At 70.3% G+C, this 57,671-nt stretch carries 44 protein-coding genes (2 of these 44 running past the window's edge); 28 read left to right on the top strand and 16 right to left on the bottom strand.

What is annotated here, in order from left to right:
- The 9 genes in view from J2Z30_RS05630 to J2Z30_RS05590 are tightly spaced (at most 18 nt apart) and all read right to left on the bottom strand, a layout consistent with a single transcriptional unit that may run on beyond the window.
- A protein-coding gene (locus J2Z30_RS05630; protein WP_209468567.1) for an HAD-IIIC family phosphatase crosses the window boundary here: on the bottom strand, positions 1-45 show its 5' portion. 1,077 nt of this gene lie to the left of the window's left edge; 45 of the gene's 1,122 nt are visible here — the first part of the coding sequence; it begins with the start codon at positions 43-45; its stop codon lies off the left edge, out of view.
- A complete protein-coding gene (locus J2Z30_RS05625; protein WP_044578454.1) occupies positions 42-1,163 on the bottom strand; it encodes an acyl-CoA dehydrogenase family protein in 1,122 nt (373 codons plus the stop codon). The genes J2Z30_RS05630 and J2Z30_RS05625 overlap by 4 nt, the downstream gene beginning before the upstream one ends.
- Entirely contained in the window at positions 1,156-1,446 is a 291-nt protein-coding gene (locus J2Z30_RS05620) for an acyl carrier protein (protein WP_044578456.1), read from the bottom strand. The genes J2Z30_RS05625 and J2Z30_RS05620 overlap by 8 nt, the downstream gene beginning before the upstream one ends.
- Positions 1,443-2,336: a 3-hydroxyacyl-CoA dehydrogenase family protein gene (locus tag J2Z30_RS05615; protein WP_044578458.1), complete on the bottom strand. Its 894-nt coding sequence runs from the start codon at positions 2,334-2,336 to the stop codon at positions 1,443-1,445. The genes J2Z30_RS05620 and J2Z30_RS05615 overlap by 4 nt, the downstream gene beginning before the upstream one ends.
- An 18-nt stretch (positions 2,337-2,354) precedes the next feature.
- The gene (locus tag J2Z30_RS05610) at positions 2,355-3,464 is read right to left on the bottom strand and encodes a Rieske 2Fe-2S domain-containing protein (protein WP_052701701.1); all 1,110 of its coding nucleotides are present in this window, start codon (positions 3,462-3,464) and stop codon (positions 2,355-2,357) included.
- A 10-nt stretch (positions 3,465-3,474) separates the two neighbouring features.
- Complete coding sequence (locus J2Z30_RS05605) at positions 3,475-4,959, bottom strand: cytochrome P450 (RefSeq protein ID WP_044578460.1); 1,485 nt, start codon at positions 4,957-4,959, stop codon at positions 3,475-3,477.
- Positions 4,956-5,984: a 3-oxoacyl-[acyl-carrier-protein] synthase III C-terminal domain-containing protein gene (locus J2Z30_RS05600; protein WP_044578463.1), complete on the bottom strand. Its 1,029-nt coding sequence runs from the start codon at positions 5,982-5,984 to the stop codon at positions 4,956-4,958. Before J2Z30_RS05600 ends, J2Z30_RS05605 begins: the two co-directional genes overlap by 4 nt.
- Positions 5,985-5,996: 12 nt before the next feature.
- A complete protein-coding gene (locus J2Z30_RS05595) occupies positions 5,997-12,008 on the bottom strand; it encodes an SDR family oxidoreductase (RefSeq protein ID WP_044578466.1) in 6,012 nt (2,003 codons plus the stop codon).
- Positions 12,005-13,552 (bottom strand): acyltransferase domain-containing protein, encoded by a 1,548-nt coding sequence (locus tag J2Z30_RS05590; protein WP_209468566.1) that lies wholly within the window; start codon positions 13,550-13,552, stop codon positions 12,005-12,007. Before J2Z30_RS05590 ends, J2Z30_RS05595 begins: the two co-directional genes overlap by 4 nt.
- A gap of 679 nt (positions 13,553-14,231) precedes the next feature.
- Here J2Z30_RS05590 and J2Z30_RS05585 point away from each other — a divergent pair.
- The gene (locus J2Z30_RS05585; protein WP_044578473.1) at positions 14,232-15,347 is read left to right on the top strand and encodes a M24 family metallopeptidase; all 1,116 of its coding nucleotides are present in this window, start codon (positions 14,232-14,234) and stop codon (positions 15,345-15,347) included.
- 219 nt (positions 15,348-15,566) lie between these two features.
- Positions 15,567-18,980: a CARDB domain-containing protein gene (locus J2Z30_RS05580; protein WP_044578475.1), complete on the top strand. Its 3,414-nt coding sequence runs from the start codon at positions 15,567-15,569 to the stop codon at positions 18,978-18,980.
- Between the two features lie 67 nt (positions 18,981-19,047).
- Here J2Z30_RS05580 and J2Z30_RS05575 read toward each other — a convergent pair whose 3' ends face one another.
- The gene (locus J2Z30_RS05575) at positions 19,048-20,127 is read right to left on the bottom strand and encodes an NAD/NADP octopine/nopaline dehydrogenase family protein (protein WP_044578478.1); all 1,080 of its coding nucleotides are present in this window, start codon (positions 20,125-20,127) and stop codon (positions 19,048-19,050) included.
- 83 nt (positions 20,128-20,210) lie between these two features.
- A complete protein-coding gene (locus J2Z30_RS05570; RefSeq protein ID WP_052701702.1) occupies positions 20,211-21,776 on the bottom strand; it encodes an AbgT family transporter in 1,566 nt (521 codons plus the stop codon).
- A 287-nt stretch (positions 21,777-22,063) separates the two neighbouring features.
- On the opposite strand from J2Z30_RS05570, the gene J2Z30_RS05565 reads away from it, so the two are divergent.
- The 7 genes from J2Z30_RS05565 (at position 22,064) to J2Z30_RS05535 (ending at position 30,956) form a co-directional block, all read left to right on the top strand.
- A complete protein-coding gene (locus tag J2Z30_RS05565) occupies positions 22,064-22,705 on the top strand; it encodes a GntR family transcriptional regulator (protein ID WP_052701703.1) in 642 nt (213 codons plus the stop codon).
- A 38-nt stretch (positions 22,706-22,743) separates the two neighbouring features.
- Positions 22,744-23,364, top strand: a complete 621-nt coding sequence (locus tag J2Z30_RS05560) for a TetR/AcrR family transcriptional regulator (RefSeq protein ID WP_044578484.1) — start codon at positions 22,744-22,746, stop codon at positions 23,362-23,364.
- Positions 23,365-23,638: 274 nt separating this feature from the next.
- Positions 23,639-25,069 (top strand): aldehyde dehydrogenase family protein, encoded by a 1,431-nt coding sequence (locus tag J2Z30_RS05555; RefSeq protein WP_044578487.1) that lies wholly within the window; start codon positions 23,639-23,641, stop codon positions 25,067-25,069.
- 25 nt (positions 25,070-25,094) lie between these two features.
- A complete protein-coding gene (locus J2Z30_RS05550) occupies positions 25,095-26,222 on the top strand; it encodes an acyl-CoA dehydrogenase family protein (protein ID WP_044578490.1) in 1,128 nt (375 codons plus the stop codon).
- A gap of 15 nt (positions 26,223-26,237) precedes the next feature.
- On the top strand, positions 26,238-27,695 hold the full coding sequence (locus J2Z30_RS05545) for a sodium:solute symporter family protein (protein WP_078957046.1): 1,458 nt from the start codon (positions 26,238-26,240) through the stop codon (positions 27,693-27,695).
- Positions 27,692-28,525: an enoyl-CoA hydratase/isomerase family protein gene (locus J2Z30_RS05540; protein ID WP_052701705.1), complete on the top strand. Its 834-nt coding sequence runs from the start codon at positions 27,692-27,694 to the stop codon at positions 28,523-28,525. Before J2Z30_RS05545 ends, J2Z30_RS05540 begins: the two co-directional genes overlap by 4 nt.
- Positions 28,526-28,592: 67 nt before the next feature.
- Positions 28,593-30,956, top strand: coding sequence for a CaiB/BaiF CoA-transferase family protein (locus J2Z30_RS05535; protein WP_308279766.1), 2,364 nt, complete (start codon positions 28,593-28,595; stop codon positions 30,954-30,956).
- A gap of 53 nt (positions 30,957-31,009) precedes the next feature.
- On the opposite strand, the gene J2Z30_RS05530 is transcribed toward J2Z30_RS05535, so the two are convergent.
- On the bottom strand, positions 31,010-31,717 hold the full coding sequence (locus J2Z30_RS05530; protein ID WP_052701707.1) for an IclR family transcriptional regulator: 708 nt from the start codon (positions 31,715-31,717) through the stop codon (positions 31,010-31,012).
- A 147-nt stretch (positions 31,718-31,864) separates the two neighbouring features.
- On the opposite strand from J2Z30_RS05530, the gene J2Z30_RS05525 reads away from it, so the two are divergent.
- Complete coding sequence (locus tag J2Z30_RS05525; RefSeq protein ID WP_044582240.1) at positions 31,865-32,254, top strand: GlcG/HbpS family heme-binding protein; 390 nt, start codon at positions 31,865-31,867, stop codon at positions 32,252-32,254.
- A 55-nt stretch (positions 32,255-32,309) separates the two neighbouring features.
- The gene (locus J2Z30_RS05520) at positions 32,310-33,509 is read left to right on the top strand and encodes an MFS transporter (RefSeq protein WP_044578498.1); all 1,200 of its coding nucleotides are present in this window, start codon (positions 32,310-32,312) and stop codon (positions 33,507-33,509) included.
- A 41-nt stretch (positions 33,510-33,550) separates the two neighbouring features.
- Here J2Z30_RS05520 and J2Z30_RS05515 read toward each other — a convergent pair whose 3' ends face one another.
- Positions 33,551-34,561: a LacI family DNA-binding transcriptional regulator gene (locus tag J2Z30_RS05515; RefSeq protein ID WP_052701708.1), complete on the bottom strand. Its 1,011-nt coding sequence runs from the start codon at positions 34,559-34,561 to the stop codon at positions 33,551-33,553.
- Between the two features lie 160 nt (positions 34,562-34,721).
- Between J2Z30_RS05515 and J2Z30_RS05510 the strand changes: the two genes are divergently transcribed.
- The 9 genes from J2Z30_RS05510 (at position 34,722) to J2Z30_RS05470 (ending at position 43,318) form a co-directional block, all read left to right on the top strand.
- On the top strand, positions 34,722-36,074 hold the full coding sequence (locus J2Z30_RS05510) for an FAD-dependent oxidoreductase (protein WP_044578500.1): 1,353 nt from the start codon (positions 34,722-34,724) through the stop codon (positions 36,072-36,074).
- Positions 36,071-37,087 carry a zinc-dependent alcohol dehydrogenase gene (locus J2Z30_RS51300; protein WP_078957049.1) on the top strand — a complete coding sequence of 339 codons (1,017 nt, stop codon included), beginning with the start codon at positions 36,071-36,073 and terminating at the stop codon, positions 37,085-37,087. Before J2Z30_RS05510 ends, J2Z30_RS51300 begins: the two co-directional genes overlap by 4 nt.
- Positions 37,088-37,122: 35 nt before the next feature.
- Complete coding sequence (locus J2Z30_RS05500; RefSeq protein WP_044578503.1) at positions 37,123-38,490, top strand: MFS transporter; 1,368 nt, start codon at positions 37,123-37,125, stop codon at positions 38,488-38,490.
- Positions 38,491-38,522: 32 nt separating this feature from the next.
- Positions 38,523-39,377 carry a sugar phosphate isomerase/epimerase family protein gene (locus J2Z30_RS05495; protein WP_052701709.1) on the top strand — a complete coding sequence of 285 codons (855 nt, stop codon included), beginning with the start codon at positions 38,523-38,525 and terminating at the stop codon, positions 39,375-39,377.
- A complete protein-coding gene (locus J2Z30_RS05490) occupies positions 39,374-39,556 on the top strand; it encodes a hypothetical protein (RefSeq protein WP_209468565.1) in 183 nt (60 codons plus the stop codon). Before J2Z30_RS05495 ends, J2Z30_RS05490 begins: the two co-directional genes overlap by 4 nt.
- Positions 39,546-40,265, top strand: a complete 720-nt coding sequence (locus J2Z30_RS05485; RefSeq protein WP_044578509.1) for an SDR family NAD(P)-dependent oxidoreductase — start codon at positions 39,546-39,548, stop codon at positions 40,263-40,265. The genes J2Z30_RS05490 and J2Z30_RS05485 overlap by 11 nt, the downstream gene beginning before the upstream one ends.
- A 260-nt stretch (positions 40,266-40,525) precedes the next feature.
- Positions 40,526-41,308: an enoyl-CoA hydratase/isomerase family protein gene (locus tag J2Z30_RS05480; RefSeq protein ID WP_044578511.1), complete on the top strand. Its 783-nt coding sequence runs from the start codon at positions 40,526-40,528 to the stop codon at positions 41,306-41,308.
- A gap of 25 nt (positions 41,309-41,333) precedes the next feature.
- Positions 41,334-42,497 (top strand): dihydrodipicolinate synthase family protein, encoded by a 1,164-nt coding sequence (locus tag J2Z30_RS05475; protein WP_044578513.1) that lies wholly within the window; start codon positions 41,334-41,336, stop codon positions 42,495-42,497.
- Entirely contained in the window at positions 42,494-43,318 is an 825-nt protein-coding gene (locus J2Z30_RS05470; RefSeq protein WP_044578516.1) for a sugar phosphate isomerase/epimerase family protein, read from the top strand. Before J2Z30_RS05475 ends, J2Z30_RS05470 begins: the two co-directional genes overlap by 4 nt.
- Before the next feature lie 331 nt (positions 43,319-43,649).
- Here the strand turns inward: J2Z30_RS05470 and J2Z30_RS05465 are convergent, their stop codons facing one another.
- A complete protein-coding gene (locus tag J2Z30_RS05465) occupies positions 43,650-44,822 on the bottom strand; it encodes an ROK family transcriptional regulator (protein ID WP_052701710.1) in 1,173 nt (390 codons plus the stop codon).
- A gap of 138 nt (positions 44,823-44,960) precedes the next feature.
- Here J2Z30_RS05465 and J2Z30_RS05460 point away from each other — a divergent pair, with 138 nt between their 5' ends.
- The 6 genes from J2Z30_RS05460 (at position 44,961) to J2Z30_RS05435 (ending at position 52,519) form a co-directional block, all read left to right on the top strand.
- A complete protein-coding gene (locus J2Z30_RS05460; protein WP_044578520.1) occupies positions 44,961-46,223 on the top strand; it encodes a DUF1479 domain-containing protein in 1,263 nt (420 codons plus the stop codon).
- A gap of 138 nt (positions 46,224-46,361) precedes the next feature.
- The gene (locus tag J2Z30_RS05455) at positions 46,362-47,921 is read left to right on the top strand and encodes an aldehyde dehydrogenase family protein (RefSeq protein ID WP_044578521.1); all 1,560 of its coding nucleotides are present in this window, start codon (positions 46,362-46,364) and stop codon (positions 47,919-47,921) included.
- Between the two features lie 8 nt (positions 47,922-47,929).
- On the top strand, positions 47,930-49,537 hold the full coding sequence (locus J2Z30_RS05450; protein ID WP_044578522.1) for a GMC family oxidoreductase: 1,608 nt from the start codon (positions 47,930-47,932) through the stop codon (positions 49,535-49,537).
- A gap of 75 nt (positions 49,538-49,612) precedes the next feature.
- Complete coding sequence (locus J2Z30_RS05445) at positions 49,613-51,322, top strand: sodium:solute symporter family protein (RefSeq protein ID WP_044578523.1); 1,710 nt, start codon at positions 49,613-49,615, stop codon at positions 51,320-51,322.
- A 14-nt stretch (positions 51,323-51,336) separates the two neighbouring features.
- Positions 51,337-51,624, top strand: coding sequence for a hypothetical protein (locus J2Z30_RS05440; protein ID WP_044578525.1), 288 nt, complete (start codon positions 51,337-51,339; stop codon positions 51,622-51,624).
- A 64-nt stretch (positions 51,625-51,688) separates the two neighbouring features.
- Entirely contained in the window at positions 51,689-52,519 is an 831-nt protein-coding gene (locus J2Z30_RS05435) for an aldo/keto reductase (protein WP_044578527.1), read from the top strand.
- Between the two features lie 61 nt (positions 52,520-52,580).
- Here J2Z30_RS05435 and J2Z30_RS51295 read toward each other — a convergent pair whose 3' ends face one another.
- Entirely contained in the window at positions 52,581-54,194 is a 1,614-nt protein-coding gene (locus J2Z30_RS51295; RefSeq protein WP_044578529.1) for a GMC family oxidoreductase, read from the bottom strand.
- Positions 54,195-54,240: 46 nt separating this feature from the next.
- Entirely contained in the window at positions 54,241-55,746 is a 1,506-nt protein-coding gene (locus J2Z30_RS05425; protein WP_044578531.1) for an aldehyde dehydrogenase family protein, read from the bottom strand.
- A gap of 286 nt (positions 55,747-56,032) precedes the next feature.
- On the opposite strand from J2Z30_RS05425, the gene J2Z30_RS05420 reads away from it, so the two are divergent.
- Positions 56,033-57,034, top strand: coding sequence for a LacI family DNA-binding transcriptional regulator (locus J2Z30_RS05420; RefSeq protein ID WP_044578533.1), 1,002 nt, complete (start codon positions 56,033-56,035; stop codon positions 57,032-57,034).
- 98 nt (positions 57,035-57,132) lie between these two features.
- Positions 57,133-57,671, top strand: partial view of a SpoIIE family protein phosphatase gene (locus J2Z30_RS05415; protein ID WP_052701711.1) — the 5' portion only. 1,543 nt of this gene lie beyond the right edge of the window; 539 of the gene's 2,082 nt are visible here — the first part of the coding sequence; the start codon lies at positions 57,133-57,135; its stop codon lies beyond the right edge, outside the window.

Raw genomic sequence — 57,671 nt, 5'->3', positions numbered from 1 at the left:
GCACTTCACGGTGGTGGGCGGGACCACGGCGCTGGTGTCGCTCATGTTCGGCTCCCTGTGACGGCGTGAAGCGCGTGGTCTGCCAGGATCAGCTGGCACACCTCGTTGCTGCCCTCGATGATTTCCATGAGCTTGGCGTCCCGGTACGCCCGCGCGACGACGTGACCGTCCTGCGCCCCGGCCGACGCGAGCACTTGGACCGCGGCGGCCGCGCCCTTGGCCGCGTGCGCGGCACTGACGTACTTCGCCAGCACGATGGCGGGGACCAGACCGGCGTCGTTGTCGTCCCAGCAGCGGCTGGCATGCTCGCAGGCCCGGGTGGAGACCTGCTCGGCGGTCCACAGGTCGGCCAGATGCCGGGCGACGAGCTGGTGCCGCCCCAGCGGCCGGCCGAACTGGTGCCGGGATCCGGCGTGCTCGACGGCCGCCGCCACGCAGGCCCGCAGGATCCCGACACAGCCCCAGGCGACGGAGATCCGGCCGTAGGCCAGGGCGGTCGTCACGAGCAGGGACAGCGGCTGCCGGCCGCCGCCCAGCAGCCTGGTGAGCGGCAACCGCACGTCGTCCAGGAGGACTTCCGCATGCCCGGCCGCCCGGCAGCCCAGCGGATCGGCCACCCGCCGCACCCGCACCCCGGGGGCGGTCCGGTCCACGACCACCACGGCACCTCCCTCATCCATCCGGGCGACGACCAGGATGAGATCGGCGTAGTCGGCGGCGGTCACCCACTTCTTGTGGCCACTGAGCAGCAGGGTGTCCCCGTCGACGGTGACGGTGGTCTCGATGGCCGACAGGTCGCTGCCCGCCTGGGGTTCGCTGAAGGCCACGGCCGCCGTCCCGCCCGAGGCGAGCCGCGGCAGCAGCTCCGCCGCCTGCGCCGGGTCACCGAGCCGTTCCACGGTCCACGCGGCCATGCCCTGCGAGGTCATGACGCTCCGCAGCGAGCCGCACAGACTGCCGACATGGGCGGTGAACTCGCCGTTGTCCGCGCTGCTCCACCCCGGTCCGCCGTAGCTCGTCGGGATCTGGGCGGCGAGCTGCCCGGCGGCGCCCAGCTTCCGCACCAGATCCTCGGGCAGCCGGCCCGCCCGGTCCCAGCCGGACGCCCGGTCGCCGACCAGTTCGGTGACCGCCGACGCCGCCGCGGCGACGGGTTCACGCACCGGAGCCGCCGGGGGCGGGCTGCCGGAGCCGTTCGACCAGCGCGGCCATCCGCCGCACGGTGCGGAAGTTCTCCATCCGCAGGTCGGCGCCGCGGATGGCGATGCCGTACGACTTCTCCAGATGCACCACCAGCTCCATGGCGAAGAGCGAGGACAGCCCACCGGAGCCGAAGACGTCCGCGTCGGTCGCCCAGGTCGTCCCCGTACGCTTCGCCAGGAAGCCCAGCATTTCGGTCTGGACGGCGCTGGATTCCGGCACCGGCTGGTCGGATGACGTGGTCATGCCTGTTCTCCCTCGTACTCGTAGAAGCCGCGCCCGCTCTTGCGGCCGAGGTGGCCGGCCCGCACCAGCTCCAGCAGCAGATCGCAGGGGCGGCACCCTTCGTCACCGGTCCGGCTGTGCAGCACCCACAGCGAGTCGACCAGGTTGTCAAGACCGATGAGGTCGGCGGTGCGCAGCGGGCCCGTCGGATGACCCAGGCATCCCCGCATGAGCCGGTCGACCGATTCGGCGCTCGCGGTACCCGCCGCCACCACCCGGACCGCATCGTTGATCATGGGGTGCAGGATCCGGCTGGTGACGAAACCCGGTGCGTCCTCGACCACGATCGGCTCCCGGCGCAGCGCGGCGAGCAGTGCCCGCAGCGCGTCCAGGGTCGCCTCGCCGGTGTGAGTGCCGCGGATGACCTCGACCGTCCGGATCAGATAGGGCGGATTCATGAAGTGGGTGCCGATCAGATCGACCGGCCGTGCCGTCGCCAGGGCCAGCTCGTCGATGGGAATCGACGACGTGTTGGAGATGATCGGGGTGCCCGGCGCGACCAGCGCGGACACGTCCGCGAGGGCCTTCGCCTTGGCGTCGGCGTCCTCGGTGACCGCCTCGATCACCGCGGTGGGGGCCAGGCCGCCGGCCGCCGGCAGGTCGGCGGGCGACGGGCCGGTGTCGAGAGCGCCGGGGACGGCCTCCTCGGGCAGCGCTCCCATCAGCCGCGCCATCCGTACCTGGTGGTCGATCCTGGCCGGGGCCTCGGCCAGTCGCCGCCGGTCCGGGTCGATCAGTGACACCGCGATCCCGTGCCCGACCGCCAGCGCGGCGATGCCCGAGCCCATCACCCCCGCTCCGAGCACCGCCAGTCGTCGCCCGGCGCCGGGTGTACCGTTCTCCGCTGCCATGTCGCCTCTCTCCGGTGGTCACTCCTCCGAGCGGCTCGCGCCGGCCCGGGGAGGTCGCGGTGGCATGAGACCGCCCGTGGGTTCCGTGTAGAACTGCTGCGCCCACTGCCGGTACCGGCCGATCGGACCGTCGCCCTTGGCGAGCTTCGGGTGCTCGACATGCTCCTGGTGGTGCCACATCAGCAGATCCGCGCCGGTGTCGACCCTCGCCACCCGCTGGAGGACAGCGCTGAGCAGCCGGGCGACGGGCATGGCTGCCGCGCGCCCCAGCGTCCCGGGCACGCCGGGGATGCCGTTCAGCTCCAGCTTCGTACCGAACCGGAGCTGGATGCGTCCCGGGCTGGTAGGGGTCGCGTGGAGCATCACATGGAGGGTGCCCGCGCCCCCAGGCAGGACCGTGCGTGCCGCGATGGTGGCCAGTCCGATCACCGTCAGCGTGTAGGACTGGCGGAACCCGCGCATCATGGTGCCGCGGGCGGTCGCGGTGACGGTGCTGGTCGGCTCCCCGGCCACCGGACCGCCCTCGATGTCGAGGCCTTTGAGACCGTGCAACGTCGGCAGATGACCCCAGTCGAAGGCGTTCTCGATGACGTCCTGCGGGTGACCGGCGATGTCGAAGGTGTCGTGGCTGTACGGCTGCCGGTCGTCCATGGGGAAGACCGGGACCTCCCACTGCGGGGGCAGGCCGAGGGCGTGCCGCCACACATAGATCGAGCCGTTGGCCTCGCACACCGGGTACCGCGCCAGCGACGCCTTCGGCGGTGGTCTGTCGTAACCCGTGCGTACGCAGGTGCCGTCCGGGTCGAACGCGAACCGGTGGAAGGGGCAGACGATGTCCTCGCCCTCGATCGATCCGCCGACCCCGAGATGCGCTCCCAGATGCGGGCACCGGGGCCGGACGGCCCGCAGCACGCCCTTGGCCGTCCGGTAGAGGACGACCTCCGTGCCCGCGAGCGGACGGGTGGTGACGGAGCCGGGCCGCACCTCGTCGGTGAAGGCCAGGCAGAACCACCCGTTCGGGTAAGGGAGGGAAGGAGTCCGCAGGCTGTCGGCCGGGGCCGCGCTGGGCAGGCTGACCCTCCGGGCGTTGAGAAGCTGCTTCACCAGGGGCTTCAGGTGAGGCTTCACGGCATCACTCCTAGTGCTTCACCGGGCAGCCGCCGGTGCCCGGTGGCGTGGACGGCTGGGCGGGTGCGGATGCGGATGCGGATGGCTGGGCGGATGCGGACCGCGGTGTGGCCGCGCGCAGTTCGGCGTCGCCGGTGCCGCTCGCCCGCCGCTCGCTGATCCGCAGGCGCAGCCCGCGCGAACTCAGGCTGGTCTCCACCTTGGGCCGGAACGGCTGGTCGCCGACGGGGGTCAGCTCCCAGCGGGCCACGATGGCGGTGAGGGCCAGGATGGCCTCGGTGAGGGCGAACTGGTCCCCGATGCACTTGCGCGCCCCGGCGCCGAACGGGATGTAGGCGGCCCGGTCGGGCTGACCGCCGACCCAGCGGTCCGGGTCGAACCGGTCGGGCTCGGGGTAGAGGTCGGGCCGGCGGTGCAGGAGGTACGGGCTGAGCACGATGGTGCTGCCGCCCTTGAGCCGCACCCCGCCGAGTTCGGTGTCCTGCCGGACCGCGCGGGTCATCATCCAGGCGGGCGGATACAGCCGCAGCGTCTCGGTCACCACCCGGGCGGCCAGGTCGAGCGAGGGCAGATGCGCGGGATCGACCTTCCCACCGGCCAGGACCTGACGGGTCTCGGCCTGGAGACGGTGCTGGACGTCCGGGTTCGTGGCGAGCAGGTGCAGCGCCCAGGCCAGGGTGATGGCCGTGGTCTCCATCCCGCCGAGGAAGAACGTGAGGGCCTCGTCCGCCAGTTCGGTGTCGCTCAGTCGCTTCTGGCCGCCCTGGCTCTCCTCGTCGACCGCCCCGACCAGCGTGGAGAGCAGGTCGGCATGGTCGGTCGGATCGGCACGCCGCTCGGCGATGATCTCCGCGATGGTGGCCGCCAGCCGGTTACGGGCCTGGTCGTACCGCCGCTTCCGCGGAGTCGGCACCCGGCGCAGCAGGGCCGGTGTCATCATCCGGCGGAAGAACGCGGTCACGATGGTGGAGGTGTCGGCAAGGGCCCGCCGCATGGTCTCCGCCGGCAGCGAGCCGCTGAACATCGTCTCCATGGTGGCGCGCGTCGTCAGCGTCATCATTTCCTGGGTGATGTCGAGGACGTCGCCGTCGCGCCAGGATGCCGCCTTCACCTCGGCCGCACGGGCGAACACCGCCCCGTACCCGGCGAGCCGGGTGGGGTGGAACGACGGCTGGCACAGCCGCCGCTGCCGCCGGTGCAGGGGGTACGGGCAGGTGGACAGGCCGTCGCCGATGACCTCGCGGATCCGGTCGTAGATCGGGCCGCCCTTGTCGAAGACACGGTCGTTCAGGAACACCTGCCGGGTCAGGTCCGGATCGCAGATCATCATGGCGGTACTCGGGCCCAGCCGGACGCGGACCATCTCGCGGTACCCGGACAGGGACATGATGAACGCCAGCGGATCGCGGAGCAGGGGCAGTGCGTGGCCCAGCAGCGGCAGGGCCCGCGGCGCCAGCGGCACCGACGCGGCGGTCGCCGTACTCGTGTCCGTCATGGACAACCTCCTTCTGTTTGTGAGCGACCGGCCGGTGCCGGGGCGACGGGATCGCGGGTGACCTCGAGCAGTGCGGTGGTCCAGCGGAAGCCGACCCCGAAGCTCACGACGAGGACGCGCTCCCCGGCCCGCAGCGTGCCGGAGCGGAACGTCCGGTCGAGGGCGAGCAGGACGTCGGACGGGCCCGCGTGGCCGAGGTGCCGGCCGTAGATCCAGCTGGTGTCGTCCGCGCGGAGGCCGAGCGGTGAGCCGGTGAGCAGCATGTCGAGCACGACCGACCCGATCGCGATGGGCACCACGTGCGCGATGTCCGCCGGTTTCACGGCGGCCTCGTCGAGGACGGTCTCGATACAGCGGTGGGTGGCCCGCTGCAGCACGTCGATATGGGGCATGAACCCGGTCTCCTCGACGGGGGACCGCCGGGCGACACCGGTGTAGCCCTCCCTGGTCCGGGTCTGCCCCTCCAGCTGCGACTCCGTAGCATGGGCGGTCGCCACCAGGCGGGCGAAGCCCGTCCCCCGGGTGAGGACGGCGGCGGCGCCGGCGTCACCGGCCACATAGCCCAACTCCCGGGAATGGCCCCACCGTTCATCCGGGAACCGGGCACCGGTGGTGACCAGCGCGGCCTTCGCGTCCGGCCGGGCGGCGAGGTGGTCGGCCGCGGCGACGAGCGCGGCGGCCCCGCCGTCACTCGCGGCACCGACCTCGATCCCGGCGGTGTCCCTTCCCCCGAGCACCCGCATCAGGTAGGCCGAGGGCGTGTAGTGGTCCCCGTCCTGGAAGCCGGCGTGCACGAGCAGACTCAAGTCGGCACTGGCCACGTCCGCGTGGCGCAGCGCCTTGAGGCCGGCTCGGGCCGCCATCCGCGTGGCCGTGTCGTCCTTCGAGACGGCGGCCGAGGTGAATCCGTTGAGCGCCATCATGGAGGGCTGCCCGGTGCCCGGTCCGCCCCGCGGCTTCTGCTCGGGCCTGATGGGGGGTATCCAGGCACCGGTCCCGGCGATCGTGATGTCCTGCCACAACACTGCTGCCTCCTGTCACGAGAGGGGCGACTGGGGAACGCGGGCGCGGGGCCTGACCAGCTCTCCGCTGTGGTCCAGGGCGTGTGCGGTGACCCCGGTGATACGGGCCAGCACCCGGCCGTGACCGGTCACGGCGGTCAGGTCCCCGGTGGCGTAGTCGCAGTGCAGCCGGATGGCCGGGTGCTCCGCGCTGAGCAGGCAATCGTTGCCCGGCCCGCCGAGCTCGACCTCGTCGAGGCCGGCCATCGGGCCGACCAGGGGCGGGTGGTCACCGCGCGGTGGCAGCAGCAACAGGTGCACCATCGCGTCCAGCAGGATCGCCGGTACGGTCATCCCCGCCAGGGCCGGAGCCCAGGCGGCGTGGTCCAGACCGAACCTGGCGCTGTTCCCGTCCGGCCCGCGGGCGTAATCGCTGGTCCCGGCGAACGGGCCGGTGAGCGAGATCGGCGGGTCGGGGGAGTAGACCGGCATCGCGAAATCGGGTTCGGGGACGTGGGACGAACAGTCGGGCGGTCCGGCGAGCACGGGGTAGCGGTCCGCCAGTACGACCGTCGTCTCGCACAGCAGGTCGTTGAAGCGCAGCACCTTGCCGTTCTTGCCGATCCGGTGCGCCGTCATCCTGACGGCCACCTCGGCGCCGTCGCGCCTCCGGCTCGTGACCCGGGCCTCCACCGCGACGGTGCGCCGCGGTCCGGCGAGCCTGACCGTGATCGACGTCCGGCAGATCAGACCGCGGAACCCGGTGACCACGAGGCCGGGACAGAGGGCCGCGGCCGCGGCGGCCGCGGCTTCGAGGGTGAACGTGCCGGCCAGCGTGTACTCACCGTTGACCCGGTGGTGACGCATCCACCGCCCGTCCCGCTCGGCGAGGGTGTGCGGATCCCAGGTCTTGGTGAAGACGGCCCAGCTCTTGCCGCGGTGCAGGACACCGTCGAGCAGCGGACTGGTCAGCGACGGATCCGGCGGGGCGGGCGGTGGCGCCTCCGGAGCGGGGATCCGCGGCTCGCCGGAGGAACCGTGGGTGCTGATCCCACGCGAACCGTGGGTGCTTATCCCGCGCCGGGCCAGCAGGACGCGTTCGTCCTCCCGGATGAAGAACGCCACCCCGCCGGCCGGTGGCCGGGTCACGGCGGAGAGGAACTGCGCGCATCCCTGCGCGGTGCTGATGTAGGCGTCCATCTGGTTGCGTTTGAGGGTCTCCCGCATGGTGACGCTGCTGGCGACGCCGACCTCCCGCCAGCCGCTCCAGAGGATCGCCAACTCCTGGTGGCCCACCGGTCCGTGCCGCTGGGCCCAGGCGCTCGCGTACGCGAGGTACTCGTTGACGGCGCAGTAGTCGATGTCACCGGGCGCCGGAGCGAGCGTCGCCAGGGTGCTGAAGTTGCACCAGATCCGGGGCGGACGCCCGGCCAGGGCCCGCTTCAGATTGCGGTAACCGGTCGCCTTGGTGGCCCGGACCGCCCGGAAGTCGGTCAGGGTCTTGGCATGCAGCGCACGCGACCGCAGATCGAGGACGGTGTTGATGAGCAGGTCGATCTGTCCGTGCCGGTCGACGACCTCGTGGAGGACGGCGGTGGTGGCCTCGGCGTCGAGGACGTCGCACACGCGGTGGTGGACACGGTCCTGGCCGCACAGTTCCGTCAGCCGGCGCACCGTACGGCGTACCTCAAGGCGCGCCTCGGCCTTCTCGTAGGCGGCGCGCAGCTCGCCCACCGACGCGCCGGGGCGTCTGCGGTGTTCGGCGGCGATGAACTCGGGCTGCGGCGGCAGCGCGTCGTCGGTTTCCGGCAGTGGGGTGCGGCCGATGACGTACACATGCGGCCGGTCGCTGGTGCGGGCGATCGCGTGGAGGAGCTCGGGGGTGATGCCCCGGGCGCCGCCGAAGGCGACCACGACCGCGCCGGGCGGCAGCGAGGCGGCTCCCGCCGGGGGCGGTGGAGCGTGGTCGTCGGCCACGGCCAGGGTGAACCAGTCGCCCCCGCGGCAGGCCAGGGTGTGGGTCGGCACCTGGGCGGTGCCCGCCCGTGCCAGCTGGTCCAGGGCGCTCGCGGCGTCCGGCGCGTCGCTGAGCAGGGTCACCCCGCCGCACTGCGGGACCTCGGCCCGTACGGAGCGGACGAGGCCGGTGAACAGTCCGCTCAGCGGGGGTGGCAGGTCGTCCGGCACCGCGCCGAGCAGGAGTGCGCCGAGCGAACCGCCGGCGCGCAGCGCGGGCAGCGCCGCCTGGAGTGTGGTGAACGTGAGGTCCTGAAGGTCCTCCATCCGGGCGGCCTCGGCGTCGTCGCTCCCGTGGTCGCTCCCGTCGTCGCATCCGTCGACGCATCCGTCGTCCAGGGCGGGCAGCCGGGACAGGACCCGGATATGGCGCGGGATGAACGGCAGGCCGGCCAGGGCGCCGGGCGCCTCCTCGGGCGGGACGTGGGTGGCGGCTACGAGGCCCGGCCGCGGTGACCAGACGGCGATGTCCGGGCCGGTGGCGGCCGCGGCGAGATCCGGGGCGTCGGTGATGACGATGGTGCCCGGCGGGATCGATGGGGTGGCCGAGCCGTTCCGCGGCGGGGTCGTCGGGACGAATCGGAGGGTCTGGCGGCGACCGGTGAAGTCCTCGGCGTCTGCGGCCTGGGCCGGTTCGGCCCGGTCCACCTCCTCCTGCGCCGGGCCGTGGGCGTTCGGGCCGTCCGGCCGGGTGAACCGGATCGGTGGTGATCCGGCGGCGGCGGGTGTCACGACGGTGTCCGCTCCGGTGGCGACGGCCTTGAGGACCGCCAGCAGGGCGTCGAGCGACAGATAGGTGTGTCCGGCGTCGGTCAGTACGGGAAGGGCGTGTCCGGGCGTGGCCGGGGGGCCGGGATCGGTGGTGTCGACCGCGGTGGAGAGCGAACCCAGGACGGGCAGGCCGTGCTCCCGCGCGGTGGAGAGCCGGGTGACCGCCAGGACGGCGGCCCCTTCCGCGATGGACCGGCCCTCCGGCACCAGATCGTCGAGGTGGCGGTCCCAGCCGCTGATGGGCCGCTGGCACACCGCGCCGACGAGGGCGAGATCGCAGGCGCGGTGCCGGAGTTGACGCAGCGCCAGGTCGAGAGCGGTGTGCGCGGAGTCGCGGTGGGCGTAGACGCTGGTGCCCATACCCCGGAAGTCGTAGTAGTTGGCGGCCCGGCCCGACAGGATGCAGGAGACCGCCCCGGTGAAGTCGTCCTCGTTCAGATCGCCGGGGATCACCCCCTTGGCCTCCGCCATCCCCTTCGCGAGGTACTCCTTGAGCGTCTGCGCCTGTACCGGGTCGGGCAGGATGTCGAAGGTGGTGGCGCACTCACCGGCGTGCACCCGCAGCGCGGCCCGGGTGTTGTGCGTGGTCGGCAGCGTCGCTCCCACGACCACCGCCGTGGTGGGCCGCAGGCTGACACCAGGCTCGCCGAGCTGGTCCAGCAGCGGGCCGAGGGCCTGGAGCATCATCAGGTGGGCGGGGTCCATGTGCCGCATCGTCAGCGGCGGGATGCGCACCTCACGCGGGGACGGCAGGGGGTACGGCACACCGAACCCGGCCTCCGGGGGCGGGCCGTCACCACTCAGCCAGGCGGGCACCTGGGCGGTGTCCAGACCGGGCAGATGGGTGTTCCAGCCCACGACGACCAGTCGCTCCGTGTCCGCGGGGGCCTCTCCGCCCCGCCGCGCGGGGGCGGCCCGCGGCACGCGGTCGGACAGGACCACGTGTGCGTCCGCTCCTCCGAGGCCGAACGACGACACCCCGACCACGCGCGGCCGTGTGCCGTCCGTCGGCCAGGGCGCGTCCCTGACCGGTACGGTCAGCCGCGTGCCGTCCTCCAGCAGCGGGTGCGGATCGGTGACCACGGGCTGACCGGGGACCGCCCCGCGTTCGAGAGCGACCAGCGCGTGTGCCACCGAGACCAGGCCCGCCAGCACACCGGTGTGCCCGAAGACCTGCTTGTTCGATGTCAGCAGGCACGCCCGCTTCCGCGCCCCCAACCGGGAGAGCAGCGAGCGCAGTTCGATCTCGTCGCCCACCGGCGTGCCGGTGCCGTGTGCCACCACCCAGTCCACGTCGTCGGCCTCGACGCCCGCGTCGGCCCAGGCCCGCGCGATCGCCAGCTCCTGCCCGCGCGTGGCCGGAGCGTGAATGCCCTTTCCCCGGCCGTCGGCGGCGAGACCGGTGCCCCGGATGACACCGAGCACCCGGTCGCCGTCCGCCACGGCCCGCGCGTACGACTTCAGGGTGAGCATGATGGAGCCCTCACCGATGAGGGTTCCGTCCGCCGCCTTGTCGAAGGGGCGTATCTTGCCGCTCATCGAGATGCCCTGGGCCCGGCAGAAGAGGGTGAACCCGATCGGCTCGATCACCGAGGTGCCACCGGCCAGCGCCACGTCGCAGGAACCCTCGCGCAGCGCCTTGACCGCCGCGTCCAGAGCGAACAACCCGCTGGCACAGGCCGCGTCGAGGGTCAGGTGCTGCGAGTCGTCGGGGATCAGTCCGCGCAGCGCGTCGCGGGAGACGGACGCGGGCAGGTAGGCCTTCGGATCCCCGCCGTCGCCACCGTAGTGCGCGCTGATCGCGTGGTCGGCCAGCTCGGCCAGCCAGTCACCGTCCTGGCCGGCGGGGATCGCCTCGCGCACCATGCGCCGGTACTCGTCCCCCAGCACGACACCCTGCGGGCCGAGCCCCGTCTGGTCGTGGATACCGGTGGTCGTGGCGAGCCAGCGGTCCGCCGGGCGCCGGTGCACCCCGGCCAGGGCCTGGACGGCGCAGTGCCGCAGCCAGCGAGTGGTACGCGGCCACCCGGGGTGGCCGACGTTCCCGTCCGGTTCGGCGATCGAGGCGGGGTCGGGGACGAAGCCGTGGACGTACGCGGCCTCGCGAACGTAGAAAGCGTCGGTCTCCTCCCGGGTGGGCGCCCAGAAGTGCTTCAGGTCGAAGGCGGACGGCTCGCTGGAGAGCAGGACGCCCTCCCGTAACCGGTCCCAGAACTCCGCCGTATTGTTCGCGCCGGGCAGGACCAGACCGAGGCCGACCACCGCGACGGCTTCGGGGTCCGTCTCCGGCGCTTGATCGAGTGCTGGGGCCGGTGCTGGGTCCGGCGCTCGGTCCTGTGCCGGGGCCGTCACCGATGCGGGCGCCGGTTGTCCGGGGGCGGGTCGGCTCGCCTCGGCCGACGTCGTCGTCACCGCCGCCGCGGGCACCGGTTGGCGCCTGGCGGGCCTACTCACCCGGTCCGCCAGCCTGCTGTGCAGCCGCAGGCCCTGCATCCCGCCGATGCTGATGCCGCCGTCTGCGACGATGGTCTGCCCGGTGATGAATCCGGCGTCCTCGTGCAGGAGGTGGACGATCAACTTCGCCGCCTCCGGCGTCGAGAGAGTACGGCTCATCAGCTCGCTGGCCTCGGCCGGGCCGCCGGGCGTCGCCGCCGGGGCGTCGAGGTTGACGACGATCTCGCTGGCGACGGAGCCCAGCAGCACCGTGTTGACCCGGATGCCCTGGCCGACCAGCTCGAGCGCCAGATAGCGGACCAGCGACTCCAGGGCCGCCTTGGTGACACCACCGGGGCCGTAACCCGGAACCGGCTGGTGCGCACCGACGCTGGAGAGGCAGAGGATGCTCGCGCCGTCTCTTCCCGCCATCAGTTCGGCCGCCCGGCGTGAACAGTGGTAGGCCGCCATCACGTTGGTGGACCACGCCCGCTGCCAGTACGTGTCATCGATGTCGAACAGGGGCAGGAAGGCCCCGCCCGCGGCGTTGTTGATGAGAATGTCCAGGCCACCGTGGCGCTCCTGGACCAGGTCGAACATCCGGTCGATCTCGCTGGTCTTGGCCACTGAGGCGCGGATGAACTCGCAGCTGTGACCGGCCTGCTCCAGCTCCGCCCGCAGCTGCTTCGCCTGTTCGACCGAGTGGAAGTAGTTGACGATCACGTGGGCCCCGCTGCCCGCCAGGCGGCGCACGATGTCCGCGCCGAGGCTCTTCGCGGCCCCTGTCACCAGGGCGATCCGACCCCGCAGGTTCTCTGTGGAGGTCATCGTCCGGCAGCCCCCGCTCGGGCCTGCACGACGGCCTCCGCGATCCGGCGCAGCGTGCCGACGGTCAGCAGAGCGGAATTCGACCGCAGATCGGGCAGGTCGTACCGGTCGGACACCATCCCGAGCAGGGCGACCTGCTTGAGCGACTCCACACCCAGTTCGGCCTCCAGGCCGTCGTCCTCACCGAGCAGATCGGGCGGGTAGCCCAGGAAGTCGCCGTAGAGCGTCCGCAACTCTGCCAGCACCGTTTCGTAGTCCAACCCGGCGGACGACGGCGGGGCGACCGGCGCGACCGTGACCGGGGCGACGAGGGTCGGGGCAGCCGCGACCGGAGCGACCGCGACCGGAGCGACCGCGGGAGCCGGGGCCGCGGGAGCCGGGGCCGCGGGAGCCGGGGCCGCGGGGGCCGGGGGAGCCGGGGAGGAGACCGGGGCCACGTGGGACACAGGGGCCACATAGGACACAGGGGCCGCGGGTTGTGCGGACACGGCGGCCCGTACCGGCAGATCGGTGACGGGGAGTGTCGCAACCGCCCCGGCCGGCGCGGGCTCACCCACCCGTACGACGGGACCATGCCCGTTGCTCGACGGCGCGGCCAAGCGCGAGCGGAACGGGCCACCGCCGGTGGACTCGGCGACCAGCGCCCGGACGGCCTCGACCGGGTCGCTCTCGCTCAGCGGGACGACACACTGCACCCCGGGGATCGACGCCTCGACGAACTTGGTGACGACGGGCCACTCCCCGCACTCGACGAAGGCGTCGGCGCCGGCCGCGTGCAGCTCACGGATGGTGTGCAGCATCCGGACCCGGGAGGTGAGCGCGCCGGCGACCAGATCGACCGGGTCGTCGTCGCCGACATCCCGCCCCAGCCATGGCGAGCACACCCGCCAGCGCCCGGCGCCGTACGGAACCCGTGGCGCGGATTCCCGCAGGTCTCGCGCGGCCTGCGCCATCGCCGGAGTATGGGTCGGATGCGGGACGTCGAGTTGGAGACTCGGCCAGCCGAGCGCGTCGGCCACCCGCTCCACATGCTCGATCAACGCTTCGGGGCCGCTGATGACGCTCTGCCGGGGGGCGTTCTCGCAGGCCAGTACCAGGTGGGGATGGTTGATCAGCTCGGCGAGTGACTCCGCCCGACGGCCGTCCACTCCGACCGCGAGCATCTTTCCGCCCCAGCTCTGCCGGGTCAGTACCTGGGACCGGGCCACGGCCAGGCGCGCGGCGTCCTCCACGGACAGATGTCCCGCGGCGGCCAGGGCCCACAGCTCCCCGATGCTCTGACCGACGATCGCGGTGGGCTTGACGCCCTCGGCGATCAGCATGTGGTGCGTCGCGATGCTGACCGCGAAGATCTCCAGATATTGCACCTCGGGGCCGCGCCGGTCGCTTGTCTCGTTCTCTTCGATAAGCCGGGCACTGATGTTGGGCAGCCCCATTTCCTGGGCTGCCTTGTCGATGCGGGACAGCGTTTCACGTACGGCCTCGTAACGGTTGTGCAGATCGCACAGGATGCCTCCGCGCGGGGCAGCGACCGTTCCCGGCATGACAAAGACAGAATCCACCACGTGCATCACCCTCATCTCCGTCCCGACTGCCGGCGATGTTGCATTGGCTTAGCCGGGCCCTGAAACGCCACGACGGCGCGATGAAATCGACGACATACGTCCGCTTGCTGCGGTATATCGGAGCGGCGAGTCCAGCGAAATTCGACCCTGGCCACCCATTGTTGGTGGCCATTCCCGCAAATGCGTGACCCTGCAGAGGGTTTTCCTTGCCGATCGGGTTCGCTGATTAAGGTAACTGCGCTCCTTTCGGGGGGTCAACGATCTTAGGGTCTCAGTTTCGGCCTAAGCTGATCGCGTTCATGACTAGTGAATTACGTGGCGCCAGGGGGCGATTGTGGTCTTGTCGCCCGGCAAGGCCTCGTGTTAGCTGCGCCAGGCCAAATGTGGCGTCAATGTCTGCAATGTCTGTTCTGGTTCAAGGTGATTGGGATGTTTGAACGCGATACGTCCGGGATCTCGATCGCCTTTCGGTGAACCAATTTGGCCGATACCGAGTGCTTGCGTACGCCAATCAGTTCTTTAGCTGTTAGTGCTCCGGTCGGATTTAAAAAAGTGTGCCAAGCGGGCGAAAATGGTGTCGCCGGAGAGCCCCTGGCCGGTCGAGGATGGTCTGGCCCGCTGCCTCGCTCCGGCCCGACATCAGGATGGAGAACTGCCTGTGATCCCCACCGACCTCTACCCCGCCGACCGTCTCGAGCGCGCCAGGGAGGCCGCTGCCGACGCGGGCCTGGGCGCGCTGCTGATCAGTCCCGGCGCCGACCTGCGCTATCTGACGGGTTACCACGCCCTTCCCCTGGAGCGGCTCACCTGTCTGGTGCTCCCCGTGGACGGCGAACCCTTTCTCCTGGTACCGGAGTTGGAGCGGCCGGCCGCGCTCGCGTCCCCGGCGGGGAACCTCGGCATCGAGATCACCGGATGGGCCGAGACCGAGGACCCGTACGCCCTCGTCGCGGCCAGGCTGCCCGACGGTATGGCCCGGATCGGCGTCGACAACCACATGTGGGCCGAGAAGACCGTCGCCTTCCGTACCGTGCTGCCCGGCGCCGACCAGGCACTCGCCGGAGAGGTGCTCGGCCGGCTGCGGATCCGCAAGACCGAGGCCGAGATCGAGGCGCTGCGCCGGGCGGGGGCGGCCATCGACCGGGTGCACGCCCGCATGGGCGAGTGGCTGCGCGCCGGGCGCACCGAACGCGAGGTCGGCCGGGACATCGCGGACGCCATCGTGACCGAGGGCCATGTGCGGGCCGACTTCGTCATCGTCGGCTCCGGACCCCACGGCGCCAGTCCCCACCATGAGCTGTCGGACCGGGTGATCCTGCCCGGTGACCCCGTGGTGGTCGACATCGGGGGGACCACCGAAGACGGCTACTGCTCCGACTCCACCCGCGATTACGTGGTCGGCGAGCCGCCGGCGGAGTACCGACGGCTGTACGAGGTGCTGCTGGCCGCCCAGCGTGCCCAGACCGATGCGGTACGGCCCGGTGTCACCGCCGAGCAACTGGACGCGATCGGCCGGGATGTCATCGCGGACGCGGGCTTCGGGCCGTACTTCATCCACCGCACCGGTCATGGCATCGGGCTGGAAACGCATGAGGAGCCCTACATCGTGGCTGGCTCCGCCCTGCCGCTGGAGCCTGGTATGGCCTTCTCCGTCGAGCCGGGCATCTATCTTCCCGACCGGTTCGGAGCCCGCATCGAGGACATCGTCATCTGCACCGACGACGGCGGTGAGCGGCTCAACCGCACCAGCCGTGAACTGGGCGTACTGCCCTGACCGTCCCCGAGCCGGGTTCGCTCTTGCCGCTGCCGGTCAAGTACCGCCGTGCGCCGAGTCGTTGACAAAGTCGATGAGCGGTAGAAATCTGTCAAAGCATCGCTGCAAAAGATAGACGAAATCGCTCAACTCTCGCACTGCGGCTGGCTCGGCACCACCGCTGCATCGTCTGGGCCCGCTGAACACCGTCATCGTCCACCAGGCGATCGAGAGGGCCTCATGAGAAGAAGACATCACGGTCGGCGGTTATCCGCCGGGCTTGTGACGGCAGGTCTGCTCACGGTCGGGCTGCTGCCCGTGACAGCCCATGCGGCAGAGGGAGCCCAGGCCGCGGACGGAGCGAATCTGGCGCTGGGCAGGCCGGTGACGGCCAGTGGGGCCCACGGCTCCTATCCGGCGAGCAATGTCACCGACGGCAGCCAGGCCTCCTACTGGGAGGGTCCCGAGGGCTCGTTCCCGCAGTGGGTGCAGGTCGACCTCGGGAGCAGGACGGACCTCGACGAGGTGGTACTGAAGCTCCCCGCGTCGTGGGAGTCCCGCACCGAGGCGGTGAGAGTCCAGGCCAGCGCCGACGGCCAGGACTTCACCACCGTGGTTCCGGACGTGCGCGAGGACTTCTCGCCGTCGTCCGGCAACGCCGTGGCGCTCGACGTCACGGCCGAGGCCCGGTACGTGCGCGTACAGGTGACCGGCAACACGGGCTGGAACGCCGCCCAGCTCTCCGAGGTGGAGGTGCGCGGGAAGGCCGGCGGGGAGAATCCGGGGGACCCGCCCGCGGGCACCAACCTGGCCCTGCGCAAGCCGATCGAGGCGTCGTCGAACACCCAGGACTACGTCGCGGGCAACGCCAACGACGGCAGCACCTCCACATACTGGGAGGCGAGCGGCCAGTCCTCGACGCTGACCGCGAAGCTCGGCGCCGACGCCGATCTGACCGGCGTCGTCGTCAAGCTGAACCCCGACCCCGTCTGGTCCACCCGGTCGCAGAGCATCCAGGTGCTGGGACGGCCGGCCGGAGAGTCCGGCTTCACCTCGCTGAAGGACCGGGCCGACTACACCTTCAGCCCGTCGCAGAACAAGAACACGGTGACCATCCCGGTCACGGGCCGGTACGGGGACGTACGCCTGCAGTTCTTCGGCAACACCGGCGCCGGCGGCGGACAGGTCGCCGAGTTCGAGGTCGTCGGCACGGCCGCACCCGCGCCCGACCTGACCGTCACCGAACTCGCCTGGTCGCCCGAGTCGCCCTCCGAGGCGGACGCGGTCACCGTCGAGACGACGGTCCGCAACGCCGGGACCGCCGCCGCGCCCGCGACCACGGTGAACGTCAGCATCGAGGGCACGGTCGCCGGAAGCGGGGCCGTCGGCGCGCTCGCGCCGGGCGCGTCGCTGAAGGTGCCGGTCAAGGTCGGCAAGCGGCCCATGGGCAGCTACACCGTCTCCGCTGTCGTCGACCCGGCCGACACGGTCCCCGAGCTCGACAACACCAACAACAGCCGCAACGCCGCCTCGAAGCTGGTCATCGGTCAGGCCCCCGGACCGGACCTGGAGGTCACCGGCATCACCACCAACCCCGCCGGCCCGGCCGTCGGTGCCAAGGTCACCTTCACCGTCGCGGTGCACAACAGGGGTACGAGCGCGGTGCCCGCCGGATCGGTCACCCGGTTCACCGTCGGCGGGACCACGCTGAACGGCACGGCGGGTGCCATCCCGGCCGGTGGCACGGACACCGTGGCCATCGGCGGCGACTGGACCGCCACCAGCGGGGGAGCGACGCTCACCGCGACGGCCGACGCCACCGACACCGTCGCCGAGACCAACGAGGACAACAACACCTTCGCCCGCTCCCTCGTCGTCGGACGGGGCGCCGCCGTGCCGTACACCGAGTACGAGGCGGAGGCCGGCCGGTACGACGGCACCCTGCTGAAGACGGACGCCAAGCGCACCTTCGGGCACACCAACTTCGCCACCGAGTCCTCCGGGCGCGAATCGGTCCGGCTCGACACCAGCGGTCAGTACGTGGAGTTCACCTCGACCACGCCGTCCAACTCGATCGTCGTCCGCAACTCGATCCCGGACGCGGCGGCCGGCGGTGGCAGGGAGGCGACCATCAGCCTCTACGCGGACGGCACGTTCGTCCGCAAGCTCACCCTGTCCTCCAAGCACAGCTGGCTCTACGGCACGACCGACGACCCCGAGGGCCTGACCAACCGGCCCGGCGGCGACGCCCGGAGACTGTTCGACGAGTCCCACGCCCTGCTCACCGACACCTACCCGCCGGGTACGAAGTTCCGGCTCCAGCGGGATTCCGGTGACGACGCGGCCTTCTACATCATCGACCTGATCGATCTGGAGCAGGTCGCGGCACCGGCGTCCAAGCCCGCCGAGTGCGTCTCCATCACCGACTACGGGGCCGTGCCGGGCGACGGCATCGACGACGCGGACGCCATCCAGCGCGCCGTCACCGCGGACCAGGAGGGCACGATCCCCTGCGTGTGGATCCCCGCGGGCCAGTGGCGCCAGGAGAAGAAGATCCTTACCGATGACCCGCAGAACCAGGGCCAGTACAACCAGATGGGCATCCGGGACGTCACCATCCGCGGTGCCGGGATGTGGCACTCCCAGCTCTACTCGCTCATCCCGCCGCAGGAGGCGGGCGGCATCAACCACCCCCACGAGGGCAACTTCGGCTTCGACATCGACGACAACACCAAGATCTCCGACATCGCCATCTTCGGCTCCGGCACCATCCGCGGCGGCGACGGCGGCGCAGAGGGCGGTGTCGGGCTCAATGGCCGCTTCGGCAAGAACACCAAGATCACCAACGTATGGATCGAGCACGCCAACGTCGGCGCCTGGGTCGGCCGCGACTACTCCAACATCCCCGCGCTGTGGGGCCCCGGTGACGGACTCGAGTTCAGCGGCGTACGGATCCGCGACACCTACGCCGATGGCGTCAATTTCACCAACGGCACCCGCAACTCGACCGTGTACAACTCCTCCTTCCGCAACACCGGCGACGACTCACTCGCCGTCTGGGCCAATAAGTATGTGAAGGACACCTCCGCCGACATCGGCCACGACAACCACTTCCGCAACAACACCGTCCAACTGCCCTGGCGGGCCAACGGCATCGCGGTCTACGGCGGCTACGGCAACACGATCGAGAACAACCTGATCTCCGACACCATGAACTACCCGGGGATCATGCTGGCCACGGACCACGACCCGCTGCCCTTCTCGGGCAGGACGCTCATCGCCAACAACGGCCTGTACCGCACGGGCGGCGCGTTCTGGGGCGAGGCGCAGGAGTTCGGCGCGATCACCCTGTTCGCCCAGGGGCAGGACATCCCGGGGGTCACGATCCGCGACACCGACATCCACGACTCCACCTACGACGGCATCCAGTTCAAGACGGGCGGCGGCGCGATGCCCGGCGTCCGGATCGAGAATGTCACCATCGACAAGTCCAACAACGGGTCCGGAATCCTCGCGATGGGCGGGGCGCGCGGCGACGCCACGCTGACGAACGTGAGGATCACCGACTCGGCGCAGGGCGACGTGGTGAAGGAGCCCGGCTCGCAGTTCGTGATCAACGGCGCCGCGAACCGGTCCTCCGCACGGCGCGATTGAGCGCGGCGCCCGGGACGTCCGTCCGCTGCCCCGGAAGGCGCGATGCCTTCCGGGGCAGCGGACGGCTCTACACCGCGCCGTCGATGAACGCGGCGCGGATGCCGTCGACGTCGGAGCCGAGCAGGCCCAGCGTCCGCGCCGTGCGGCCGCCGGCCACGAAGTCCTGTCCGCACAGGGCTGTGCCCAGGGCGACGAACGAGTCGGTCAGGGGCAGGGGGAGTCCGATCTGCGCGGCCAGCGAACTCCAGGTGACCAGTCCGAAGGGGATGTCCTCGGTGAAGTACCGGTGCCTGACCGAGTCGGGTTCGGGGAATCCCTGACGGCCGTAGCCCTGCACGATGCGCTCGACGAAGCTGCCCTCGGTCACCTCGTAGGCGGTGTCGAGGAAGTCCCAGAAGCTGGCCGCCTTCACTCCGAGGGCGTCCGCCAGGGCGAGGCGTTCGCGGTCGAGGGCGTCGATGACCTCGGCGATGCGCGGTGTCACCAGGCTGTGCAGCGGGTGGCAGTCGGCGTCTTCGACGGTCTTGAAGTTCAGCACCGCCGGTGGAACGTGGTAGATGGGGTTGCAGTTGTTGAGCCCGACGGTCAGCGTGTCCTCGCCCGGTACGTACCGGTCGCCGAAGTACGTCCGCAGGATGCCGAGAGCCCGGGGCGTGTCCGCGTTGGGTACGGCGGCCAGTGGGACGGCGTGCTTGATCGCCCCGATGTAGACGTGCGCGGGGCGGCGCAGCCGGCAGGTGTACAGGCTGGTCGGCGTCTCCGCGATGAGGCAGGGCCGCCGGCCGGCGAGCGCGAACATGCGCGCGAGCTCGACGCCGCTGCCGAGCACGCCCGGCTGGAACAGGACGAGCTGGTCCGGCTCGAGGACGGACGCGAGTTCCCGGGCCAGGTAGGCGTGCGCAAAGGCGGGCGCGGCGACGATGACCACCTCGGCGCCGCCGACCGCTTGCCCGAGGTCGGTCGTCAGCACCGAGGGCGTGCCGTGGCCCTCCACGTCCCCGGTCATGTCGATGCCGTCGTTGGCCTTGATCGGTTCAAGATCGTGGCCCCACCGGTCGAAGATCCGTACGTCGTGTCCCTTGAAGGACATGTGGCCGGCGATGGCCTGGCCGACGTTGCCCGCGCCGATGATGGCGATGCTGCCCATGGTGAGTGACTCTTCCGTGTCGGAGTGGTGGGGGAGTGAGCTCGGCGGTGCCGAGCCGAGCGAGTGCTGACGTGGTGGTGGCGTCATCTGACGGGCACCCCCGGGCCGAGCGGAATTCCCAGCGCGTACCAGAGGGCGAAGAAGGACGACCACGAGACGAGTACGGCGAGAGCCACGGGAACCGTGAAGGACAGCATGGTTCCGATGCCCGCGCCCTTCCGGAACTGCTGGAGGAATCCCAGGGCCAGGACGAAGTAGGCGTTCATGGGCGTGGTGTTGGTGACCGAGTCCCCGATCATGAACGAGACCATCGCCGCCTGGGGCGAGAGCCCGATGTACATCGCCAGGGGGACCACGACGGGGGCGAGGATGGACCACATCGCCGAACCGCTGCTGATGATGATGTTCAGTCCGCTGATGGCCACGATGATCACGAGCAGGATGATGAGGTGGGGCGCGTCCAGGGACTTCAGGAGCCGGGCGCCCTCGACGGTGATCACATTGCTGATTCCGGTCCAGGTGAAGTAGGCGAGGAACTGCGAGACCACGAAGAACAGCACGATCACGGGGACGAAGGACTTCACCCCGTCGGCCATGGCGGAGGGGACGGACGACAGTGAGGGGATCGTGCCCACCTGCCTGCCGTAGACGATGCCGAGGATCGCGAACAGCAGCGAGATGAACACGGCGATGTTCACCACGACCACGGACTGGACGATGCTGCCGCCCTCGCCGCGGAACGGGGATCCCGGCAGCAGGAGTGCGGACACCGCCAGGACGTAGAGCAGGAGCACCGCGCCGGACAGCCGCATGGCGCGCTTCTCGACATCGCTCAGCGTGAGTGAGGAGGGGGCCTCGCCGGCCGGCCCGCCGTGCTGGGGTGCCTCGCCGTGGGCGGTGGTGTTGAAGAGCCTGTCGGCGGCCGCGTCGTCCTCGGGTGTGGGCACGAACTCCGGCCGCTGGGCCAGGACGCGGTCGACCGTGAGGGCGATGACGGCGGCGAGGAACACCGATGAGACCGCGGTGAAGAAGTAGGTGGCCACCGGAGTGATGACGTAGCCCGGATCAACGGTGTGCGCGGCCTCGGCCGCCAGGGACGATCTGACCGCGTCGGCCGGTGTCACCAGCGGGCTGGCGTTGAAGCCGATGGCGGTCGACGCGTAGGCGACCATCAGACCGAGCACCGGACTGCGGCCCACGGTGCGGAAGGCCAGCGCTCCCAGCGGGATCATCACGATGTAGGCCGAGTCGCTCATGACGTGCGCGATCATCGAGCCGAACGCGATGGAGAAGGTCAGCCACCGAACGGGCAGACGGCCGATCGTGACGCGGAGAAGTGCGGTGAGAAGGCCGCTCTTCTCGGTGACGCTGACGCCGAGAAGAACCACTACGACGACCGACAGTGGCGCGAACCCGGCGAAGTTGTCCAGCGCGGACTCCGCGGCGAACTTGGCTCCCTGAAGCGAGAGCAGGCTCTTGACCGAGACGGAGTCACCCGTCGACGGCAGGGTGACGGACACGCCCACCCCGGCCAGCACGGCGCTGAGCACACCGAGCAGTGCCACGAAGATCCAGAAGAGCCAGAACGGATGGGGAAGCCTGTTTCCCGCGCGTTCCAAGGCGCTGAGAGCCCGGAACAACCGGTTCATGGAGCCATCCACGGGCGGACTGCTGCTTCGAAGTTGCGTCATCTGGGGCCTTATCGGGTCGGCGGTGAACGCGGCTCTGGGTGCTCGCGGGGAGGGTTCCGCTTCCGTTCGGCACGAGTCGGGACTCGTCCGGGGACGGCCGTCGTGCAATCCCTGTGATATTTCACAGGGATGATACGCTGCGAAAGGCGGATGTCAACAGGTCTTCGCGCAGGTGGCCGCCGGATGACGAGGGCCGTCACACGGGCGCTTGGAAGAGGAGCCGTGCTGTGAGTTCGGGATCGTCGATGGCGCAGCAGGCGTACGAGTCCCTCAAGCGCGACATCATCCGATGCCGCCTCCGCCCCGGCGACGTCATCATCGAAGCGTGGCTCGCCGAGCGCTACGGGATGAGCAAGACCCCGGTGCGCGAAGCCATCAACGCGCTGCGCAGGGAGGGCCTTGTCATCGTCGTCCCGCGGCGCGGCACCTTCGTCAAGCCGACGGACCTCGGCGACCTCCAGGACACCTATCGCCTGCGACGGCTCCTCGAACCGGAAGCGGCCGTGCTCGCCGCACAGCGAGCCGGCGCCGAAGATCTGGACCGCCTGGACGCGCTCAGTGCGGCGACCATGGCGGCGAACGCCTCACGTCCCGACCTGAACGAGGCGAACCGGCTGCTGCACGTGGCGATCGCCGAGGTCGCGCGCGTGTCACTGATGATTCCAATGATCAACACGCTGCACGAAGAGATCGAGCGCTTCCTCAACCTCCGGGGGGAACTCGGCCGGCCCCCTTACGCGAGCGTCAACCACGGACGGTTGGTCGAGACGATCAGGAGGGGCTCGGAGGACGAGGTCAGGCAGGTCGCCCTCGAGGGCATCGAACGCTCGCGCCAGTACATGCTGGACACCCTGCTGTCCGGAGGGAACGAGACTCCGGCACGGTAGAGTGCCGTCGCATTCGGGATATGTGAGGAGCAAAATTAGTGCCCCAAGGCCGGAGTTCCGCACCGCGCTATAGCGTTGGTCAGGAAGTTATATTTCAAGCGGCTCTGACCTGTTTTTACCGTCACGGATACGATGGCACCTCGGTGCGTGATATCGCCAAGGCGTCCGGCACTACGCCTGCGGCCATGTATCACTACTACGCTTCCAAACAAGAGCTGCTGATGGACATCATCGGCCGCTTCATGGAGCAGTCGATCGAGGTCACCCGGGCGGCCGTCGAGGCGGCCGGGGACGATCCTTCCGCGCAGCTGTTCGCGGCCGCGCGCTCCCATGTGCTGTGGAACGCGTCGGATGTGATGTCGAGCTTCCTCGTGAACAGCGAGATTCGCAGCCTCGAACCGGACAACCGGCGCCTCAACATCGCCCAGCGTGACAAGCTGCAGCGCATGTTCGACTCCGTGGTGGTCCAAGGCGTCGCGGCCGGTGCGTTTCTGACCCCGTGGCCCAGGGAGGCCAGCCGAGCCGTGGTCACGATGTGTACTGCCGTTGCCACCTGGTACAAGAGCGCCGGGGAACTTTCGCCGGAAGAGATCGCCAACCGTTATGGATTCCTGGCTTTGTCGCTGGTGGGCGGCCAGGCTGATTCGGTCTCTTCCTGAAGGACTTTCCCCGCTGACGCCGAGGGGCGTCTTCCTTTCCGTGCGATAGCCGACCCGTACCCCTGCGACCGGTGACTTTCCCGGTCCAGCGGACGGGGCGCTTGGGCGTGCCGACCGACAGTAGCAGACGCACCACTCCCGAAGCGGTTGCGCACCGATCTCCTGAACGATCGTTTAGGGCTTTTGGCGAGACCCTATTGCCTAAACGCTCGTTTAGCCCCTACTGTGCGGCGGGCGTTCAAAGCGACACGCCAGGTGGCAACCGGAGGGATGCATGGATCATCAGTGGACCGCACACTTCATCGCCGGGGAGTGGGAGCACGAGGCGGATGAACGACCGCCGATCCCCGTGGAGAACCCGGCCACCGAGCAGGTGATCGCCTCGGTTCCCGCGGGAGGGGCGGCGCATGTCCACCGGGCCGTCGTCGCTGCCCGCGGCGCGTTCTCCTCGTGGTCGACCCGGACCATCGAGGAGCGCGCCCAGGTGCTGGACGGCCTGGCCGATCTCCTGGAGGAACGGCGGGAGCTGATCGCGCGGACGGTGACCGAGGAACTGGGCGCCCCCATCAAACTGGCCCGCCAACTGCACGCAACACTGCCGGTGCACGACGTCCGGGAGACCGCTCGTGCGCTGCGGTCGATGGAATTCGAGACCGAGCTCGGCAACTCTCGCGTCTACGCGGTGCCGGTTGGTGTCGTCGGGGCCATCACGCCCTGGAACTATCCCGTCCACCAGGTGGTCAGCAAAATCGTTCCGGCGATCGCCGCCGGATGCACGGTGGTCCTCAAGCCGAGCGAGGTCGCTCCGCTGAGCGCGTTGCTCCTGGCGCGGATCATGCAAGAGGCGGGTCTTCCCGACGGGGTACTCAACGTCGTCAACGGAGCCGGACCCGAGGTGGGCCAGGCCATCGTGGAGCACCCCGGGATCGACGCCGTGTCGTTCACCGGTTCAGAGGCGACCGGGCGCGCTGTCGCCCAGCAGGCCGCGCTGACCCTGAAGCGCGTCACACTGGAGCTCGGTGGCAAGTCGGCCAACGTCATCCTCGACGACGCCGACCTCGCCACGGCCGTCAAGGTCGGTGTCGCCAACTGCTTCCTGAACTCGGGGCAGAGCTGCAACGCCCTGACCCGCATGCTGGTGCCCCGCGAGCTGCTCTCTTCGGCAGCGGAGATCGCCACTGCCGCGGCCGCGCGCTATGCCCCGGGCGACCCGGCGGACGAGCGGACCAGGATCGGTCCGCTGGCCAGTGCGCGACAGCGCGACAGCGTGATCCGAGCGATCGAGACCGGCCTGGCCGATGGCGCGAAGCTCATCGCCGGGGGACCCGAGCGGCCGGCCGGCGACGCGCTGACGTCGGGTTACTACGTGCGGCCCACGATCTTCACCGATGTGGACCCCGACTCCTTCCTCGCCCAGGAGGAGATCTTCGGCCCCGTGCTCGCCATCATCGGCTACGGCGATGAGGAAGAGGCGGTCGCCATCGCCAACAATTCCCGTTTCGGGCTCGGCGGCGCGGTGTGGTCGGCCGACGCCGAACGCGCCCGCACCGTCGCGCGCCGTATCCACACCGGACAAGTCGACATCAACGGTGGCGCCTTCAACCCCGCCGCACCGTTCGGCGGAGTGAAGAACTCCGGGTACGGGCGCGAACTGGGTTCCGCGGGCATCGAGGAGTTCCTCCACCGGCAGTCCCTGCAGTTCTGAGAAGCCGGAAGAACGGAGCCGCGCAATGGAGCTCGAGCCTGACGTCCCGGGACGGGACAGCCAGTGGGTGGATACGGGACGGGCCGTCGCCACCACGATCCGCAGGACGTATCCGGACACCACACCATGGTCGCGCGATCAGTTGCTGGAGATCTTCGGCAAGCTGAGGCCGACGGGATACCTGGGGTCGACGATCCCGGAGGAAGCGAATGGAGCCGGCCTCACCCTCGTTCAGTTCGCGTCGCTGACCGAGGGAATCGCGAGTGCCGTGCCCTTCCTCTCCAACCACAGCGTCCAGCGGTTCATCACCGCCGCCGGAAGCCCTCAGGCGAAACGACGAGTGCTGCCCGGCCTGCTCGAAGGGACCAGCATCGGCGCTGTGGCGGTTACCGAGCCGCGCGGTGGCAGCAGCATCAAGAACCCCGCCACCACCGTGAGTCCGGGCCGAGGGGGACTCGTCCTCACCGGGCGCAAGGACTGGGTCACCCATGCGATGACGGCGGACACCGCCGTCGTCCTGGCCGCGGACGAACAGGGCCGCTCCGTACGGGTGCTCGTCGACCTGGCGGCCCCGGGTGTGGAGCGCCGTCCTCTCCGGACCCACGGCTTGCGCCATCTCACCTTCGGCTCAATCGAGTTCCACGAGGTGGAGGTGGAGCGCTGGCGGATGCTCGCCGAAGACGGCGCGGCAGGAGCGAAGGCGGGCTTCGGGGTGGCGCGCGTACTGGTCGCCGTCCAAGCCGTGGCCTTGGCCTACGAGGCACTGGCCGGGACGACACGGCATCTGACGACCCGCACCGCCCGCGGCTCACGGGTCGCCGACCTGGACCTGACCACCCATCGAGTGGGGGGTATCGCGGCCGAGCTGCTGGGCGCGCGGCTGCTCGCCTACCACGCCGCCACCGCCGTCCAGACCGGGCACCCCTCTGCCGCCGCACTGGCCAGCGGAGCCAAGGCACATGCCTGCACCACCGCCGTGCGGGCGTGCACGGAACTGCTGTCCATGTGCGCCGGACACGGATTGGACACCGGTACCGGAGTCGCCGCCTTCCGCGACGACGCGGAAATGCTCGCCACCGCCGACGGAACCGGGCTGGTCAACAGCGTCCTGTGGGGGGCTCATGTCAAGGACCACCTCGCCGGGTCCCGCTGAACCGAAGGAGAAACAGTGTCGTCTTTCCAGATAGTCGCCCTGATGGTGGTGGCCTACATCATGCTCATCGCAGCGGTGAGCGTCATCGCCCGTAAGGCCGGCGCGACGTCGGAAGGATTCGTCCGCGGCGGCCGGGTCTTCCCCGCAGCGGTGATCGGTCTGTTCATGGCCTCCGAAGTCGTGGGCACCTCGGCCAGTATCGGGACGGCCCAGGGAGCCTACGCTGACGGTATCTCCGCCGCCTGGAACCTCGGTGCGCTCGGAATCGGGTTCATCGTCTTCGCCGTACTGTTCGCGAAGCGATTCAAGCAGCTCGACGAGGTGACCATCTCCGGCGCCCTGGAACGGGCATACGGAGCGGGCGTGCGGCGTGCGGCTTCGGTGACCATGATCGCGTCACTCCTGCTGGTGGCCACCGCGGCCTATGTGAGCGGCGGAGCGATGATCTCGACGCTGCTCGGGATCGACGCCGGCTGGGCCGTCGTGATCGTTGGTGTGCTGTCGAGCGTCTACGTGGTGATCGGCGGTATGCGCTCCGTCATCTACACCAACCTGATCAACGTCATCGTCAAGGTGGTGGGGATCGTCGTCGTCGCGGTGTCCGCGTACTTCGCCGCGGGGGGCTACGAAGGCATCCAGGTCTCCTTGCCGTCGCGGATGCTCGACTGGGACGGAGTCGGCTGGAACCAGATGGGCGCCTGGCTCGTCGCCGGCGGCGGCGCCATGTTCGCGACCCAATACGTGGTGCAGGCGATGACCGCGGTCGACGACGAGGGCAAGGCGAGGAACGCGGGCCTGTACACCAGTCTCGTCCTGATCCCTTACGGCGTCCTCGCGGCATTCATCGGTGTCTGCGCGGCCGTGGTGCACCCCGACATCGACAGCCTCCAGGCACTTCCGTCCATGGTCGTCGACCTCAGCCCGTTCCTTCAGGGCGTCGCGGTCACCGGACTGATCGCGTCAGTGTTCGGCCTCATATCCGCCCTGACGATCGGCTCTTCCACGCTGCTGCTGAAGGACTTCTACCAGCCGTACTTCAATACCTCGGGCGACGAGAGGAAGGCCGTGCGATTCGCCCGGCTCGCCACCCTCGGCTGCGGGCTGATCCCGGTGGCGGCGGCGCTGTTCGCGTCGGACGTGCTCGGCGTGACGTTCCTCGCCAAGGCACTCCGGGCCTCCCTGGCCGTCTTCGTCGTCCTGATGTTCTACCGGCCGTCGTACGGCTCCCGGCAGGGTGCCCTGGTCTCCCTCTGTCTGTCCCTGCCCGCGGTCGTCGGCTGGTACCTGGCGGGCGATCCCTTCGGTATCGACAACGCCTATATCGCCATCCTGACCCCTCTGTTGGTCATGACGATCGCCCAGCTCAGCGGGCGAGGCGCCAAAGCGAGCACACCCATCGCCCACACCCCCGAGCCGGCCGCCGCCGTATCGGCCGCCGGCTCATTCCGGGAAGGGCGCGCACGGACACGGTGAGAACCCTGACGAAGACCGACGAGGAGATGATGGTGCCCACTCTGGTGACCAGCGACATCGACAGCACCGGGGTTGCCCTGGTGACGCTCAACCGTCCCGAGAAGCTGAACACGATGACCGGTGACCTGCTGGAACAGGCCCACAAGGCGTTCTCCGCACTCGCGGAGAACCCGGCGGTCAAGGTCGTGATCCTCACCGGAGCGGGCCGGGGTTTCTGCGCGGGCGGAGACCTGGCCGAGGGCCCGGGGGGCGCGGTCACCGGATCCCTTCGCGGCGCCTCCGCCGCCGCACAGCTGCGGGGCTACATGGAGACGGCCGCGCTCCTGCACTCGATGCCGGCGGTGACCATCTCCGCGATCAACGGCGCCTGCGCGGGGGCCGGACTGTCCTGGGCCTGCGCGACCGACCTGCGGTTCGCCGCGGACCGAGCCCGCTTCAACGCCGCCTTCCGGGGCGCCGGGCTGTCCGGCGACTTCGGCGGGACCTGGACCCTGCCGCGGATCATCGGGATCGGACGGGCGCGGGAGAAGTACTTGCTGTCCGAGCCGTTCGACGCCCAGGAGGCGCTTCGTATCGGGCTGGTCTCGAAGGTCTGGCCGGCCGAACAGCTCCTGGAGCGCGTCCGCGCGGTAGCCGAGGATCTGGCGGCCTCCGCACCGGTGGCCCTGCGCCTGATGAAGCAGAACCTCGTCGAGAGCGAGTACATCGGCTTTGAGCAGGCGTTGGACAACGAGGCGGTCAGGCACTCCCGCTGCGCCGAGACCGAGGACGCCGCCGAAGCCGCACGGGCATTCCTGGAGAAGCGGCCCGCTGTGTTCGTCGGCAAGTAGGACGACAGGCGCCAAGCCGGCGGCAAGGTGCCCTCACCCGCCGCCCACCAGAACGGAGACACCGACCGTGAAGGTCGACTTTCCCACGGATGGTCCAGCCGACGCAGGCCGGCGCGGGCCGGCGGACCGCCTCCCCTTCCAGGGAGTGCGCGTCATGGACGTGTCGGACACCATCGCAGGTCAATTCGCCGCCCGACTGCTCGCCGACCACGGGGCAGCCGTCACTCTGCTGCGCCGCCCGTCGACACTCGTCGGCGTGTCCCCGGCCATGGATGTGCACCTCAACCACACCAAGTCGGTCCAGCCCTGTCCCACCGGCGGCTGGGAGAGCGCCCTGGGACAGGGCGCGCGGGACGTCGACGTCGTGGTGGTGTCCGACCACGGCGAAGCCGCGATCGCCGCCGGCCTGGCCCCGCACGCACTGGTCGCGGTCGCCACCGACTTCGCCGACCAGGGTCCGTACCGCGACTGGCACGGATCGGAACTCATCCACCAGGCACTGTCCGGATCCATGCACTACACGGGCCTGGCCGGGCGCCCACCGCTCTACGGCACGGGCAATCGCGCGTACATCGCGGCCGGTCTCTTCCTCTATGTGTCACTCGCGGCGAGGCTGCTCGCCCGTCCGGCCGTCGGAGCCGTCGAGGCGGCCGGGGCGGCCGGAGCCGCGGGGGAGATCGTGCGGGTCGCGGTGCATGAGGCGGCGGCGGCGATGGAACAGAACTTCGCCATCCAATGGGCCTACAGCGCGACGATCGCACAGCGCGGCGAGCTGAACCGGCCCAAGGGCCGCATCCGCTGTGCGGACGGCTGGATGACCGCCTTCGCCATGGAGGGCCGGCTGAGTGAGTTGCTCACCGCCGTGGGCGCCGACGATCTGGTGGATTCACCGCTGTTCTCCTCATGGCCCGACTTCATGCGAGACATCCCGTCAGCTTTCGCGCGGATCCAGGAGCGGGCACGAGGCCGTAGCCGGGAAGCCCTCCTCCAGGCCGCACTGGACCACCGTCTGGTCATGTCCCCGGTCCGCACCCCGACCGAGCTCGGAACCGATCCGCAGCTGCTGAGCAGGGACTTCTGGCGGCACGCCGAATTCCAGGGCCGAAAGCACCTCGTGCTGGGTCCGCTGTGGCGGCCCGCGAGCTATGAGCCGGGAACCGCACGCGGCACCGGTGGTGGCGTACCGGCCGCCCTGCCCACGCGCGACCGGCATCCGGGCGGGACGGTGGAACCCGGGCGGCCGCTGCGGGGTACGCGCGTAGTGGACTTCACCACGGCCTGGTCGGGGCCGCTCGCCACCCGTATTCTCGCCCTGCTGGGCGCGGAGGTTCTCAAGGTGGAGAGCGCCTCCAGGATGGACGCCTGGCGGGGCCCCGCCGACGCCCCCACCGCCACCGAGTTCTACCCGAACGGCGAGCCCGGTGACCGCCCGTACAACCGCAACGCGTGGTTCAACGCCCAGAACCTGGACAAGAAGTCGGTGCTGCTGGACCTGAAGACGGACATCGGCCGTCGGCAGGCCCATGACCTGTGCCGGGAGAGTGATCTGGTGGTCACCAACTTCACCCCGGACACCATGAAACGCCTGGGGCTCGGCTTCGACACACTCCGCGAGATCAACCCCTCCATCGTCATGGTCGAGATGTCGGGTTTCGGAACCACGGGGCCGCTCCGGCACCACCGTGCCTACGGACAGACGATGGAGGCGATGGCCGGTATCACCGCACTGATCGGATACGACGAGGAATCCGGACCGCTGGGGTCGGGCTCCGCGTATCTCGATCCCATGGGCGGGCTGGCGGGCGCGGCGGCGGCCGTCACCGCGCTGGCGCACCGGGACCGCACACAGCAGGCGCAGTATGTCGAGGTCGCTCAGCGCGAAGCGGCCATGTCCTGGATCGGCGACATCATCCTCGATTCCCTCTCGACGGGGACCGACCCGGTGCTGCGGGGCAACGCGATTCCCTCCGCCTTCCCCCACGACGCGTTCCGCTGCGAGGGCGAGGACCAGTGGATCGCGATCGCTGTGCACACGGCGGACCAGTGGTCCGCGCTGTGCTCGGCACTGGGCTGGACCGACTGGGCCCGCGACACGTCGCTGGCGGAAACGACGGCGCGGAAGGCGAAGGCGGAGGAGATCGAACGGCGCCTGTCGGAGGCGACGCGCGAATACGACAAGACGCGCCTGGCCACGCGTCTCCAGCGGGCCGGTGTCCCCGCCGCACCCGTGCACGACGGCCGGGACCTGTTCGAGGACCCACAGCTCAGGCATCGCGGATGGTTCGCCGCCCTGACACATCCGGAGGCAGGGACACACGAGTACGCGGGCCTGCCCCTGGAAGCGGCGGGACGCCTCCTCCAGCCGTCGGCCGCCGCGCCGCTGCTGGGCGAGCACACGGCCGACGTCCTGGGGTCCGTACGTTCGGCATGACCCGGAGCCCGGAAGAGGGGCCCACCCCGAATGCGGGGTGGGCCCGCTGGGTTTCAGGGGCTCGGTTGGCCGGTCACGGTCTCCCGGATGTGGGTGGCGATCCGGCGCAGGCGGGCTTCCGGCAGTCGTGTGGTGGGCCCGGCGACGGCGATGGCGGCACGTGCCCGGTCGTCTTCCCACAGGGGTACGGCCGCGCAGGAGATGTCCGGGTGGTAGCCGGCCAGATCGAGGGCGTAGCCGTCGGCGCGGGCCTGCTCCAGGCCGTCGGCGGCCCTCTTCCAGGCTGCGGGATCGTCGTCCGCGAGGCGGTTGCGCAGATCGGGGCGGCCGGACAGGAGAGCGTGGCCGATGGCGGTGGAGAGGAGAGGCTCGCGGCCGCCGATCGGGATGGTCAGTCGCAGTGGGGCCGGTGCCTCCACGGCGTCGAGACAGAGGTACTGGGCACCGGCTGGGACGGCCAGATAGCAGGTCTCCCCGGTGTCCTGGGTGATCTTCTCCAGGGCGGGGTGGAGGCGTTCGCGCAGCAGGTCGTCGGCGACTGAAGCGCCGCGGGCGAGGTCGGTGAGGCGGTCGGTGAGGGTGTAGACGCCGCCGCGGGTGGGCTGGGCGACGTAGCCGAGCTCCTGGAGTGTGGCCAGCAGGTTGTGCGTGGTGCTGCGGTTCAGATGGGCGGCATCCGCGATGTCGCTGAGCCGGGCCCCGCGAGGGGCGGCCGCGATGGCCTCCAGGAGCTGGAACGCACGTTGCACCGACTGGATCATTCCCACTCCCATTCATCATTGTGGAATCCGAGTACTGATTCTAGCTATGGAGTTTGACATATGAAAACGGGCCCGTAGGGTGGAGCCGTTCAGCATCGCTAGATGAGAGCCAGCTCATGCGCTGGTTTATTCAACATGGAGGAATCGATGATGGAGTCCGTGCAGCGGGTCGTGGAGGAGGTCACCACGGCCGCTCGGCAGCGGGGGGTCGCGGTCAGCGTCGCGGTCGTCGACCAGGCCGGCCACCTCGTGGCCTTCCACCGGATGGACGGCGCGCTGGCCGGGCCGATCGACGTGAGCATCAAAAAGGCCCGCACCGCGGCACTGTTCGGCACCGACAGCGACGTCCTGGGTCAGGGTGCGCGGCCGGGCGGCGCGATCTACACCCTGGAGCACACGAACGGCGGCCTGATCAGCTTCGGCGGCGGCGTGCAGCTGCGCCGGGCGGACCAGGGCATCGGCGCGGTCGGTGTCGCCGGGGCCTCGGTGGAGGCCGATGAGGAGCTCGCCCGCCTTGGTGCCGCGGCTCTGCGTTGACCGCCCCGGCCGACGGGCCCGGCCCGTCGGCCGTCCCCATACGAAGGACCCTTGGATGTTCCGCCTGCTCTCCCTCACCCTCGCCGCCTTCGCTATCGGCATAAGCGAGTTCGTCCTCGTCGGCCTGCTCCCGGCCATCGCCGCCGACGTCCACGCGGACCTCGGCACCGCCGGTCTGCTGGTGACCGTCTATGCCCTGGCCATCACGGTGTTCTCCCCGCTTCTGACGAGTTGGCTGAGCCGCTACGACTCCCGCGCCATGCTCGCCGGGCTCATGGCCCTGTTCGCCCTCGGCAACCTCGCCGTCGCCGTCTCCCCGAACCTGACCGGCCTCATGCTCGGCCGCGCCGCCGCCGGGGCCGCCCACGGAACCGTCTTCGCCCTCGGCGCTCCCGTCGCCGCCTCTCTGGTCCCCAAGGACAAGGCCGGCCGGGCGATCGCCCTGATGTTCCTCGGCCTGACCGTCGCCATGGTCATCGGTGTCCCCGCCGGCACCGCGATCGGCACGGCCATCGGCTGGCGCGCCACCTTCACCCTCGTCGCCGCGCTCGGTCTGGCCGCCGCCCTCACCCTCTGGGCAGTGCTCCCGTCCGCCTCCGGCGAACGAGGCGTACTCCTGCGTGAACAGCTCGCCTTGCTGGCGTACCGACCACTCGCGCTCACCTATGTCGTCACCGCCCTGGGCTTCGGCGCCACCTTCGCTGTCTTCACCTACCTGGAACCCCTGCTCACCCGGCACGCCGGATACACCGCGCCGGCGGTCACCTGGATTCTGGTGCTGTTCGGCGCCGCCACCGTGGCCGGGAACCTGGTCGGCGGACGGCTGACCGACCGCCGCGGCGCCGTCCTCACCATCCGCACGGCACTGACCGGCCTGATCGTGTCCCTGGTCGCGCTCCTGGCCACCCAGGGCCACTCGGCCGCCATCGCGGTCAACATCGCCGTCTGGGGTGTCTTCGCTTTCCTGATCTCTCCCGCGGTGCAGACCCACGCGGTGGCCCTCGCCTCCGTCCATGGCCCAGGAGCGGAGAAGGCGGCCAGCGGCCTGAACATCGCCGCCTTCAACGCGGGCATCGCCACCGCCTCCTTCGCCGGCGGCCTCGTTCTCGACCATGGCGACCCCGCCCGTACTCCATGGGTGGCCATCGCTCTGGCCCTGGCCGCGCTTGTGGCCACGACGGGCATCGCCGCACGCCATGCCCCCCGGCAGGACGCGAACGCGTCCGGCCGCGGAGCGGGGGCATCGCTCCGGTGACGCGAAGCGGATCGGCGGCGCCGTCACGGAGTGGCACCGGCCTAGACGGGGTCGCGCACCGCCTGTGTGGTCCTGCCCTCGCGGAGTGTGCAGGCGGGAGCGGTCGGCGGCGCGTCGGACTTGCGCACGATGTACTCGACCGCGAGTCGGCCCAGCTCGGCCAGGGGAAGCTCGATCGTCGTCAGGTCGAACACGCGGCCCGTGGCTGTTCCACCGATGCCCGCGATCGCGATGTCGTCAGGGATGCGCAGACCCGCTTGCCAGATGGCCGCGAGGGAGCCGATCGCGGTCTCATCGTTGGTGCAGATGATCGAGTCCGGTGTGTTGGGGACACGGAGCAGCTGCTGGGTCGCCTCGCGGCCGGTCTTCTGGCTCATGCCGTCCCGGCCGACGACGCGCGGCAGTTGGTCGAACTCGTACATGGCGCGCTGGTATCCCTGGATGCGCAGCTCGGCCGCGGTCAGGCCGGGAAGCCCTCCGGCGAAGACGATGTCGCGGTACCCCAGGCCGAGCATGTGCTTGGTGAGGCTGTACGCGGTCGCTTCGTTGTCCACGACGATCTGGGTCGACACGAAGCCGCGTGGCGCGAGGCTCACGACCCGTGTGCCCTCGCCCACCGCTCGGTTGACCTCCCGGGCCAGGTCCGCCGTGCCGGGAGAGCCCTCGATGTCGCTGCCGCAGAAGACGATTCCGGACGCCCCGTGCTCGCGGAGGACCTGGAACTTGGTGCGCTCCTGGTAAGGGTCGCGGTTGGCGTTCGCGAGGACGGTCACGTACCCGCACTCCGCGGCGGCGATCTCGATGCCCCTGATCATCTCGGCGAAGTAGGGGTCCAGGATGTCGCTCGCGACAACGCCGATGAGGTTGTTGTGACCGTTCTTCAGGGCCCGTCCCGCGGCGCTGCGGCGGTAGCCGAGCGTTGCCGCGGCGGAGACGACCGAGGCGCGCACCCTCGATGAGACGGGATGACTCTCGTCGGCCCCGTTGAGGACACGCGACGCCGTTGTGACCGACACGTTCGCCAGCTCCGCCACATCGCGCAGTGTCGCCACCGTCGAACCCTCCGTTTCGTGTTCCGCCGTTGTTTCACCACGTCGATCTGTTGACACAGTTTCCCACACTGCGTAGCTTGCGGAAAACGTTCCCCACAGTGTTTCCAGGGGCACCAGCGCTTACAGCGAACGTTTTCCGCACTCTCGACAGGAGAGACGAGTGAGCGACGAAGTCCGAACGTATGACCTCATCGTGGTCGGTGCCGGCGCTGCCGGACTCGCCACCGCCCATCGCGCGGCCGACCTGGGGGCGCGGGTGCTCGTGCTGGAGAAGGCGGACACCCCCGGAGGATCGGCCGCGCTGTCCGCGGGCATCCTGTGGACCGCGCCCGACCTCGACGTCCTGCGACGGATCCAGCCGGACGGGGACCCCGAACTCGGTTCGCTGGTCGTGAAGGGCTACGAACAGGCCGTCGACGATGTGCGCGCGTCAGGAGCCTCGGTCAGTGACGAATGGCGTGACCACCTCGAGTGGGGGCGCGCCTGCAAGATCGACATTGCCCGCCTCTTCGAGGTGTGGGCTCGTGAGATCGCGGACTCCGGTGACCTGCTCACGAACGTGTCGCGGGTCGAGCTGCGCACCGAAGGCGACGCCGTGATGGGTGTGCGCTTCCGTCACCGGGGCGAATGCGTCGAGGCGTATGCGAGGGGCGGCGTCGTGCTGGCCACCGGGGGTTTCCAGGGGGATCCCGAGCTGAGGCAGTCGTTCATCGGGTTCGGCGCCGACGACATCGCCGTGCGCAGTAACCCGCACTCGGTGGGCGACGGTTTCCGACTCGGCCGGTCGGCCGGCGGGGCGGCCAGCCGGCACCTCTCCGCCTTCTACGGCCATACGCTGCCGAGCCCGCTGACGGTCGACGCGCGGGTGTTCCTGCGTCTGACGCTGTACTGCTCCGCGTACGGGATCATCGTCAACCGGCAGGGCCGCCGTTTCACGGACGAGTCGCTGGGCGATGAGGTCTCCAACCAGCTGCTGGTACGTCAGCCCGGCCATCGCGCCGTGCTGATCTGGGACGACGAGGTTCAGCGGAAGCGGGCCCTGGCGGTGCCGTATCCGAGCGGAATGGCCCTCGACCGGCACGCCGAGGCGACGGAACTCGGCGCGCGCACCGCGGCGGCCGACTCGATCGAGGGCCTGATCGGGACCGTCGCGGGCTGGGGTGTCGACGGTGCCGGGCTGAGGCGGACGCTCGAGGCATACCGCCGCGCCTCGGAGGGCGCGGACGTGCCGCTGGACGCACCGCTCCCGCTGCGGCCCTCGCCGCTGGCGACCCCTCCCTTCCGGGCCGTCGAGATCCAGCCGTGCATCACCATCCCCTTCGGCGGCCTGCGGGTCGATGGCGACAGCCGTGTGCTGGACCGCTCCGGACAGGCGGTGCCCGGCCTGTTCGCGGCCGGAGCCGACGCGGGCGGCGCGCAGGATCTGCGCTACGTCGGCGGAATCGTGTTCGGCTTCGTGTTCGGACGCCGCGCGGCCGAGTCCGCGCTGTCGTCGATTGCGACCCGGGCGTGAGTGCCGCCGTCCATACGGCGATCGTGTGGGAGGGACCCCGACGTGCGCGCGCCGAGGAGCGGAAGGTGCCGGGCCCGCTCGGCCCCGGAGAGGTTCGTGTGCGGGTCACGAGCGTCGGGGTGTGCGGCACGGACATCACCGTGTGGAGCGGTCAGACCGCACGCGGCCGCCCCGGCACCGTACTGGGCCATGAGTTCGGCGGCCGGGTCATCGCCCGAGCCGACGACGTGCGAGGCGTCGGGATCCATGACCTCGTGGCGGTGGATCCCAACGTCTCCTGCGGGATCTGCGCACACTGCGGACGGGGGCACCGCGCCCGGTGCGCCGGCCGCCGCCTCATGGGGGTCGATCTCGACGGCGGGTTCCAACGGACCGTCGACGTCCCCGTCGGACAGCTCGTCCCCGCCCCGGGAGCCGACCCGCGTGCCCTGGGCCTGATCGAACCCCTCGCCGTGGGGGTCCACGCGGTCGCGCGGGCCGGCGTCGCGGACGGCGATCGGCTGGGCGTGATCGGTGGCGGACCGATCGGCATGGCGAGCGTGGCCGAAGCGCGCCGCCGGGGTGCGGACCACACCGTGCTGGAGCGCGACGAGACCAGGCGCACCGCGATCGCGCGGACAGGCGCGGCGGCCGTGGCCGCGGGCGGCTGGCCCGACCACGGACTGGACGCCGTCATCGACACCGTGGGGCGGGCCGCGACCGTGCGGGCCGCGCTCGACGCCGTACGCGATGGCGGCACCGTCTGCGTCGTCGGGCTGTCCCACGACGACCACCTGCCGCCACCGGATCAGCTGGTGCGGCGCGAGGTCACCCTGACCGGCTCCTTCTGCTACTCGACGGCGGATCTGCGGATAGCCGCGCAGATCGTCGTCGGCCAGGGCCTGGACACCGTACCCGTCGACCTCACCGCGGGGCTCGAACGAGTCCCCGACCTCTTGGACCGGATCGGCGGCGGCCTCATGGGACGCGGCAAGGCCCTCGTCGTCCCCCGCGCCGAAGGGCCGACTGCCTGACCGACGTCCATGACTCCGCGACGAAGGAGAGCTCAGTGAGCATCCAGCACACCCCTGCCGCTCAGCGCGAGAACAGCCCTACGCGCGCGGCGATGGCCAGCATGGCCGGCGGAACACTCGAGTACTACGACAACTACATCTACGCTCTCGCCGCGGCGCTGGTGTTCGGGCACGTCTTCTTCCCCACCGGGGCGGGAGGTGTGGCGACGCTCGCGTCCATGGCCACCTTCGCGGTGTCGTACGCGGCCCGCCCCGTGGGCGCGGTCCTGCTCGGCCACGTCGGTGACCGCTTCGGCCGCAAGAGAGTGCTCGTGACGATCCTCGTACTCATGGGGACCTGTACCTTCCTGGTGGGGTGTCTTCCCGCGTACTCCACCATCGGTGTGTGGGCGCCGGTCCTTCTGGTGACGCTGCGCATCCTGCAAGGGATCTCCGTGGGCGGCGAAACCGCGGCCGCGACCGTGCTGACCATCGAGGTGGCCCCACCGCACCGGCGGGCCTTCTTCACGAGCTGGTCACCGAACGGCATCGTGGGCGGGTTCGTCCTCGCCACACTGGTCTTCATCCCGGTGTCGGCGCTCCCGGACGAGCGGCTGTACAGCTGGGGATGGCGCATACCGTTCCTCCTCAGCGCGCTCGTCACGGTCGCCGGGTTCATCATCCGCGCGAAACTGGCCGAGTCGGAGGCGTTCGTCGAAGCGAGGGAGGAGAACACCCTCGTCAAGGTTCCCGTACTGGAGGTCTTCCGGTCGCACTGGGGGGCGGTCCTGCGTGTCGTCCTCTGCTCGCTGGCGTTCGCGATCGACACCGTGATCAAGGTATTCGCCCTCTCGTTCGCGACGACGGAGTACGGCATCGCCGAGAGCACGATGCTGTGGGTGCTGATCGTCAGCCACCTCGGTGCCTTGGTCACTCAACCGCTGATCGCGTCGCTCGCCGACCGGGTGGGACGCAAGCCCGTGTTCATCGCGGGCAATCTGGGATGCGCGGCCACGCTCTTCGCCTACTTCGCCTCCATTCAGGCGCGGTCGACACCGCTGCTGTTCATCACCGGGTTCTGCTCGGTGACCCTCGCCTACGCCGCGATCAACGCCACCTACCCGTCCTTCTTCGCCGAGATGTTCCACCTCAGGGTTCGGCAGACCGGCATGGCGCTGGGCATTCAGATCGGCCTGATCGCCGCCGGGTTCGCCCCCAGCGTGTACCTGGCGCTCACCGCGGACGACCCGAAGAACTGGCTACCGGTCGCGATCATCTCCGCCGTCATCGCCGTGGCCGCCGCCCTCTCGGCGGTGACCGCGAAAGAGACCGCGTTCACACCACTCGATCAGCTGGGGGAACCGATCGCGCACACCCCGGCGCCGGACACCGCCGCCCGCCCCCGGACAGGAACCCCTTCATGACACCGGCGTCGCGTCATCACGGAGGTGCCCGCGTGAGCTTTGAGCTGAGCCTGAACCAGGCCACCACCCGCCCCTACGCACTCCCGGACACCGCGCGTGCCGCGGCCGACGCCGGCATTCGCCACCTCGGTCTGTGGGTCGAGCCGGTGCTCGAACTCGGCGTCCCCGCGACCGTACGGCTGCTGGAGGAGACCGGGCTGCGCGCCAGCTCGGTGTGCCGGGTTGGATTCGTCGCGGACAAGGAAGGGGAGCGACTGCGCACGGCACTCGACGACGTACGCCGCGCACTGGATCTGTCCGCGGCGGTCGGAGCCCCCAGCCTGACCTTCATAGCGGGTGCCCTGCCCGCGGCCCCCCGTGACCTACGGCTCGCCGAGGCGCGAGTCCGTGACGCCCTGGAGACCCTCGAGGCGTACGCACGCGCCACGGGTGTACGCCTCGCGCTGGAACCCATCCACCCCCTGTTCGTCACGAGTCGCAGCGCGGTCACCACGATCCGGCAGGCGCTGCGCATCGTCGCGGACCTCCCCGCGGACACGGTGGGGATCCTCCTCGACGCCTACGCGACCTTCTGGGATCCCGATCTGCGCGACAGCGTCCGTGAGGCAGGCGAGCGCATCGCCGGATACCAGGTGAACGACTTCGCGCTCCCCCTTCCCGGGCCCGAGAACATGAACGGCCGCCTACTGCCCGGGGAGGGCGAGATCGACCTGCGGGCGTTGACCCGGACCGTGGCCGAAGCCGGGTACCGGGGCCCCATCGAGGTCGAAGTGTTCAACGACGACCTCTGGGCCCAGCCCCTGGAGACGATCGTCATGCGCACTGTGCGCGCGTTCGAGCGTGCCGTGACCACCCCTCTCGCCGACGCGGAGGCGGCGGTCTCATGAGCGCTCGTATCGCCGTCACCCTGCCCGCCGCCGACGGGGGAGCGCGCCGTGGCCTCCTCGATGCGGAGCTCGGCCGCCGAACGGTCGACGAGGCGCCCATGGAATCCGCCTCCTCCCGGGCCCGGACATGGCCGCCGCCCGTGCCGACACGCTTCCGGGGGCGCGGCCTTGACGGATGAACTCACCGGCCTGAGGTGCCTGATCATCGGCGCGGCCTCGGGCATCGGACGCACGACGGCTCAGTACCTGCGTGATCGGCGGGCGACGGTCATGCGGGCCGACCGGCCTTCGGACACGTGGCGGGACGACGCGACGGACAAACTCGTCATGGATGTGACCGATGAGCGGTCGGTCGCCGCTGCCGTCGGGCGGGGCGTGGCACGGATGCGGGGACTCGACGCCGTCGTCAACACCGCGGGCGTTCTCGGGGCGGTCCAGCCGTCGGCGGAGGAGAGTGCCGAAGATTTCCAGCGCCTGCTCACCGTGAACCTGACGGGTGCGTTCATCGTCTCACGCACGGTGCTGCCGTACCTCGTACGGTCAGATCACGGTCGGCTCGTGCACTTCTCCTCGACGGCGGGAAAGGAAGGGGTCGCCGGGATGACCGGCTACTCCGCCAGTAAAGCCGGCGTCATGGGGTTGGTGAAGGCGCTCGCACGCGAGTACGCGCACACCTCGGTCACCGTCAACGCGATCGCCCCCGGCAAGATCGACACCCCCTTGCTCGGCGGAACGCCGGTCGGTCCCCAGGATCTCGCGAGGATTCCGATGGGCCGCCTCGGCACCGCCGAGGAGGCCGCCGCGCTGGTGGCATACATGATCTCGCCCGCTGCCTCGTACACGACCGGGGCCGTCTTCGATCTGTCCGGCGGGAGGGCGACGTGGTGAGCCTGTCCTCGCACGGAGGGAGCGTCCATGGCGATGGGGGTCGGAGCGCCCCCGCCGGGCGCGAGGCCGATTTGAAAGCGCTATCTCGACCGCCGAGGGCCTTCGATGGCGAGCGCAACGGACCACGAAGAGCCGTCTGACGTACTTAAAAAGGGAGAAGCCCGGTGGGCGTGAGGTTCTCTTGTGTGACCTCCGGGGCCCATGCTAGAAAGCGGTTACAGAGACCGAGCCGCCCCGCTGAGAGCCGCCTGGAGGATGCCATGGAATCCCGCACGCAGGGACCGGTCGTGCACATCACCTTCGGCCGGCCGGAGAAGCTGCACGCGATGGATGGCGCGGGCTGGACCGGCCTGGCGGAATCGGTGCGCCGGGCGAGTGCCGACCCGGGGGTGCGGGCGGTCGTGCTGCACGGCTCGGACCGTGCCTTCTGCGCGGGCAACGACATCGGCGAGTTCCTCCGGCTGTCCACCGCCCGGGAGGCCCGCGACTACTTCCTCGGCCTGGTGGTTCCCGCGATGGAGGCGATCGTGCGGTGCGAAGTGCCGGTCATCTCCGCGGTCCGCGCGGGCGCCGTCGGCGGGGGCGCGGAGATCGTACTGGTCAGCGACCTCGCCGTGGCCGGGACGAGCGCCACCTTCCGGCTCCCCGAAGCCCGGATCGGTGTCTGGCCGACCGTCTTCGCCGCCGTCGCGCCGTACACCCTGGCCCACAAGCCGGCCGGGCTGCTCGCTCTGACCACCGTGGAGGCCGACTCCGGGACCGCCCTGCGATGCGGCTTGGTCCATGAGGTCGTCGGGGACGATCTCGTCGACGATGCCGCGCACCGCTTGGCCCTCACGATCGCCGAGGGAAGTCGGGACGCCATCCGCCGTACGAAGCGGTTCACCACGGCGCGATTGCGCACCGAGGGAATGGCGGCCGTGCGTGCCGCACTGGCCGAGCTGTGCGATGAGACCCTCCGCGGCCCCGACGCTGCCGAGGGCGTCCGTGCCTTCCGGGAGAAGCGCCGGCCCGGCTTCGCCTCCTCCGCCTCGGCCGACTGACCCCAGCTGACCCCAGGAGCCCCTTGTGACTCATGCCCTTCATCTCCCGGTATCGGGAGGACGGACCGCCCTCCACACCCTTGGGGCACCCGGTGCGTTCACCCCTCCGCCGGCCGCGCCGCGCAGCCGTGTCGCCTACGCCGCGGCGCACGTGGTCGCGGACCCGTACGGCGACAACACTCCGGGCGCTCCCGCCGTGCTCGACTGGGACCGGACCCTGGCCTTCCGGCGCGAGCTGTGGCGCTGGGGATTCGGCGTCGCCGAGGCCATGGACACCGCCCAGCGTGGCGGTGGGCTGGACTGGCCCACCGCGGCCGAGCTGATACGCCGCTCCGGAGCCGAGGCCCGCGCGGCCGGTGGCCGTCTCGTGGCCGGCGTCAGCACCGATCAGCTGACCGCCGGGACACCGACCCTCGACGACGTGACGGCGGCCTACCTCGAGCAGTTCTCCGTGGTGGAGGAGACCGGCGCAACGCCAGTGATCATGGCCAGTCGCGCGCTCGCCGCGGTGGCCCGCACCCCCGAGGACTACCTGGGCGTGTACGAGAAGGTCCTCGGCCAGACGTCCGGCCCCGTGGTGCTGCACTGGCTCGGCGAGATGTTCGACCCACAGCTGCGCGGCTACTGGGGATCCGACGACCTCGACGCCGCGTCCGAGACCGTCCTCGGTCTGCTGGGCACCTACGCCTCCCGGGTCGAGGGCATCAAGCTCTCGCTTCTGGACGCCGACCGTGAACGTGCCTTCCGCGCCCGTCTCCCGCACGGTGTCCGGCTCTATACGGGCGACGACTTCCACTACTGCGAGCTCATCCAAGGCGATGACGGGGGGTACAGCGACGCCCTGCTCGGTGTCTTCGCGGCCATCGCGCCGGCGGCCTCCCAGGCGCTCCAGGCGCTCGACGGCGGAGACGTGGACGGCTACCGGGCCGCGATGGAGCCGACCGTCCCGCTCGGACGCCATCTGTTCACGGCACCGACTCACCACTACAAGACCGGTGTCGTCTTCCTGTCCTGGCTGAACGGGCACCAGGACCACTTCTCCATGGTGGGCGGAGCGCAGAGCGCACGGTCACTGACCCACCTGGCCGAGCTGTTCCGGCTGGCCGACCGGGCCGGGGTGCTGAGCGCCCCGGACCTGGCCACCGCCCGGATGCGCACCTTCCTCCAGACCAACGGGGTCCCGGCGTGAGCGATCTGAGCAGGCTCTCCTTCAACTCCCAGACGGCCAAGAACTGGCCCCTCCCCGAACTGATCGAGGCCGCGGCGCGCAGCGGGCTCGGCGGCGTCGGACTGTGGCGCGAGCCCGTCCAGCGGACCGGTATCGAGCGCGTCGCCCACCTGGTGCGCGCGGCGGGGCTGGAGGTGACCAGCCTCTGCCGGGGCGGCTTTTTCACGGCCCCCGATGCCGCCGCACGCCGGGACCGCATCGACGACAACCGCCGCGCCATCGAGGAGGCGGCCCTGCTCGGCGCGCAGACCCTGGTGCTGGTCTGCGGCGGACTGCCGCCGGGCAGCCGGGACCTGGCGGGGGCGCGTGGCATGGTCGCCGACGCCATCGCCGAACTCGCCCCGTTCGCGGGCGAGCACGGCGTGGTCCTCGCGATCGAGCCGATGCACCCGATGTACTGTTCCGACCGCGGTGTGATCTCTTCGCTCCGTCAGGCCAGACTGCTGGCCGAGCGGTTCCCGGCCGGGCAGGTGGGGGTGCTCGTCGACGCCTACCACGTCTGGTGGGACCCCGAACTCGCCGCGGAACTCGCGCTGCTCGGCCCGCGGATCGCCGGATTCCAGGTCTGTGACTGGGTGACCCCGCTGCCCACCGGTGTGCTGACCGGCCGCGGGATGGTGGGAGAGGGCGCCATCGACCTGCGGGCGCTGCGCCGCGAGGTGGAGCGGAGCGGTTACCGGGGCCTCACCGAGGTGGAGATCTTCAGCACGCGGTTGTGGGAGCGCTCCGGCTCTGAGGTCCTCGCCGAAGCATGCCGCCAGTACCTCGCCCATGTCGTCTGACCCGGGGGAGACGAGGCTTACGAGGAAGGGGCGCCCGCTTTCGGTGGCGCCCTCGGAGACGGCCCCGGGACCGCAGGAGTCGCGCCCGGTCCCGGGGCGGGCACCGGTCCCGCTGCGCTGCGGCGCGGATGGCGGGACCGGTGCCATTTCCCCGTGAGGAACGCGTGCGACGGGGGGAACGTGAGCGGCGAGGGGAACGCGGGCGACGAGGGGAACGCGAGCGGCGCGAGGAAGGTGACGCACGGTGTCCCCTGACTCCCTTAATAAGGAAGCCGTCCTTACCAAACCGGCTCCTGGGCCGAACGGCGGCGACCCGGTGTCCCGCCCTCCGTCACCGGGAGGCGGGACCGGGTCGCGCGCACAGATCGGTGCGGGCCCGCCGCAGGGCGAGGGCGAGCGCGCCGTGGAGGACGGCCGTGTCGCCGAGCGTCCCGACCTCGATGGCGGGCGGCAGTGGCGCGAGGTCGCGGACCGCGGCGCGCACCGGCTCCAGAAGGGCCGGGTGCAGCCCGATGGGCCCGCCGAGCAGGACGACTTCGGGGTCGATGACGGCGCACACCGCGGCGATGGCCTCGCCGATGGTGCGGCCCTCCCGCTCCACCACGGCCTGGGCCTCGGCCTCGCCCCGGGCCGCGCGGTCGAAGACCTGGCGGGCGACGTCGACGGCGACCTGGTCGCCGTCCTGCCCGCCGTCCTGCCCGCGCTCGGGATGGAAGCCCCCGGCGACGGCTCGGGCGAAGCCGTGCCGACCGAGACCGGGTCCGGCCGGCTGCGAGCTGACGCTGAGGTAGCCGATCTCGCCGGCCACCCCCCGGGCCCCGCGGATCAGCTGGTCGCCGACCACCAGGCCCATGCCCATCCCGGCGCCGATATAGACGTAGGCGAAGCTGTCAGTGGTGCGGGCCGCGCCGTGCCAGCGCTCGGCGACGGCGGCGAGGTTGACGTCGTTCTCCACCAGGATCGGGGCCTCGACCAGGTCGGCGAGCGTCTCCTGGGGCTGGATCAGGCCCTCCGGGTAGGGGGTGTCGGCCAGCGGGATGACCCGCGAGGTCGCTGGATCGACGGGGTTGGCCACCGACACGGCCACGGCCAGGAGCCGCCCGTGATCGGAGCCCGCCTCGGTGACGGCGTCCGCCACCAGTTCCCGCAGCCGCTCGGCGACCCGGGCCGGTTCGCGTGGCTGCGCCGGCGGGAGCGCGCTCTGCTGGAACGGGTGGCCGAACAGGTCGGCCGCGCAGAGCCGGATCCGGGTCGGGTTGAGATCCACCGCGACGACATAGCCGGCGGTGGGCGCTACCTGGTAGTAGGTCCCCACCCGCCCCTGGCGGCCACGCTGCTCCCCGGCGGGCAGCAGCAGCCCCGCGGCTTCCAGCCGGCGCGCCGACTCGGAGACGGTGGTCTTGGAGATGCCGGTGTGCTGCGCGATCTCCGCCCGGGTGACGGGCGTCTGCTCGAAAACGGTGTCCAGCACGATCTGGTCGGTCAGCTCGCGGAGCAACGTCATGCTCGGCAAGGCCCGCAGGCCAGGCCCTTTTCGGATTTCCATCTCACCCCTTGTGGCCGCATGTCGCTGCTGTTACGTTAACGCGAAATCTTTGGTCAGGACCCCTTCCTAACTAACAGCCCAAGGGATCTCATATCCATGACTACGTTCCAGCAACACACCACAGTCCCCGAGGACATCGCCGCGGCGATCCGAGAGGTCAAGGCCGAGCTGCGCCGGGGGATCGGGGACGTGGCAGATGTCTTCGCCGAGGTCGAGGAGGAGATGCGCCGCGAGGCCGCCGATATCGCCGCCACCCGCGAGCGCGGCGAGGAGGTCTTCCCGATCGTCCGCTTCGAGGACATCGCGGACGGCACCGTGCCCGACGCGACGCGGGAGGCCATCCACCGGCGCGGCTGCGCGGTGGTGCGCCGGACCTTCCCGCGCGACCAGGCCGAGCGGTGGGACGCCGATGTGGCCGGCTACCTCGACCGCAACGCGTTCCTGGAGAACTACCGCGGCCCGGCGGACTCCTTCTTCGGCACCCTGTCCTCCAGCAGGCCGCAGATCTACCCCATCTACTGGTCCAGGCCTCAGATCCAGGCCCGCCAGCACGAGAACATGGCCGCCACCCGGCGTTTCATGAACGGCCTGTGGCGGCACGAGAGCGGCGGTGTCACCTGGTTCGACCCCGCCCGGGACGTCAACTACGCCGACCGCATCCGGCGCCGCCGGCCCGGTGACTCCTCCTCGGGGCTGTCGGCCCACATCGACTCCGGCTCCATCGAGCGCTGGCTGCATCCCGCGTACCGCCGGGTCTTCCGCCACCTCTACTCCGGCGACTGGCGCTCCTACGACCCGTGGGACGCCGCTCACCGCACCGAGGTCGAGGAGTACCCCTCGACGCAGATGTGCAGCGTCTTCCGTAGCTTCCAGGGCTGGACGGCGCTCAGCGAGATGCGGCCCACCGACGGTGTGCTGCACGTCGTGCCCATCGCCCGCGCCGCCGCCTATCTGATGCTCCGGCCGCTGCTGGACGATGTCGCCGAGGACGACCTGTGCGGGGCCACGCTCGGCCGGACCCTGCCGGTCACCGACCGGTGGCATCCGGCGCTGGCCGAGGCCCATACGCCGATCCCCGCCATGGAGCCGGGCGACACCGTGTGGTGGCACACCGACCTGGTCCACTCCGTCGCCGACGTCAACGGCATGACCCGCTGGGGCAACGTCATGTACATCGCGGCGGCACCCGGCTGCCCGAAGAACGACGCGTACGCCCAGCGGCAGGCGGAGACGTTCCTGCGCGCCGGCAGCCCGCCCGACTTCGCAGGCGAGGACTACGAGACCCACTACGAGGGCCGCGCCACCACTGTGGACCTCACCCCCCTCGGCCGTCGGCAGATGGGCCTGGAGAGCCGATAGCCGGGCGGCCGCGCGGGTGCCGGGCGTGCCTTGGCTCCCGGGCCACCCCTTGCCATTTAGAAAGCGCTTACTAAAGAGGATGAGGCCTATGACAAATCGATTCTGGACGGCGCAGAACCGAGGGCGAGGTGATCGTCGATGAGCAGCGCATCGGTAGGAGCCGAAGCGCCTGGCCTGGCGGGCACCGCTGAGGTACGCGCTTACGGCCAGTATGTGAACGGGCGGTGGATCGAGGTGCCCGGCGAGGGGGAGGGGATCGTACGCCTCGCCCCCGGCAGCGGTGGCCGCGTCATCGCCCGGTTCGCCGCGGGCACCCCCGACGATGTCGCCGAGGCCGTGAGCGCCGCCCGCCGCGCCTTCGACACCGGTCCCTGGCCGCGGCTGACGGGTATCGAGCGAGGCCGGGTGCTGCTGCGCCTGGCGGCGCTGCTGCGCGAGCGGGCCGAGCGCTTCGCCCGCCTGGAGGCCGAGGAGGTCGGCAAGCCGATCCGGCTGGCCAGAGGCGATGTGGCGGCCACCGTCGACATCATCGAGTACGCCGCCGGACTGGCCATGGCCGCACACGGCGACGTCCACACCAACCTCGGCGAGGACTACACCGCCTGGACGGTGCGGGAGCCGGTCGGCGTTGTCGGCATGATCACGCCGTGGAACTTCCCGCTGTTGCAGGTGGCCCAGAAACTCCCGTTCGCCCTCGGCGCCGGATGCACGACCGTGATCAAGCCCTCGGAGCTGACCTCGGGCAGCACCCTGGAACTGGCCCGGCTGACCGAGGCCGCGGGTGTCCCGCCCGGTGTGGTCAACGTGGTCACCGGTTACGGTCGCGACGCCGGCCGGCCACTGGCCGGGAGCCGCGGCGTCGACCTGCTCTCCTTCACCGGCAGCACGGCCACCGGCCGGGCCGTCATCGCCGCGTCCGGGGAACACGCCACGCGACTCTCCCTGGAGCTCGGCGGCAAGGCGGCCAGCGTCGTCTTCGCCGATGCGGACCTCGACGACGCCGTCGACGGGGTGCTCTTCGGGGTGCTCTTCAACCAGGGTGAGTGCTGTGTGTCCGGGGCGCGCCTGCTGATCGAGGAAAGCGTGGCCGACGCCTTCGTGGACCGGCTGGCCGAGCGTGCCGCCCGCGTCCGGGTCGGCGCTCCGCTCGATGAGCGCACCGAGGTCGGGCCGCTGATCAGTGGTGACCACGTCACGAAGGTGCTGGACTACCTGACCGACGAGGCCCTGGACGGCGCGCGGATCCTCACCGGCGGAGCCGTCCTGAGCGATGCCGCGCACGGCGGTGGCGACTATCTGCCGCCGACCGTCGTCGACGGTGTCGGTCCCGACAGCCGTCTGTTCCGCGAGGAGATCTTCGGCCCCGTCCTCACCGTCACCCGTTTCACCGGCTTCGAGCAGGCCATGGACCTGGCCAACGCCGTCGACTACGGACTGGCCAACACGGTGTGGACCAAGGACGTCGACAAGGCCATGCGCGCGGCGCGCCGGCTGCGCAGCGGGCGCGTATGGATCAATACGACCCTGGACGGGTCCCCGCAGCTGCCGGCCGGCGGAATGGGAGCCAGCGGTTACGGCCGCGAGCTGGGCCAGGCCGGGTTCGACGAGTTCACCGAGGTGAAGTCCGTACAGCTGCGCACCGGCCCCCGGACGCCCTTCTTCGACGCGTCACCGGCGCCACGCCCTGGTGAGGAGTGACCCGTCCCATGACCCGAGACCATGAATTCGACTACGTCATCGCCGGTGGCGGCAGCGCGGGCTGTGTGCTGGCCAACCGGCTCTCGGCGGACCCCGCCGTCCGGGTGCTGCTGATCGAGGCAGGGCGACAGGACCGCAATCCGCTCATCCACGTGCCCGCCGGATTCGCCAAGCTCACCGCCGGCCCTTATGAATGGGGCTTCCGCAGCCGGCCGCAGGAACACTGCGACGGGCGGGTCATTCCGCTCGCGCAGGGCAAGGTGATCGGCGGCGGAGGGTCCATCAACGCCCAGGTGTTCACCCGGGGGGCCCGTGAGGACTACGACCACTGGGCCGAAGCCCACGGCTGCGCCGGCTGGAGTTTCCGGGATGTCCTCCCGTACTTCCTCCGCTCGGAGGACAACAGCCGGCTGTCCGCCCCCCTGCACGGGAACGGCGGGCCCCTCGGAGTCAGCGACCCCGCCAATCCGCATCCGCTGTCGATGGCCTTCGTCCGGGCCGGCCAGGAATTCGGGCTGCCGTTCAACGCCGACTTCAACGGTGAGTCGCAGTACGGGGTGGGGCTGTACCAGAACACCACTCGTGGCGGTCGTCGGTGCAGCGCGGCGGTCGGCTACCTCCGCCCGGTCAGGAAACGCCCCAATCTCGCGGTGAGGACGGGCCATCTGATCGGGCGCGTGCTCCTGGACGGCAAGCGGGCGACCGGCGTGGAGACCATCAGCGGCACCGCGCGCCATCGCTTCCGGGCCCGGCGTGAAGTCATCCTCTGCTCCGGAGCCCTGGGATCGCCGAAGGTCCTTCAGCTGTCCGGGATCGGTGACCCGGACGATCTGCGTGCCGCCGGGGTCGAGGTGGTGCACGCGCTGCCGGGAGTGGGCAAGAACCTGCACGACCACTGCGACCTCGACATCATCTACGAGCTCAACGCGTACCAGAGCATGGACCGTCTCTCGCGGGTCCGGCCTGCCACGCTGGCCGCGGGCATCGAGTACGCGGCGTTCCGCAAGGGGCCGCTGGCCTCGACCGTGGTCGAAGGCGGTGCGTTCGGCTACGGAGACCGTGCGGCGACGGCACCGGACCTGCAATTCCACTTCCTGCCCGCAGCGGGTGTCGAGGCGGGGATCGCCGCGGTGCGCCCCGGCTACGGCTGCACCCTGAACTCCTACTTCGTAAGGCCCCGCAGCCGGGGAACCGTCCGGATCGCCTCGGCCGACCCGGCACGGCCGCCGCTGATCGACCCCAATTACCTGGCGGATGACTACGACCTCGACATGAGCGTCGAAGGCGTCCGGCAGAGCCGCGAGATCATGGCGCAGCCCTCCATGGCGCGGCACATCAGGGCGGAACATCTGGCCGGAGGCCGGAAGCTCGACTCCAAGGACGATTACGTCCGCTTCGTCCGTGGCCATGGACGCACCTCGTATCACCACGTCGGAACGTGCGCGATGGGCGACTCCGACTCCTCCGTCGTCTCGCCCGACCTGAAGGTCCACGGCCTGAGCGGACTGCGCGTGGCGGACTCGTCCGTCATGCCGAGGATCGTCAGCTCCAACACCCAGGCGCCCACCGTGATGATCGCGGAAAAGGCGTCCGACCTGATTCTCGACACGGTCTGAACCATCCCGAGAGCCGCACAAAGGATCCCCTCATGAGCAACGCCGTCCGCCACCCGAGATCAGGAGGTGGGATGCATGTACGAGTTCGCTGAAGCCGGCCTCCGGCTGGACGCCGGACCGATCGACTATGTGCTGATCGCCGTGTACTTCACCTTCGTGCTGGGCATCGGGGTGGTGGCGCGCCGAAAAGTCTCCTCCAGCATGGACTTCTTCCTGTCCGGCCGCTCCATGCCCGCCTGGGTCACCGGTCTGGCGTTCATCTCGGCCAACCTGGCCGCGGTCGAGATCCTCGGTATGACCGCCACCGCCGCGCAGTACGGCCTCCCGGCGGTGCACTATTACTGGATCGGCGCCATCCCGGCCATGGTCTTCCTCGGCCTGGCGATGATGCCCTTCTACTACGGCTCCAAGGTGCGCAGCGTCCCGGAGTTCCTGCTGCGGCGGTTCGGCCCCTTCGCCCATCTGGTGAACTCGATCAGCTTCGGTGTGGCCCAGGTCCTGATCGCGGGGGTGAACCTCTACGCCCTGGCGACCGTGGTGAATCTGCTGCTGGGCTGGCCCATCTGGATATCGGTCGTCGCCGCCGGGGCGATCGTGCTCGTCTACACCGTCCTCGGTGGCCTGTCCGCGGCCATCTACAACGAGGTCATGCAGTTCTTCGTCGTCCTGGCGCTGCTGATACCGCTGACGCTCGTCGGGCTGCACAAGGTCGGCGGCTGGGACGGACTGGTCTCGAAGGTCGGCCACGCCAGCGCCGATCCCGCGCTCGAAGTGCACACCTGGCCGGGCACCAACCTCACCGGCATCGGCGACTCCACGCTCTCGGTGCTCGGCATCGTCTTCGGCCTCGGCTTCGTGCTGTCGTTCGGCTACTGGACGACCAACTTCGCCGAGGTGCAGCGCGCCCTGTCGGCCAGGAGCATGTCGGCGGCCCGCCGTACCCCGCTGATCGGCGCCTACCCCAAGACGCTGGTCATCCTGGTCATCATGATCCCCGGCATGCTCGCCGCCGTGCTCTCTCCCGAGCTGACCCGGCTCAAGGCCGCGAACGCGGCCGATCCCGGGGTGCAGAGCGTGGGCGGTGTGTCGTTCAACCAGTCCATCGAGCTGCTGATGCGCGATCTGCTGCCGAACGGCATGCTCGGGGTGGCCATCGCGGGCCTCCTCGCCGCGTTCATGGCGGGCATGGCCGCCAATGTCAGCTCCTTCAACACCGTGGTCACCTACGACATCTGGCAGACCTATGTGAAGAAGGGCAAGCCGGACGCCTACTACCTCGGCGTCGGCCGCGCCATCACCGCCGTCGGCTGCCTGGCGGCGATCGGCACGGCGTTCATCGCCGGCAGCTTCGGCAACATCATGGACTATCTCCAGACGCTGTTCGGGTTCTTCAACGCTCCGCTGTTCGCCACCTTCATCCTCGGCATGTTCTGGAAGCGCATGACCCCCGCGGCCGGTGGCATCGGCCTCATCGCCGGTACGGCGGCGGCGATCAGCGTCGACATGCTCAACCGGGAGGGCGTGCTGCATGTCTCGGGCCAGGGGGCCAGCTTCCTCGGGGCCATCGCGGCCTTCGTGGTCGACATCGTGCTGAGCGTCGCCGTCTCGCTGGCCACCAAGCCCCGGCCCGACTCCGAGCTGGGCGGTCTGGTCTGGTCCCTGACACCGCGCAGTCAGCGGACCCACAGCGAGTCCGGCGAGGACGCCGGCTGGTACCGCAAGCCCGTGGTACTCGGTGCCGGGGTGCTGGTCCTGACCGCCGCGCTCAATATCGCCTTCTGGTGAGAGGGGAACATCCGATGCCCGAGAACCACCCCCCGCGCACCTCGGCCGGCAGGGGCCTCGAGCTCCTGCTCGACCTGCGCAGCATCATCGCGGCCCTGTTCGGGATCTACGGCGTCGTGCTCACGGTCATGGGCGCGGCCGGGCCGTCCCGGGCGGAACTGCACAAGGCCGGCGGCTGGAACGTCAATCTCTGGTGCGGGATCGCGATGCTCGTCGTGACGGCCCTGTTCGGCGGGTGGGCGGTACTCCGGCCCGTCCGCGTACAGCCGGGATCGGAGCGGGACCTGCCCGAGCACCCGTGACGGGCCGCCCCGCTCCCCGGCGGAAGAGCGGCCCGAAGTGAATGTCGACGACCAAGGAGCTGTCATGAATACGATCCCCCAACGTGCGCTGTCGGACGGCGCGTCGATTCCCGCCGCCGGGTTCGGCACCTACCCCCTGTCCGGACCCGATGCGGAGTCGGCGGTGCGCGACGCGATCGCGGCGGGCTACCGCCTGATCGACACCGCCGCCAGTTACGGCAACGAGGCCGAGGTCGGCCGGGCCGTCGCCACCAGCGGTGTGCCGCGTGCGGAGGTGTTCCTGATGACCAAGTTGCGCGGCCGGGACCAGGGGTACGAGCGGACCCTCGCGGCCTTCGAGGAGTCGGCCGCGCGACTCGGTGTGGATTACGTCGACATCTACCTGATCCACTGGCCGCTGCCCCGCCTGGACGCGTATGCCGACTCATGGCGTGCCATGATCAAGCTCCGCGAGGAGGGGCGGATCCGGTCGATCGGGGTCAGCAACTTCACCCCGGTCCATCTGGACCGGCTGAGCGAGGAGACCGGGGTGATGCCCTCGGTCAACCAGATCGAACTGCACCCGAACTTCACCCAGTCCGGGCAGCGGCACGCCGACGCCGCACGCTCCATCGCCACCATCAGCTGGGGCCCGCTGGGCCGGGGGAGCGGCATTCTGGCCGATCCCGTCGTGACCGGGCTGGCCCGCGCCCACGGTGTGACACCGGCCCAGGTGGTCCTGCGCTGGCACCTCCAGCTGGGCGCGATCCCCATCGCCAAGTCGGCCACGCCCGAGCGTCAGCGCGCCAATCTGGACATCTTCGGCTTCGACCTGACCGCGGCGGAGGTGGCCGCGCTGAGCGGTCTGGAGCGCGGGCGGCTCGGCGGCGATCCGGACACCTACGAGGAGTTCTGACACCCCGTACAGCAACGCGATGGCGCCGGATCAGGGATCCGGCGCCATCATTCGTATCGGGTCAGCGAGCGTCTTCGACGATCATGTCCGAGCCGTGTTCGGCGATCATCACGGTCGGCGCCTGGGTGTTGGAACTGACGATACGAGGCATGATCGAGGAGTCCACCACCCGCAGCCCGCGCAGCCCGTGCACCTTCAGTCGCGGTGAGACGACGGATTCGTCCGAGTCACCCATGGCACAGGTGCCGACGGGGTGGTACGCGGTCCTTCCGTGTCCCCGTACGAAGGCGATGTAGTCGTCCTTGGTGCGCACCGGACGGCCACCGGCCAGGTGCTCGGCCTTGATGTGGGGTGCCATCGACGGCTGTCCCATGATCTCGCGGCTCTGCCGGACCCCCTCGATCGACATTTCGAGGTCGTGGTCGTCGGCCAGATAGTTGGGGTCGATCAAGGGTGCCCGACTCGGGTCGGGCCCCGCCACCCGTACCGTGCCACGGCTGCGCGGCCTGAGGAAGTAGGAGTTCAGGGTGCAGCCGTAGCCGCGGCGCACCGCGGCGATCCCGGCCTCGACCCCCGCGGCCGGAAGGAAGTGGAATTGCAGGTCCGGGGTGGGTTCCTGTTCGTCGCCGTAGGCGAAGCCGCCCGCCTCCACGACGGTGGACGCCATCGGTCCGCGACGGAAGGCGGCGTACTGCACGGCGGCCGCCGCCGTGGCGGGCAGGGGCCGCTCGTAGCGGTCCATGCTCTGGTACGAGGTCAGTTCGTAGACGATGTCGAGATCACAGTGGTCCTGGAGGTTCTTGCCCACACCGGGCAGCGCGTGGACGACCTCGATCCCGGCCTGCTTCAGGTCCGCCGGGTCGCCGATGCCCGACAACTGGAGGATCTTCGGGGAGCCGAACGCGCCCGCGGCCACGATCACCTCTCGGCGGGCGGTGTAGCGACGCGTCGTACCGCCCTCGACGGTCTCGATGCCGGTGGCCCGGCCGTGGTCGGTGACCACGCGCCTGACCAGGGCGCCCGTCTTGACCACGAGGTTCTCCCGGCCGCGGGCGGGGCGGAGATAGCCCACCGCGGCACTGCACCGGCGGGAGTGGCGGGTGGTCGTCTGGTAGAGCCCGACCCCGTACTGCTCGGCGCCGTTGAAGTCGCTGTTGTACGGCAGCCCGAACTCCTGACCGGCCCGTACGAACGCCTGGGACAACGGATGCGGATTGACCAGGTCCGACACCGAGAGAGGGCCTTCGGTGCCGTGCAGCGGGCCGGACAGCCGCTCGTTGCGCTCGGACCGTACGAAGTACCTCCGCACCTCCTTGGCGGACCAGCCCTCGCAGCCGTGGACATCGGCCCAGTCGTCGTAGTCCTGGGCGACACCACGGGTGAACACCTGGGCGTTGATCGAGCCACCGCCGCCGATGACCTTGCCCTGGGCCAGGGGTATTCGACGTCCGGCACAGTGTTCCTGGGGTTCGCTGACGAACCCCCACTGGTAGGGACCGGCGGTGAGCTTGGCGAAGCCGGCCGGTACATGGATGAAGGGGTGCCGGTCCGGACGCCCCGCCTCGAGGAGCAGTACCCGTACGGACGCGTCCGCGCTGAGCCGGCCTGCCAGCACACATCCCGCCGTCCCCCCGCCCGCGATCACATAGTCGAACGAGCCATCCTGCTGTGCCACAACAACACTCCTGGTTTCGGTCTCCGGTGAGCGGCCGCCCGTGCCCCTACTGGGCGCCGCCGCGGAAGAACGGTGTGCGCTTGCCCGACCGGATCTGGACGGTCTTCACCTCGGTGAACTCCTCGAACCCGGCCTGCCCCATCTCGCGGCCGTAGCCGCTGCTCTTGACACCACCGCCGGGCAACTGGGGCGCGCCGTCGATGGTGGTGTTCACCCAGACCGTGCCGCTGCGCAGCCGTCGGCCCAGCGCCAGCGCGGTGTCGATGTTCTTGCTCCACACCGAGTTGGCGAGCCCGTACTCGACCGCGTTGGCGAGTTCCACCGCCTCGTCCTCCGTACGGAACCGGCTGATGGCCAGGACCGGCCCGAAGACCTCCTCGCTGAACAGGCGGGAGGTGGGCGACACCTGGTCGATGATCGTGGGAGCCATGAAGTACCCCGCGCCGAGGCCGTCCGCGGTGAGCCGGGTGCCTCCGGCCACCACCCGGGCTCCCTCGGCCCGCGCGCCGTCCACGGAAGCGAGGACCTTGTCCAGGTGAGCGGCGTGGATCAGGGCCCCGATATCGGCGTCCTCGTCGAGCGGCGCTCCCACCCGCAGTGTGCTCACCCGGTCCACCAGTGCCTGGACGAACTGATCGGCCACGTCCTGGTGAACCAGCAGGCGCGCTCCCGACACACAGCACTCGCCCTGGTTGAACAGCACCGCGAAGAGTACGCCGTCGACGGCGTCCTCGAGATCGGCGTCGGGGAAGACCACGCTGGCCGCCTTGCCACCGAGCTCCAGCGAGAGCCTCTTGAGGTTGCCCGCGGACGCCTCGACGACGGAGCGTCCCACCGCGGTACTGCCGGTGAACGACAGCACATCCACGTCCCTGGACTGTGCCAAGTGGTGGCCCACGGTCGACCCGGGTCCGGTGACGACGTTGAACACACCACCGGGGAGACCCGCCTCGGCCGCGAGCTTCGCGATCTCCAGCGTACTGCCCGAGGTCAGCTCGGACGGCTTGCACACGGTGGTGCACCCGGCCGCCAGGGCGAACGGCAGCTTCTGCATGAGCAGCAGCAGCGGAAAGTTCCAGGGAGTGATCATGGCGACCACTCCGCACGGTTCGCGGGTGACCAGCCCGGTGAAGTCCGGCCCGAGATTGGTGTGCACCTGACCGTGGCTGGTCACCGCCAGGGCGGCCGCGTATTCGGTCAGCGCGATGCCGGTGGCGACGTCAGCGCGGGCCAGCCGGATCGGCTTGCCCGACTCCTCGGCGTCGATGCGGGCGAGTGTCTCCTGGTCGCGGCGCATGAGGGAGGCCAGGGCGCGCAGTACCGCGGCACGCTCCTGCCCCGAGCGGTTCGGCCAGTCGCCCTCGTCGAACGCGCGGCGTGCCGCGGCCACGGCCGCCTGCGCCTGGGCGGGGTCGCCATGGGTGAACCGGGCGACCACCTCCTTGGTGCCGGGGTTCTCGCGGGTGATGAACTCCGCCGACGGCTGGACTTCCGCACCGTCGATGAAGATGCCGTAGCTGCGGACAGGACGCCCGGTGACCGGGGCTGTCATAGGCCCTCCTAGAGAGCGTTTACTCAGATCTTGGTGAGCTGGTCGTCACGCTAACAGCGGCGTAAACTGCTAACAAGAGAAACTGCATCGCCAATCCGGGAAACGTTTTCTCACCGAGATCGACACGGCTCGCACCATGGGGGGCCGACGTCCGGACGGCGTGAGCGCATCTCGCGCCCGCGAGGTGGGCCCGCCACGACCGGGTGTGCCACGATCTCCGGGGAGGAGCCGGCCGGGTCGGCGGAGCGCGGCAGGCTTCCGGAGAGGGAGCGATGGGGAGGCGTAGGTGAAGGAGCGGCGTCGCGTCACGATCAGGGACGTAGCGGATGCTGCCGGTGTGTCGGTCGCCACGGTGTCACGGGTCATGAGCGGCTCGCTCAAGGTCAACCCGGAGATGGCGGAGCGGGTGCGCCGCGCCACGGAGGAACTGGAGTACCGGCCCAACGGCGCGGCCCAGGGGCTCGCCTCGGGGATGCACCGCAGTGTGGGCGTGGTCCTGCCGGACCTGTCCAACCCCTACTTCCACGGCATCATCAAGGCGACCAATGTGGGTGCGGCCCGCGACGGCTACCGCATGCTCGTCACCGAGTGGCAGGAGCCCGGTGAGGAGCTGGGCGTCTGCCTCGACGTGCTCTCCCGGGTCGACGGCCTCCTGGTGCTCTCCGCCAGGATGGAGACCGACGGCCTGCGGGATCTCGCGGCCCGCGGGGTCCCCACGGTGCTGGTCAACCGTGTCGAACTCGGAGTGGACCTCCCCATGGTCGCGGTGGACAACTTCTCCCCGATGCTCGAGCTGTGCCAGCACCTGGCATCGCTGGGCCACCGCCGGGTGGTCTATCTGGCCGGTTCGCCTGGCGCATGGCAGAACCGTGAGCGCTGGAAGGCCGTCCAGCAGGCGCGCATCCTCGGGCTCGACCCGGTCATGGTCGCCTCGGACGCCACCATCGAGGCCGGTTACGAGGCGACCGACGAGGCGCTGGGCCATGACCCGACGGCCCTGATCGCCTTCAACGACCTGGCCGCGCTCGGGGCCGTCGCCCGCCTGCGTGAGCTGGGCCTGAAAACGCCCGAGGACATCTCGGTGACCGGCTTCGACGACGTGGCCCTGGCCCGGTACGCCGATCCCGCCCTGACGACCATCGTCAGCCCCAAGGCGGCCCTGGGCGAGCAGGCGTGGGTGATGCTGGAGGCCAGTCTGCGCGGCGAGCGGCTGGAGCAGCCGCCGTTGCTGTCGGCGACCTTCGTACAGCGTGCTTCCACCGGTCCGGCCAAGGGATCCCGCACGTGAATGGGAGGCCCTTCGGTGTCCGGACCTCATAAAATCTAATCAAGACCTGCGAAAGCCGCGTAAAAGCCTCATAAAGGAAGAGGGTGAGGTGAGCGGGCATGACCACAGGAGCCGCCGCCCCCGGCGGCCGGCCCGACGAGACGTTCATGAGCCTGGCGTTCGTCCAGTCTCCGGACGCCCTCGCGCTCTGCGACACCGACCTGCGGCTGGTGCGGACGAATGCCGAGATGGCGCGGGTGCTGGGCCTCTCCGAGGACCGGACGCGCGGGCTGCCGGCCTCGGAGATCGTCCGGCCCGGCGAGGGCGACAGAATCGTCGCCGTCATGCGTCAGGCGCGGGAGAGCGGTGTGGCGCAGCGCTTCGAGACGTCCTTGCGGACACCGGACGGGAGCTCCCTGTGCTTCTGGTCGGTGTCCGCGATCCCGCTGAAGGACCGGAACGGCCAGGTGCGCCGTCTCTTCCTGGCCGCGCGGGACAGTACCGAACAGCACCGGGCCCGGCAGCGGCTGCTGCTGATCAACGAGGCGAGCACCGGCATCGGCTCGACGCTTGACATCACCCGCACCACACAGGAACTGGTCGACGTGCTGATGCCCAGGCTGGGAGACTTCACGAGCGTCGACACCCTGGCCGCTCT

This window comes from Streptomyces iranensis (genome assembly GCF_017874715.1).
GTDB classification, from domain to species: domain Bacteria; phylum Actinomycetota; class Actinomycetes; order Streptomycetales; family Streptomycetaceae; genus Streptomyces; species Streptomyces iranensis.
This window is presented reverse-complemented; position numbering and strand designations above follow the sequence as displayed.

What these genes read in the sequence shown, in the direction of transcription:
- J2Z30_RS05455 (WP_044578521.1), top strand. Translation starts at nt 46,362, where the DNA reads ATGAGCAGCGCATCGGTAGGAGCCGAAGCGCCTGGCCTGGCGGGCACC.
- J2Z30_RS05520 (WP_044578498.1), top strand. Translation starts at nt 32,310, where the DNA reads ATGTTCCGCCTGCTCTCCCTCACCCTCGCCGCCTTCGCTATCGGCATA.
- J2Z30_RS05605 (WP_044578460.1), bottom strand. Translation starts at nt 4,959, where the DNA reads ATGACGGACACGAGTACGGCGACCGCCGCGTCGGTGCCGCTGGCGCCG.
- J2Z30_RS05460 (WP_044578520.1), top strand. Translation starts at nt 44,961, where the DNA reads ATGACTACGTTCCAGCAACACACCACAGTCCCCGAGGACATCGCCGCG.
- J2Z30_RS05440 (WP_044578525.1), top strand. Translation starts at nt 51,337, where the DNA reads ATGCCCGAGAACCACCCCCCGCGCACCTCGGCCGGCAGGGGCCTCGAG.
- J2Z30_RS05530 (WP_052701707.1), bottom strand. Translation starts at nt 31,717, where the DNA reads ATGATCCAGTCGGTGCAACGTGCGTTCCAGCTCCTGGAGGCCATCGCG.
- J2Z30_RS05425 (WP_044578531.1), bottom strand. Translation starts at nt 55,746, where the DNA reads ATGACAGCCCCGGTCACCGGGCGTCCTGTCCGCAGCTACGGCATCTTC.
- J2Z30_RS05435 (WP_044578527.1), top strand. Translation starts at nt 51,689, where the DNA reads ATGAATACGATCCCCCAACGTGCGCTGTCGGACGGCGCGTCGATTCCC.
- J2Z30_RS05570 (WP_052701702.1), bottom strand. Translation starts at nt 21,776, where the DNA reads ATGAACCGGTTGTTCCGGGCTCTCAGCGCCTTGGAACGCGCGGGAAAC.
- J2Z30_RS05575 (WP_044578478.1), bottom strand. Translation starts at nt 20,127, where the DNA reads ATGGGCAGCATCGCCATCATCGGCGCGGGCAACGTCGGCCAGGCCATC.
- J2Z30_RS05565 (WP_052701703.1), top strand. Translation starts at nt 22,064, where the DNA reads ATGGCGCAGCAGGCGTACGAGTCCCTCAAGCGCGACATCATCCGATGC.
- J2Z30_RS05615 (WP_044578458.1), bottom strand. Translation starts at nt 2,336, where the DNA reads ATGGCAGCGGAGAACGGTACACCCGGCGCCGGGCGACGACTGGCGGTG.
- J2Z30_RS05580 (WP_044578475.1), top strand. Translation starts at nt 15,567, where the DNA reads ATGAGAAGAAGACATCACGGTCGGCGGTTATCCGCCGGGCTTGTGACG.
- J2Z30_RS05465 (WP_052701710.1), bottom strand. Translation starts at nt 44,822, where the DNA reads ATGACGTTGCTCCGCGAGCTGACCGACCAGATCGTGCTGGACACCGTT.
- J2Z30_RS05555 (WP_044578487.1), top strand. Translation starts at nt 23,639, where the DNA reads ATGGATCATCAGTGGACCGCACACTTCATCGCCGGGGAGTGGGAGCAC.
- J2Z30_RS05550 (WP_044578490.1), top strand. Translation starts at nt 25,095, where the DNA reads ATGGAGCTCGAGCCTGACGTCCCGGGACGGGACAGCCAGTGGGTGGAT.
- J2Z30_RS05490 (WP_209468565.1), top strand. Translation starts at nt 39,374, where the DNA reads ATGAGCGCTCGTATCGCCGTCACCCTGCCCGCCGCCGACGGGGGAGCG.
- J2Z30_RS05450 (WP_044578522.1), top strand. Translation starts at nt 47,930, where the DNA reads ATGACCCGAGACCATGAATTCGACTACGTCATCGCCGGTGGCGGCAGC.
- J2Z30_RS05620 (WP_044578456.1), bottom strand. Translation starts at nt 1,446, where the DNA reads ATGACCACGTCATCCGACCAGCCGGTGCCGGAATCCAGCGCCGTCCAG.
- J2Z30_RS05445 (WP_044578523.1), top strand. Translation starts at nt 49,613, where the DNA reads ATGTACGAGTTCGCTGAAGCCGGCCTCCGGCTGGACGCCGGACCGATC.
- J2Z30_RS05480 (WP_044578511.1), top strand. Translation starts at nt 40,526, where the DNA reads ATGGAATCCCGCACGCAGGGACCGGTCGTGCACATCACCTTCGGCCGG.
- J2Z30_RS05525 (WP_044582240.1), top strand. Translation starts at nt 31,865, where the DNA reads ATGATGGAGTCCGTGCAGCGGGTCGTGGAGGAGGTCACCACGGCCGCT.
- J2Z30_RS05595 (WP_044578466.1), bottom strand. Translation starts at nt 12,008, where the DNA reads ATGACCTCCACAGAGAACCTGCGGGGTCGGATCGCCCTGGTGACAGGG.
- J2Z30_RS05590 (WP_209468566.1), bottom strand. Translation starts at nt 13,552, where the DNA reads ATGCCGGGAACGGTCGCTGCCCCGCGCGGAGGCATCCTGTGCGATCTG.